Origin of the sequence: Lentzea albida (assembly GCF_900111005.1) — a bacterium.
GTDB lineage: Bacteria > Actinomycetota > Actinomycetes > Mycobacteriales > Pseudonocardiaceae > Lentzea > Lentzea albida.
Window position 1 is genome coordinate 1 of the sequence record NZ_FOFV01000005.1, and the last position, 54,520, is coordinate 54,520.

Here is a 54,520-nt window from a genome sequence, read left to right on the forward strand (position 1 = left end):
GGCGGTGGCGGCGGTGGCGGCGGCGGCGGCGGTGGCGGTGGCGGCGGCGGTGGCGGCGGTGGCGGTGGCGGGCGAGCTGTGCCAGCGGACACGGCCGACCGTCACCCAACACACGCGGCCGCCCCACCTCAGCACACGCGACCGACCTGCCCCAACACACGTGGCCGACTCGCCCCAGCAGAGCAGCAGGAGTGCCGGACGGGCAAAACGGGTAATTCGACGACCATGGAATGGATCACGCAGCTCATGGAGGCGCTGGGCTCCCCCGGCGCGGGCCTGGCGGTCGCCCTGGAGAACGTGTTCCCGCCGGTGCCGAGCGAGGTGATCCTCCCCCTGGCCGGGTTCACGGCGGGCCAGGGCAAGATCTCGCTGATCGCCGCGATCATCTGGACCACGGCCGGGTCCGTCGTCGGCGCCCTGGTGCTGTACGGGCTGGGCGCGTGGCTCGGGCTGGAGCGGTTGCGCAAGGTCGCCGACAGGATCCCGTTCGTCACGGTGTCCGATGTGGACAAGTCCGACGCGTGGTTCGACGAGCACGGCAACAAGGCCGTGTTCATCGGGCGGATGGTGCCGGTCGTGCGGAGCCTGATCTCCATCCCGGCCGGGGTGTCCGGGATGCCGGTCGTGAAGTTCACGCTCTACACGGCGGCGGGCAGCCTGGTGTGGAACACCGCGCTGATCCTCGCCGGGTACGCGCTCGGGGAGAACTACGAGCTCGTCGACCGCTACCTGGGCTGGGTCTCCATGGTGGTGCTGGCCGCGCTGGCCATCGCCATCGTCTGGTTCGTGGTCTCGCGCGTCAAAGCGCGCCGTTCGTAGAACACCGACGCCACCGCGATGGCGAGGCCGGCCAGCGACAACGCCACGCCGACCCACGCCGTCGAGGTGTAGCCCCAGCCCGCGGCGATCGCGAGACCGCCGAGCCACGCGCCCGCGCCGTTCGCGACGTTGAGCGACGAGTGGTTCGACGACGCCGCGAGCGACGGGGCGTCCGGGGAGGCGTCCATCAGCCTGATCTGCAGGGCCGCCGCGAGGATCTGGATGGTGAAGCCCAGCAGGAACAGGAACGCGAACAGGAACACCGGGATGGTCGCGGTGAGGCCGAAGAGCACCAGGATCACGCAGACGGCGATCAGCCCGCCGAACACCGAGCCGGTCACCGAGCGGTCGACGAACCGGCCGCCGAACGTCGCGCCGAGCGTCATGCCGAGGCCGAACACCGCCAGCACCCACGGGACGACGCTCGCCGGCAGGCCGCCGACCTCGGTCGTGAGCGGGGCGACGTAGGAGTAGACGGCGAACATGCCGCCGAAGCCGATCATGCCGGTGAAGATCGCGAACCAGACCGTCGGGCGGCCGAACGCGCGGACCTCGCCCTTCATCGACGCGCCCTCGGCTTTCGGGACCCTCGGCACCCACGCCGCGATGGCCAGCGCGGTGATCACGGCGATCACCGCGACCGCCAGGTACGCCGTGCGCCAGCCGATCTGCTGGCCCGCGGCCGTGGCGAGCGGCACGCCGACGAGGTTCGCCACGGTCAGACCGACCATCACGCGCGCAACGGCCGTGCCTCGCCGTTCGGGAGCGACGAGCGCGGCGGCGACGACGGCCGCGATGCCGAAGAACGCGCCGTGCGGCAGTCCGGCGACGAACCGCGCGATGAGCAGCAACGTCTTGTCCTGGGCCGCGGCCGACAGGCCGTTGCCGAGGGCGACCGCGAGCATCAGGCCGATCAGCATGCCCTTGCGCGGAAGCTTGGCGCCGAGCACGGCGATCAGCGGCGCGCCGACGACGACACCGGCGGCGTAGAGGCTGATCGCGTGGCCGGCCTCGTAGTCGGGGATGCCGAAGGTCTCCGCGATCTGGGGCAGCAGCCCCATCGTCGCGAACTCGGTCGTACCGATGCCGAACCCGCCGAGCGCGAGAGCGGTCATGGCGCGGGTGGTGTTCAAGGCTTCCCCATGGCTGGTAGTAGCAGGACTAGTTAGCTACTGGAACCACTTTACGGTCCTTCTGACGCGCTTCAGAAGACTCCGGACCGGTGCCGATGCTCACACGCCGGTCGAGGAATACCGACACGGCCGCGACCACCAGGCCACCGACCGCGAGCAGCGCCCCGATCCAGTTCGGCGAGGTGTAGCCGAGGCCCCGCTCGATCGCGAGACCGCCGAGCCACGCACCACCCGCGTTGCCGAGGTTGAACGCCGCGATGTTGGCCGCGCTCGCCAGCGCGGGCGCGCCCTCCGCGGTCTGCATGACCCGCATCTGCAACGGCGGCACGGTGGCGAACCCGGCCGCGCCGAACAGCACGATCGTGACGGCGGCGAGCACGGGCGAGTGCGCGGTGAACACGAACGCCGTCAGCACGGCGGCCAGCGAGATCAGGATGACCACGATGCTCTTCATCACCGACCGGTCCGCCGCCCTGCCGCCGAGCAGGTTGCCCGCGAACAGACCCACGCCGAACAGCACCAGCAGCCACGTCACGGCACCGGACGAGAAGCCCGCGACCTCGGTCATCATCGGCGCGATGTAGGTGAACGACGCGAAGACGCCCGCGAAGCCGAACGCGGTCATCAGCAGCGCGAGCCACACCTGCGGGTTGCGGAACACGGCGAGTTCGCCGCGCAGGTTGCCGGGCTGCGCCTCCTGCTTCGGCACCAGGAACACGATGCCGAGCAGGCCGATCACGCCCAGAGCGGTCACCGCCCAGAACGTCGAACGCCACCCGAGGGCCTGCCCCAGTGCCGTGCCCATCGGCACGCCCAGCACGTTCGCCACGGTCAGACCGGTGAACATCAACGCGATGGCGCTCGCCCTGCGTTGCGGCGCAACGAGGTCAGCGGCGACGACCGAGCCGACGCCGAAGAACGCGCCGTGCGCGAGCGCCGCGATGACGCGTCCGCTCATCAGCACGCCGTAGGTGTCCGCGAGCGCGGAGACGAGGTTGCCCGCGATGAACAGCACCATCAGCCCGAGCAGCATCTTCTTGCGGGGCAGGCGTCCGCCGAGCACGGTCAGCAGCGGCGCGCCGATCACGACGCCGAGCGCGTACCCGGAGATCAGCAGTCCCGCGCCCGGGATCGAGACGCCCAGGTCAGCCGCCACCTCGGGCAGCAGACCCATGATCACGAACTCGGTCGTGCCGATGGCGAAGGCGCTGATCGCGAGGGCGAGCAGAGCGACAGGCATGTCACACAGTCCTTGAAGTCGTAGGTTGTCCGCGTGGGCAATAGTTGCACACGCGGGCAATTGCATGCGACTTGTGAATCGGTGAAGCCCGTCACGCCGCCGGGAGACGCGAAGAAGGCCGGCCCCAGCGCCGGGACCGGCCTTCGCCTCGGGACGACCTCAGATGCGCGGGACCTCCACGAACGTGCGCCCGTTGAGCGGCTGCGTCGCACGGGCGTTGCCCGTGGTGAACAGACCCTTGAAGCGCGCGATGGTCGCGGCCGTCACGTGCTGCTCACCGGTGAGGTACCACTCGACGCCCTCGGTGAACGGCGCGGTCGTCAGCGAGCCGATGTAGTGCAGCGTGTGGTGGCCCGACGGCAGCAGGCGGTTGAGGTCGATCGGCGCGATGTCGACCGGCGCACCGCACTCCGGCGAGAGCCTGGCCAGCACGTCGTCCACGACCGAGTGCGAACCGACGACCAGCGGGACGCCGACCACCAGTAACTTGCCGGCGGCGCTGCGGTGCACGAGGTGCATCTCGAGCGGCGTGTTGCGGCCGCCGAACTGGTGCTCGGAGGGCGTGTGGAAGTGGAACTGCACCAGGTCGTATCTCGTGCCGGCCACCGTGACGTGACCCGCACCCGGTTCGACCTCCGCCTCCTCCGTCTCCTCGTGGTTGCGGATCGAGCAGCCGTTGTCGTCGGCCGTGTCCTTGCGGATGTACTTCAACTCCAGGGCGGAGTGCCCGTAGGACACGTCGAGCTTCGGCGCGTGGGGGTCGAGCCGGATCGCGCCCGGCGTGACGTTGACGGGACTTTGCTTCGGCGTCGCCGACTCGGCAGGGCCACCCGCGAAGAACGCGGCGGTGAGCACGAGCGGAAGAACAGCCGGAAGTGACCGCTTGATGTTCATGAGGTCACTTTTCACCCGATCGGGTGAAATGGGGAAGTGGAGTGTGGTCGCGCTCTCATAGGTCGGAAATATTCCCGCGACACCGAACTGGACCAGACGGAACTGATTCAGCACCTGGAAGTGCGTCGATGCAGGTCAAGCTCTTGCAACTCACTTGCGAAAAGCGGATTTCGACAGCGTTCGTTGAGCATGCAAATTCGAATTGAGACGACCTCGCCATTGAAGAACGAAAGCGTTCTCGATCACCAATGTCCGATTCACGACGATTTGCCGAATTTGCCTGAAACGACTCCGCCTTCGAAGTGCGTGCGGCAGGATTGTCCGATGGTCACCGTCGCCGACATCCGCGCCGTCGCACTGACGCTGCCGCGCACCACCGAACACCTCATCCGCGACCGCGTGAAGTTCCGCGTGGGCCAGATCGTCTACGCCGCCCTCTCCCGTGACGAGACCGTGCTGGGCTTCGGCTACCCGCGCGAGGAACGGGAGGCACTCGTGGCGAGCGATCCCGTCAAGTTCGCGCTCCCCGGCCAGTCCGACATGCGCTTCCAGTGGGTGCACGCCTCGATGGCCGAGCTGGACGTGGAGGAGATGACCGAGCTCGTCTGCGGCGCTTGGGCTCTGTGCGTGCCGAAGAAGCTCATCCGCGAGCGGCTCGGCGACGGCTACCTTTAGTCAACACTGAAGCTATCGAGGACACCATCGAATGGAGGCTGCTCAGCGCACAGACACCCGACCCCGGGCTCGATCCACTCCCGCCCCGTCCACTCCGGATGCCGCTCCACCAGCACCGCCCGCACCTCGGCCACGATCTCCTCCAGCCCCGCAGCGGAGTCGCGCCGGCGCCAAGTCTCGTCCCGCAGCTCCCCCAGGTAGTCCCGAACGCCGCGCACCACCTCCACCCCACCCACCGATCCGTGGCCCGGCACGACAACACGGGGTTCGCGGGCGATCAACCCGTCCAGCACGGCGATCCACGCGAGGCCGGAGACGTCGGTGTCGTGCGGCGGGAACCACGGGAAGATCGCGAACTGCCCGGTCTCGGCCAGGTCGCCGGTGAACAGCACGCCGGCGTCCGGCACCTCGACCACCTGGTCGCCCAGCGTGTGCCCGCGCCCGGTCGGCCGCAGCACCACCGTGCGGCCGCCGAGGTCGAGCGCGTGGACGCCGTCGGCCACCTCGTCGGGCACCGGCACCTCGACGTCCGCCAGCCGTTGCGCCACCGCCCCGCCGAAGCCGCGGAACATCTCCAGGTAGCCGGATCCCTTGCGGCGCAGGTCCTCCGCCTGCGCGCGGTTCACCACGTAGTGCTCGAACACGGACGCGCCGAACGCGTGCTCGGGGTGGAAGTGCGTCGTCGTCAGGTGGACCCGGCGTCCGCGGGCCACCTCCTCGGCGAACGCGCGCACGGCGGAGGCGTTGGTGTGGCCGAGGCCGGTGTCCACGACGAGGACGGCCTCGGTGCCGCCGATGATCCCGATGTTGGGCACCAGGCCGACGTGCTCGTTGGGGATCACCAGGACGTCCGGCGCGACTTCGACGGCACCGGACGTGTGGACCACGGGGTCGGGGAGGTTCATGCCCCCACTCCACCGGCGGGACGGGTGGCGCGTCCAAGACCGTCTGCGCACGCCCGATACCGCGCGAGTATCGTGCCTGGTCATGGAGCTGCGGACCCTGCGCTACTTCGTCGCTGTCGCCGAGGAGCTGCACTTCGGCCGCGCGGCACAGCGCCTGCACCTGAGCCAGCCGCCGCTGAGCCGGGCGATCAAGCACCTCGAGAACGACCTGGGTGCCACGCTGCTGCACCGCTCCCCCGCCGGCGTCACGCTCACCGAAGCGGGCCGCGTCCTGCTGGCCGAGGCGAAGGCGTTGCTGGAGCACGCCGACCGCATCCGCGCCAAGCTCGCGCGCACCACCATCACCGTCGGCATGCTCGGCGACCACGCCGCCGGGCTGGCCGAGGCGTTCCGGCGCCGGCACCCGGACGTCGAGATCCGCGTCCGCGAGACCGACCTGACCGATCCCACCTGCGGGCTGCGCACCGGCCAGGTCGACGTCGCCCTGACGCGCGGACCGTTCGACGAGACCGGCCTGAGGACCCTGGTGGTGCGCCGGGACCCGGTCGGCGCGGTGCTGCGGCGTGACGACCCGCTCGCCGCCAGGGACCGGATCACCACCGGTGACCTGGAGGACCGCGACTGGTTCCAGTTCCCGGACGGCACCGACGAGGTCTGGCGGAACTACTGGAACGGCGGGCGACCGCGCACCGGCCCGACCGTCCGCGCGGTCCAGGAGTGCGTGCAGTCCGTGCTGTGGAACGGTTCCGTCGGCCTGGCCCCGCTCGGCCACGACTTGGGTGAGCTCGTGGTCGTGCCGTTGAGCGACATGGCGCCGAGCCCCGTCGTGATCGCGTGGACCGGGGACGACCCGCTCACCCGCGACTTCGTCGAGGCGGCGGCTCAGGCGTACCGGCTCACGGTGACCGCGTAGTCGCCGCCCTCGAACGGCTTGCGGTCCCACGTCGCGAAGCGTTCGACCAGCGTGAGCCCGGCGTCCGCGCAGTGCGCGTCGTACTGCTCGACGGTGTAGCCCCGGTTCAGGCTGAACCCGGCGACCAGAACGTTCCCGACGTGCCTCGCGACGCCCGCGACGAGCGCGCCCTGTGTACCCGGCGGCGTGAACAGCGGCACGTTGCCCGCCATCACCACGACGTCGAACGTCCGCCCCAGGTCCAGCTCCGCCAGGTCCGAGCGCACCCACGTGATGTCCGGCGCCTGCTCGCACGCGTACGCCAGCATCGACTCGTCGAGATCGGCCCCGACCACCTCGATGCCGTGCCGGGCGAGCTCGATGCCGACCCGTCCGGTGCCGCACCCGGCGTCCAGCACGGACGCCGGCTCGAAGGCGCGCACGAACGTCGCCTCCCCGTGCACGTCCATCCCGGACTCGGCGAGCGAATCGAACCTGCGCTGGTACTCGGCCCCGTTCCACACGCCCGCCAGCATAGAACCGAAGATCGGGGGATACCGGACGTGTGAGAGCGCTGCCAGGGTCGAAGTCATGACGCGCTTTCTGCTGGCAGTGGCGTTGCTCGTGGCCGTGGCCCCTCCCGCGCAGGCCGCACCGCCCAGATGGGTCGGCACGTGGGCGGCCGCACCCTCCTCGGCCGTACCCGGCACGGACAACGGCTACGTGAACTACACGATCCGCAACATCGTGCACGTCAGCGCGGGCGGCAAGGAGGTCCGCGTCCGCCTGTCCAACGCCTTCGGCCGCACACCGGTGCTGTTCGGCCAGGTCACGGTCGCCCGCGCGGCCGGTCCGGACACGCCTCTCGCGCTGCCCGGCACCGTGCGCACGCTGACGTTCGGCGGCTCGCAGGCCATCACCGCCCCGGCCGGCGCCGACGTGATCAGCGACGGCGTGGCGCTGACCGTGCCCGCCGACTCCGACCTGCTCGTGAGCGTCTACACGCCCGAACCCGGCGGCCCGGTCACCCACCACGACCTGACCATGCAGAACTCGTACTTCACCCGCGAGGGAAACCACACGACCGACGAGTCCGCCCTGGCGTTCCGCGAACGCACCACGAACTGGCACTACGTCTCGGGCGTCGACGTGCGCAGCTCGACCCTGCAGGGCAGCGTGGTCGCGCTCGGCGACTCGATCACCGACGGCGCGAACTCGACCTTCGGGGCGAACCTGCGCTGGCCCGACCAGCTCGCCGACCGCGTGAACACGCGCCTGGGAGTGCTGAACGCGGGCATCAGCGGCAACCGCCTCCTGCTCGACGGCGGCGGGGCCGGCGTCAACGCCCAGGCCAGGCTGAACCGCGACGTGCTCACCCAGTCCGGCGTCCGGACGGTGATCGTGTTCGAGGGCATCAACGACATCCAGCAGACTCCGCACCAGACCGACCCGGCCAAGATCATCGCGGCGCTGCAGCAGATCGCCGCCCGGTCGCACGACCGCGGCCTGCGGGTGGTCGGCGCGACGATCACGCCGTTCAAGGGCTGGAACAGCTACACCGAGGAGCTGGAGCAGGTCCGCCAGAGCGTGAACGCGTTCATCCGCACGAGCCGCGACTTCGACGCCGTGGTCGACTTCGACCAGGTCATCCGCGACCCGGCGGACCCGCAGCGGATCAGGCCGGACTACGACGAGGGCGACCACCTGCACCCCGGTGACAAGGGCTTCGAGGCGATGGCGAAGGCGGTGAAGCTCGCCACGCTCTGACACCCGATCGGGCGGAACCGGTTTGCGGGGCCCCTGACCCCGGTTATTCGATGGAGATCAACACGAACCACCGGTAAGGGGTCCACGCATGCGTCTCACGATCCTCGCCGCCGTCCTCGCGGTCGGCGCCACGGCCTGCGGAACGTCGAACTCCGCGCCCCAGGGTCAGGCTGCGTCCACAACCGGCTCGGCCACGTCCACCCCGGCGTCCTCCACCGCCGCCTCGGCCTCCGACAAGCAGCAGGCGGCGGTGAAGGCCGAACTGACCATGCAGGGCAAGCCCGGTCTGGGCCTGCTCGCCACGACGAACCAGAGCGGCGCGCCCATCACCTTCCAGGGCTGGCCGAAGCTCACCTTCACCAACCCCGCGAACGAGCCCGCGAACATCCCGGTCGAGCAGAAGCTGGTGCCGGGCGAGGGGCCGTCGATCACGCTGCAGCCCGGCCAGACCGCGTTCGCCGGGGTGCAGCTCGACGTGGACGACGACACGAACTCGTTCGCCATCAACGAGATGACCGTCGAACTGCCCGGTCTGACGCCGGCGAAGGTGACGTTCATCGGCACGGACGGCCAGCCGATCGCCGACCTGACCAAGCTCAAGGTGAGCGAGGCCAAGGTCGGGACGATGCAGCCGGCCGCCCAGGGCGTGACGGTGTTCGACTAGCGCATCCAGCGGTACTGGAGCTCCACCTCTCGCGGATGGGCAGCCCGGTCCAGGAACATCAGGCCGTCCATCCGGCAGTTGCAGGCGTTGCCCTCGCGGGTGTTCTGCGGGTAGCTGCCGCCGATCTTGTAGCCGCGCGGGTCGGTCGCCGTCGCCAGGTCGGGCTCCGGCTCGCCTTCGAGCTGCCACGGGTCGCCCGCCGTGACAGACCGGCCCGCGAGCGGCTTTCCGTTGCGGTACAACGCCATCGTGCCGGTGTCGAAGTCGAACGTGGCCGCGAGGTGCACCCACTCGTTCTGCGGCAACAGCTTCTGCCAGTCCTCCGCGGCCGCGAAGGTCTGCGAGGCGCCGCCGTCGAGTCTGCGCGCCAGGGCCACTAGCTTCAGTTCACCGTCGACCTGGATCAGCTCCAGCAGTGCGCGCACCGCGTGGCCGTTGGAGTCGCCGGTGAGGACGCCCGCCAGGCCGATGGCGTTGTAGAGGTCGGACGGGTCGGCGGTGGCCGAGTTCGGGGCGGGGTTCTGGCCCGTCATCTTCACCCAGCCCAGGATCGACGCCTCGCGTGCGCCGTTGAACGCCCTGAGCGTCGGCACGCCGGTCTCGCTGTAGAGGCCTGCCTTCCAGTCGTCGTTGCCGGCTGTCTCGGGGTTGATCTGCTTGAGCTGCAACGAGGTTCGGCTCGACACGCCGTCGCGCACGCGCATGTCCGCGCCACCGTTGATCAGGTGCAGCGGCGTTCCCGAGCGGCCCCTGTCCTGTTCCAGGACCCTGTTGCCGCGCACCGGGTGTTCGAAGTCGTAGTAGGACACCAGGTTGCGCGACAACGACGGCAGCACCGGGCCGAACGCCGCCTGAGCCGGTGCGGCGAGACCGAGGACGAACGCCGCGGTCACTCCGAGAACCGCCGCCCTCATCGGATCGCCCCGCCCTGCACGCGCAGGTCTCGTAGCCTGCCGATGTTGTCGAACGAACCGAAGCCGACGCGTCCCGACGCGAACGTCCTGTCCACAGCCGTCATCAGCGGATGCTGCGACCCGTCGACATACACGGCGATCTCCCCGCTGTCGGTGCAATGCCTGACCCGCACGCGATGCCACGCCGTGTCGGTGACGGCCGGAGGTGCGCCGACGGAACGCACGGCGTCCCACTGGTGGTCGAGGCGCAGCCGGTCGGCGTTGTTCACGACGAAGATCCCGTTGTGCGGGTAGATCTTGTTGTCCGACGAGAGGTGCGCGTAGTAGAACTCGGTGTCGGAGCGGTACCCGAACACGATGATCACGTCCCGGTTGGACTCCGCGACGGGCGTGTCGAGCCGCACCGAGGCGTCCACCTGCACCGAGCCGAACGCCGGTCCCTTCCTCAGCACGGCGTACTCGAACGGGCGGCGCGGGCCGGGGCGGGCGACGCCGGGTTCGGCGAGCACGACCTCGCGACCGGGGAACTGCCACAGTTCCGGGGTCACCGGCTGCCACGCACTCGCGTTGCCCGTTCCCGTGACGAGGTCGTGGCCGGTGCGGCAGGAGGCGAACGCGCGGGCGCCCGTCACCTTCCAGACCTTCCCGTTCGCCTTGGCCAGCACGTACAGCTCACCCTCGGCGTCCTGGCCGAAGCGCAGGTCGACGCGGTTCGGATCGCCGACCAACGCCTTCATCGTCGTGAGCTCGCCACCGGCGTACACCATCAGCTCGCGGGAGACGGCCATCGGCTGCCCGGCGCGCATCTCGCGTTCGTCAGCCAAGTAGAGCAGCCCCTTGACGCCCTCGCCGTAGATGTACTTGCCCCGCAACGAAGGGATCTTCGAGCCGCGGTAGACGAAGCCGCCCATCAACGCGTTGCCGCTGTCCGCACAGGGCTGCTGGGTGGACAGCCGGTTGTGGTCGAACGCCGTCACCGGGTAGGTGAAGCCGTACTTCGCGTCGTCGGCGGGCAGCGGGAACACCCCGCACGACGGGTCGCCGCGCCGGTACTCCCAGATCCCCTCGCGCTCGCTCCAACCGAGGTTGGCGCCCTTGCGGACCTCGTACACCGAGTCCACGGCCTTCTCGCCGATGTGCCCCAGGAACATCCGGCGCGTCACCGGGTCCCAGCTGAAGCGGTACGGGTCGCGCATGCCGTACGCGTAGATCTCCCCCAGCGCCCCCGGGTTCCGCACGAACGGGTTCTTCGCCGGAACGCCGTACCGGCCGTTCACCCCGTTGGTGCCGGCGGGGTCGATGCGCAGGATCTTGCCCTGCGGGAGCCCGAGGTTCTGCGGCTCGGTGGTCGAGAACCCGGTGCCGCCATCGCCGGACGCGACGTAGAGCAGGTGGTGGTCCTCGTCCCACGGACGTGCCGTCGGGTTGAAGCCGATCTCCTGGAACCCGTGGATGAACGACCCGAAGCCCACCCTGAGCAACTCGCGCCGCGTGCCCGCGAAGACGTCCGCACGCGGGTCGTCAGCGGTCCACTCGGTGATCACCCCGTGCACCTGTGTGTTGCTCGGTGACGGCAAATCCGGCTTCTTCGTCGTGAGCGCGGCGCCGGTCTCGGTGTGCACGGTGTAGAACTTGCCGTTGCGCCGGAAGTCGGGGTGGAACGCGGCGAACCCGAATCCGCTGCCGAGACCGCGGTGCGTGTGGAAGTCGGGCCCGACCGCCGCGCCCAGGTCGAGGAACGCGTGCTGGACCCCGTTCTCCAGCAGGTAGAGCTTGCCGTTCATGTCGGGCACGAACAGGCGGCCGGAACCGTCCGGCAGCTCGCCGAGGTAGTTGATCCTGTTGTACCGCACCAGTCTGGTGTCGGTCGGCGGCGGGACCGGCTGGGACTTAGGCAGCTGCGCCACCTCGGTCAGCTCCAGGCCGAGGCCGGACGGGCCGGGGGTCGGCAGCGGGTCGGCGATCGGCACGTCCGCTTGCGCCGACGCGATGGGTGCGAACAGCGAGGAGAGCACGAGGGTTGTGACGGCTAGACGGGAAAGGCGTCGGTACATCCCCACCACCCTGTGGGCCAGGCCGTGTACGCGGGCACGGCGACGGAAAGCGCTTTCCAACACGGCGGAGTTCGGACGCTACCCAGCTAATAGTGGTGTTACAACCCCCGGAACGGGCTGGAGGGAGGTGCGGCGTGCGACCTTGCGGCGGCACGGGCAGGAGGTCTGCCGCGAACGCGTTGCGCCGCTTAGTGATGCTGGCGGCGGGTCACGGCAGCCACGCGCCGCGTGGTGGCGCGTCACGGCGGGACGCATGCTCTCCAGCCATGCCTGGCAGCGGCGGCGCCGCACCTCGCCACCGCCCGCCTGCGGCGGCCGCACCCCTCACCCGCCCCCTCTCACTCCTGCCCCGTAGCCGCCCCCAACAGGTCCCGGATCCGCGCCGTGGCCGAAGCGAACTCCGGCCGGGCCATCGTCGCGGTGTAGTCCCGCACCCCAGGCAGGTCCACCTCGATCACCTCGTGCACCACCGCGGGCCGTTGTGTCAGCACGATGACCCGGTTGGCGAGGTACACCGACTCCGCGATCGAGTGCGTCACCAGCAGCACCGTCGTGCCGGTCTCCCGCCACACCCGGTGCAGCTCGACGTTCATCTGCTCGCGCGTCAACGCGTCCAGCGCGCCGAAGGGCTCGTCCATCAGCAGCACGCGCGGTTGGTGCAGCAGGGCACGGCACAGCGCCACGCGTTGCTGCATGCCGCCGGACAGCTCGTGCGGCAGGGCGTTCTCGAAGCCGGACAGGCCCGTCATCTCGATGAGCTCGTCGGCCCGGCGCGCCGCCTCGGCGCTGTTCATGCCGCGCATCTCCGCCTGCAGCAGGATGTTCCGGCGGGCGGACCGCCACTCCAGCAGCGCGGCTCGCTGGAACACGAAACCGATGTCGTGGCGTGGGCCGCGGACCTCGGAGCCCAGCAGCGTCACCGTGCCCGACGACGGTTTCAGGAGGCCGGAGACGAGTTTCAGCAACGTCGACTTGCCGCAGCCGGAGGGGCCGACGATGGACACGAACTCACCCGGCGCGACGTCCAGCGAGACCTGCTGGATCGCGGTCACCTCCGCGCGCTTCGAGCGGAAGCGCACGGAGACGTCGTCGATCGCCACGGAGGCGGCCATTTCCAAGGTTGCGCTCATCCCTGTGGTGCCACGCTTTCTTCCCAGTACGCGGAAGGCTCGGACGCCTCTTTGATGATGCCGGTCTGCTGGAAGGTCTCGATCGTCTTCTTCCAGTCCTCCACGGAGTTGACGCCCGGCGCCTTGCCCTTGGTGGCTTCGGTGTGCAGCAGCGTCAGCGTCGTCTTGAACTGCTCCAGCACGACGGTCGGTGACGGCAGCTGCTCGGCGGCGCCCTTCATCGACTCGGCCGCCGCCTCCGGTGCCTTCTCGGCCTCCGCCCAGGCCTCCTGGGTGGCCGCGACCATCTTCTTCACGAGCTCGGGGTTCTTCTGCAGCATGGACTTCGAGGTGAGCAAGCCGTTGCTGAAGTAGTTCAAGCCGAACTCGGAGAACCGGAGGTAGCCGACGTCCTTGCCCGCCTTCTCCTTGATGGTCGGGCCCTGGTCGGACGCGAAGCCGAGCAGCACGTCGGTGCGGTTCGAGATGACCGCGGCCATCTTGCCCGCCGGGTCGATGTTCTGGATCGAGACGTCGGACTCCTGCAGGCCGTTCTGCTTCAGGAAGGCCGGGAACGTCTTCGTCAGCGCGTCGCCCGCGGTCGTGGCGACGGACTTGCCCTTGAGGTCGGACGGCCTGGTGATGTTCTTGTCGGTGAAGAACTGCACGGACGCCGGGGTGGTCTGCAGGTACACCCCGATGCTCTTGGCCGGGACGCCCTGCTCGACGGCCGTGGCGAGGGCCGACGTGTCCGCCCAGCCGAAGTCGGTCTGGCCGGCGCCGGTCGCCGTGACGGTCTTGCCGGAGCCCTGACCCGCCTGGATCTTGAGGTTGATGCCGTGGCGGGAGTAGATGCCCTGCTTGACCCCGTAGTAGAACGGCGCGTGCTCGCCGTACGGGTACCAGTTGAGGGTCAGCGTGACCTCTTGGGCCTCACCGCCGGACCCCGACGTCGTGCCGCCGCCCCCGCCGCAGGCGGCGAGCACCAGCAACGCGGGGACGAGACCAGCGAGCAGCTTCTTCATCGTCAGCCTTTCGCGAGAAGGGTGGTGACGGCGGCGCCGCGCCTGCTGGCGTGCCACGGCAGCAGCAGCTTTTCGGCGAGGTCGAGCAGGAGGAAGAGCAGGACGCCCACGACGGAGATGACGATCAGGCCCGCGAACAGCATCGGGGTGTCCATGTTGCCGTTGGCCTGCAGGATCACGTACCCGAGGCCCTCGTTGGAGCCGACGAACTCACCGACCACGGCACCGGTGACGGCGAGCGTGACCGCGACCTTCAGGCCCGCGAACAGGTGCGGCAGCGCGGCCGGGAAGCGGATCTTCACGAACGTCTTGACCGGGCCGCCGCCCATCGTCGCCGCGAGTTCGAGCATCTCGGTGTCGACGGACTTCAGGCCCGTGACCGTGGAGATCACGACCGGGAAGAACGCCATCAGCACGGCCACGACCACCTTCGGCTCGAAGCCGAAACCGAGCCACACCACGAACAGCGGCGCGATGGCGATCTTCGGGATGACCTGCGCGAACAGCAGGATCGGGTAGGCCGTGCTCTCGACCGTCCGCGAGTAGACCATCGCGACGGCCACGAGCACGCCGAGAACGCCCGCGATCACGAAGCCGAGGACCGTCTCGTAGGTGGTCACCCACGTGTGACCCCACAGGTAGGACCACTTGTCGGCGAGCAGGCCGAAGGTCTTGGCCGGCGACGGCACGAGGTAGGCCTCGACCAGGCCGGTCGCGGTGATGAGGTGCCAGACCGCGAGGCACGCGGCGAGCAGTGCGGCAGGGCGCCACGACCGCTCGACCAGGCCGCGCCACGGGTCCGTCCGAACCTTGTCCATCGGGCTCCCTGAGGTCGGAAAGCGCTTTCCAGTACGCTATGTCCGGTCCTCACAGCGGTCAAGGTGAAGGATCACAAGAGACGACTGAATCGATTTTTCATTAGCAGCCATTAGTTCCGGAACGTCACGTGCCGACGGGGCTGTAGGTGTTGCCCGCGCGGTCGCGGCCGCGGGCGAGGTAGATCCGGTGGCCGCCGGACTTCAGGAACCGGACGGTCGTCGGCATGTACCGCATGGTGTAACCGCAGCGGCGCAGCGTGCTGCGGTTCGGCGGTGACCCGTGCACGAGCATCGCCGAGTGCACGCTGCACGCCCCGCGTTCCAGTTCCACGTCGACGGCACGGGACTCGTCGACCGCCGTCTCCTGGTTGAAGAACGAGTCCGCGGTGCCGGTGTGCTCGACGGCCGCGTGGTGGCTGCCCGGGATCACGCGCAGGCAGCCGTTCTCGGCGGTCGACGGGTCGATCGCGAGCCACACCGTGATCGCCTCCGAGGCGGGCGAGATGGTGTCGCGCCAGAAGTGCGCGTCCTGGTGCCAGGGCACGGGTTTGCCGTCGCCGGCGGGCTTGCAGATGAAGTGCGACGAGAACAACGCGATGTCCGGCCCGATCAGCGACTCGACCAGGTCCAGCACGCCGGGGTCCAGCAGCCACTCGAACAGCGCCGGGTCGGTCAGGTGCGGCACGTCCATGTGCTCGGGCCGCTGCCCCGCCGGCAGGGCCGCCAGCTTCGCCTCGAAGTGCGCTGCCAGCGCCTCGAACTTCGCCGGGGCCAGCACGCCGGGGTGCGTCTCGTAGCCGTCGGTCTGGAACATCGTCACCTCACGAGTAGGCCGGTCTCCTTGTCGTACCGCAGAACGCGTGCGGGCGGGGCGTCCACCGTCACGGTGGCGCCGATGGCGGGTTCGTCGTCCTCGGGCACGACGTAGCCGATCTGGTCGTCACCGCAGTCGAGCGTCACCAGTGACGTCACGCCGAGGTTCTCCACAATGGACACCGAACCGGTGAACAACCCCTCGGCGGCGGGCGTCAGGTACTCCGGCCGCACGCCGATGATCTCCGCGCCGCGCGGGACCAGGTTCATGGGCGTGGAGCCGATGAAGTTCGCGACGAACGTGTCCGCGGGCCGCTGGAACACCTCGCGCGGGGTGCCGAGCTGCCGGATCCGTCCCGCGTCCATCACCGCGATCCGGTCGGCCAGCGCCAGCGCCTCGGCCTGGTCGTGCGTGACGAACACGGTCGTCAGCGCCAGCTCCCGTTGCAGCTTCTTCAGGAAGGTCCTGGCCTCCAGCCGGAGTCGTGCGTCCAGGTTGGACAGCGGTTCGTCCAGCAGCAGCACCTCGGCCGACGCCGCGACCGCACGGGCGAGCGCCGCCCGTTGCTGCTGACCACCCGAGAGCTGACCGGGCCGCCGGTCGAGCAACTCCCCCAGGCTCAGCCCGGCGGCGGTCCGTGCGGCCGTCTCCTGCTGCACGGACTTCGCGGCGCCCCGCACCCGCAGCGGGTAGGCGATGTTCTCCGACACCGTCATGTGCGGGAACAACGCGTAGTCCTGGAACACCATCGCCACCCGCCGGTCGCCGGGCTGAAACCGCGTCACGTCACGAGAACCGATGTGCACCGCGCCGCCGGTGGCCGCCTCGAGGCCCGCGATCGTGCGCAGCAACGTGGTCTTGCCGCAGCCGGACGGGCCGAGCAGGGCGAACAGCTCGCCGTCGGCGATCTCGAGGTCCAGCTCGTCCACGGCCCGCACGCCGTTCGGGTACACGGTGGACAGACCCTCGACAGTGATGCCCGCCATCAGCTCTTGATGCCTCCGTGGAATCGGAACCCGTACCGCTTGTTCACGAACAGGTACAGCACGACCACCGGGATCGAGTACAGCAGCGAGAACACCGGGATCACCGTCAGGTTGGCGCTGCCGCCCTCGTCGTACAGGGTGCGCAGCAGCACGGCCGCGGGCTGCTGGCCGACATCGCGCAGCAGCAGGAACGGCAGCAGGAAGTTGCCCCACGCGTTGACGAACGCCCACACGAAGATCGTCGCGACACCGGGCCGCGCGACCGGCAGCACGACGTGGCTCAGCACCTGGCGGGGTGAGGCCCCGAACACCCGCGCCGACTCCTCGTACGACCGGGGCACGGCGTCCATGAAGTCCTTCAGGATGAAGATGGCCGCGGGCAACATGCCGCCCGCGATCACCAGCGCCGTCCCGAACTGCGAGTTGATCAGCCCGAGCTGGAGCATCATCACGAAGATCGGCACCATCGCGGCCGTGCCCGTGACGACCGACGAGAGGAGCAACAGCAGGTACAGGAGCAGGTCCCGACCGGGAATCCGCACTCGGGACAACGCGTACGCCGCCAACGCGGCCAGCACTGTCGTCACGACCGTCGCAAGGACGCACAGCAACAACGAGTTCACCAACGACGTCAGCGCGTACGGGTGCTCGAACGTCGCCACGACGTTGCGGAAGGTCCAGTCCGGCCACCGCAGTCCCAGCCCGGGTTTCGAGTCGAACGGCGCGGAGGCGAGCCACAGCATCGGCACCGCGAAGAACGCCAGCACGAGCGTGACCAGCACGTAGAAGCCGATTCGCCGCACGATCCACAGTGGACTCACGCTCGCCTCCGCAGAAGGCGCAGGTACACCAGGGCGATGGCGAGGTTGCCCACCAGCAACAGCATCGACATCGCGGACGCGTAGCCGAGCTGCCCGCCTTCCAGGGCCTGCCGGTAGATCAGCACGGGCAGCACCTCGGACCGGTGGTTGGGCCCGCCGGCGGTCAGCAGGAACGGCGTGAAGTCGTTGGCCGTCCACAGGCTGATCAGCAGCGTGTTCGTCAGGACGTGCCCGCGGATGTGCGGGAACACCACGTCCCGCACGGTCTGCCACCCCGAGGCGCCCATCAGCCGCGCGGTCTCGAGCTGCGACGGCGGCACGGCGGCCAGCGCCGAGGTGTAGAGCAGCATCGAGAACGCCGTGCCGCGCCAGACGTTGAAGATGATCAGGCTCGTCATCGGGTACTGCACCAGCCACGCGGTCTGCGGCGAGCCGAGCAGCATGCCCAGCGTGCCGGTGTCGCGGCTCAGCACCGCGAACCACAGGTAGGCCACGACCGTGCCCGGCAGGATCCACGAGAGCAGCACGAGCCCCTCGACGGTCCGCCGCAGGCCGGGCCGCACCGTGCGCAGCAGCCACGCCAGTCCGAACCCGAGCAGGTTCTGGCCGATCACCGCCGACCCGAGCACGAACAACGCGGTGAGCCACAACGAGTTCGTGAACAACGGGTCGCGCACGGCCTCCACGACGTTGTCGAGCCCGACGACCTGCGGGTCGGCCGCGGCGGGCCCGGTCAGCTGGTAGTTCGTGATGCCGATGTAGAGCGTCCACAGCGCCGGGAAGACCAGGAACACGCCGATGAGCAGGAGTGCGGGCGCGACGAAGCCGACCGCGCGCCGGACGCCCAGCCCGGAGCTATCCAACGTTGCCCTCGCCGACGGCCTTCACCAGCGCCGCGCGGTAGGCCGTGGCGACATCGTCCGGGCTCCTGCCCGCCACGACGTCCGCCGTCGCCTGCTGCAACGCCGCCGAGACCTTGGGGTAGTCGGCGAGCCCCGGCCGGTACCGGGTGATCGGGAGGACCTTCTCCGCGATGAACGTCAGCATCGGATCGCCTTTGAGGACCTCGTCGTTGACGTCCTGCCGTTGCGTGAGCTGCGCCGTGCCCGCCAGCGACTCCTTGACGGCCTCGGCTGAGTTCAGGAACTGCAGGAACTCCCAGGCCTGCTTCGGGTACTGCGTGTTCGGGTTGATCACCCGCACGCCCCCGCCCGACATGCTGACGAAGTCCTGCCCGCCCACCCCGGCCCCGGACTGCTTCGCCGGGATCAGCGCCCACCCGACGGCGGCGTCGCGGTCGGCCATCTTCGCCACGCCGTTCTTCGGCTCCACCACGGAACGCCAGAAGTAGTCGCTCTCCAGCAGGATGCCGATCCTGTTCTCGCTGAACAGCTGGAACGACCGGTCGCGGCCCTTGGCCTCCTGCTGCAGCACGGGATCGCCGAGCCCGCCGCCGTAGACCTTCTGGTACAACCCCAGAACGTCCTTCAGCTGCGCGGAATCCCCTTGCCACTTCCCGTTGTCGTAGATCGGCCTGCCGGTGCCGACGAGCGCGGGCAGCACGCCCTGCATGGTGGTGGCCTCGCCCATCGCGCTGCCCGCGTTGAGCTGGACCGGCGTGACGCCGGGCAGCGCCTTGAGCTTCACGCCCGCGTCGAGGACGTCCTGCCAGCTGCGAGGTTGCCAGTCCGCGGGCAGCCCGGCCTGCGCGAACAGCTTCTTGTTGAAGAACAGCACGCGCCCGTCGGTGCCCATCGGGACGCCGTAGCGCTTGCCGTCGAACTCGCCGAGTCCCTGCACGGCCTTCGGGATCTGGTCCCAGCCGTCCCAGTCGGTGTTCCCGACGACGTCGGCGAGCGGCTTGACCTGCCCGGCCTGCGCGAACTCGCCGAGCCAGATGCCGTCGACCTCGATGACGTCGCCGCCACCACCGGTCTTGAGGTCGAGCGCGACCTTGGTCTTGAAGTCCTCGTCGCCGGCGCCGTTCTGCTCGAACCTGATGGTCGCGGTGACGCCTTTGGCCTTCTGCAGCTCGGTGAACTTCGGGATCACCCAGTTCTGGATCCAGTTCGCGCCCCGCGCGTTCTTCCCGCCGACCGCCGAGTTGGCGACGATCGTCAGCGTGATCTCCTTGGCGTCGGCGTTGCGCGCCTGATCACCGCCCTGCGTCCGCCCCAGACATCCCGCCAGCAGCCCGCACACCGCCAGCAGCCCGAACACCGTTGTCCGCCGCATCCGTGATCTCCCCACCGAGAGCACCAGCTGGTACGTCACCCTCCAACCTGGCACCCGATCACGGCGGCCACAAGGTCTGGCCGGGTCACGCGGCCAGACCTGACGGCATCGTCAGCGCACCTGCTCGGCCTTGAACTGCATCCGCGGCGAGGCGTAGAACTCCTGGGCCTGCACGAGCCGCAGCTCGCGCTCACCGGAGCGGTAGGTGAGGTCGATCAGGTCGAAGACGCTCGACGCCGTGCGCTCCAGCGCCACCGCCGCGTCCTTCGTCTGCACGTAGTGGGCGGTGAACAGCGCCGCCGTGACGTCGCCGGACCCGTTCGCCTTGAACGGCAGGTGCGGGGTGCTCACGACCCACGCGCCGGCGTCGGCCACGACGAGCATCTCGATCGTGCCCTCCTCGCGGTCCGGCCGCTCGACGCTCGTGACGAGCACGGTCGACGGGCCCATGTCCCGCGCGAGGTCGGCCGACACGAGGGTGGACTCGATGCTCGCCGGCTCGGTGCCGGTGAGGAACCCGAGCTCGAACTGGTTCGGCGTGATGATGTCGGCGACCGGCACGACCTTGTCGCGCAGCAGCACGGGGATCTCGGGGGCGACGAAGCAGCCGGACTTGGCGTTGCCCATCACCGGGTCGCACGCGTAGACCGCCGCCGGGTTCGCGGCCTTCACCCTGCGCACCGCGTCGATGATCACGTCGGCGATGCCCGCCCCGCCCTGGTAGCCGGACAGCACGGCGTCGACCTGGGGGAACACCCCGCGCTCCTCGACCCCGAGCAGGATCTCGGCGACGTCGGACGGCGGGAGGAGCGGCCCGCGCCAGGCGCCGTACCCGGTGTGGTTGGAGAACGCCACCGTGGGGATCGGGACGACCTCGACCCCGATGCGCTGCAGCGGGAAGACGGCCGCGGAGTTCCCGACGTGGCCGTGGGCGACGACGGACTGGATGGACAGAACCTTCATCCGGCCAGCCTAATAGGCTGAACGGGTGGCCGATCGACGCGCAGTCCTGAAGACCCTGGCCCTGCTCCCCCTCGCCGGCTGCGCCGCACCGCAGGTGACCGAGCCCGTGCGACCGGTCAGCCCGACGACCACCAGCGCCGCGCCCGTGCGGCACGACGCGTTGGTCGACCTCGAGAAGAAGTTCGACGCACGGCTGGGCGTCTTCGCGACGGGCGGCAGGGGGACGGTCGAGCACCGGGCCGACGAGCGGTTCGCGTTCTGCTCGACGTTCAAGGGCCTGGCCGCGGCCGCGGTGCTGCACCGCAACCCGATGGCGCACCTGGACACCGTCGTCACCTACACCGAGGCCGAGCTGATGAAGAGCTCGGCGATCACCAGGCAGCACGTCCGGACGGGCATGAAGCTGCGCGACCTGTGCGACGCCGCCGTCCGGTACAGCGACGGCACGGCGGGCAACCTGCTGCTGCGCGAGGCCGGCGGCCCCGCGGCGCTCACCGGTTACCTGCGCGAACTCGGCGACACCGAGACCAGGGTCGACCGGATCGAGCCGGACCTCACCTCGGCCGTTCCCGGCGACCCGCGCGACACCGCCACCCCGCGCTCGCTCGGCACGGACTACCGGCGGCTCGTGCTGGGCGACGCCCTGGAGCCGCCGAAGCGGGACTTCCTCGTGGACCTGCTGGAACGCTCGGTCACCGGCGCCAAGCGCGTCCGGGCGGGGGTGCCGGAGGGCAGCAGGGTCGCGAGCAAGACGGGTACCGGCTCGTACGGCACCGTCAACGACATCGCGATCGTGTGGCCGCCTTCAGGCGAGCCGCTGCTGATCGCGATCATGTCGAGCAAGGCGTCCGCGGACGCCGAGTACGACGAGGCGCTCGTCGCCGAAGCCACCGCCTACGTCGTCCAGACCCTCACCTGACGGACGAGACGTCCGCCCACACGGTCTTCGAGTCGGGGAACCGGTTGTGCCCCCACACCTGCGCCAGGCCGTTGACCAGCAGCAGTCCGCGCTGGCGGCGGCCGAGGAACCCGATCCGCCCCAACTGCGGGAACCTGCCGGGCGTCCCGTCGTCGACCTCGACCCGCACCACCTCGCGTTCGGGCAGGCGGAGGATGCGCGCACTGCGCCGCGGGGCGGCGTGGTGGTAGGCGTTGCTCACGAGCTCCGTCGCCACGACCATCACGTCGACCACGACGTTCTCGTGCAGTCCTCTCAACAGGCGGCGCACCTCCGCCCGCACGTCCGCGAGCGGCAGGACACCTTCCGGTAGGACGAGGTCCACTCGTTCGCTGGACCGTCCTGCAATACCCATCAGCATCTCCCCGCGCCCCGTTCGTACGGGGCAGGAGGTTCCATACCCCGGAGCGCGCACGTTGAAACCTCGCGAACTTCGCTCACGTCGTCCTCGGCAGGTCAGCCCACACCACGGTGCCGCCGTGGGCCCTGTCCACGCCCCACCGGTCCGACAACCGGGCCACCAGGACCAGGCCGTACCCGCGCTGGGGGCGGGACACCTTGCGCAACGGCGGGTGGGCACGGGCGTCGTGTGCGATCTCGACGCGGATCTTCTTGATTTCCACGACCACGCGCAGGAACGACGGTTCCGACGTGTACCGGTACGCGTTGCTGACCAGTTCGTTGACCACCAGCAGCACGTCAGCGACCGCGTCGGCGTCCTCGCCCATCAGCTCCAGCCGCACCCAACGACGGACGGCTGCGAGTGACGGCCTTTGCCTGCCCAGTGGCAGATCCGCCGCCTCGCCCGTCCTGGCTGCCTGGTCGCGAGCCAAACCGCTCCTCGGTCAGTTGATCAGTTCGGGCGCGGGTTACCCCGTTGCATCGAACGCCAAACCAACCCTTTCGTTCATCGAGATCCTCTACCCTCACGGCTCCGCCGCAACTCCAGGGGGAACGCGTGCCCAGATCCTTGCCGCCGGTGCTGGCCGCCGTGCTGGTCGCCTACTCGGTGCACCAGGTGCTGAGCGCCCTGAGCGCTCCCGTGGTCAGCGTGCTCTCCCTGACCACGTCCCAGCTGGGACTGGTGTTGTCGATCGCCTCCGTGACGATCGCGGTGGCGAGCCCGGTCTGGGGAGTGCTGGTCGACGCCGTCGGCGTGCGTCCGGTGCTGCTCGTCGGCCTGGGCCTGTGCGTGGTGGGGTCGGCCGGTTTCGCCGTCGCGGTGACGTCCGGCGCCGACGAGACGCTGACCGGTGACGTGGCGTTCGCGTTCGTGCTGGTGTTCCGCAGCGTGCTGTTCTCCGCGGGCCTCGCCTCGGTGCTCGTCGGGGCGCTCGCCGTCGCGGGCCTCTCGACCAGCGGGGAGACCGAGCGCACCAGGGCCGTCGGCTTCGTCGGAGCGGCCCAGGGAGTCGCGGTGCTGCTCGGGCCGGTCCTCGGTGGGGCGCTCACGGTCGCGTCGCTCGCGTTGCCGCTGTACGTGGCGCCCGTGCTCGCGCTGCTGGCCGCGTTCGTCGTCTTCAGCGCGCTGAAGCCTCCCACCGTGACGCAGGAGCAGGTGCGGTTCCGCCCGGCGGAGGTGGTGCCCGCGTTCGGTGCCGGCTTCTTCCTCTACCTGTCGCTCGCGGTGGTGCAGGCCGTCGTCGTGTACCTGGCCGCCGACCGGCTCGACACCCGTGTCGGGCCCGGCTCCATCGAGAGCCTGCTGTTCGCGTCCGGCATCGGGTTCCTCGTGGCGCAGGGCCTGCTGGTGCCGTTGCTGAAGTGGTCCCCCGCCCGACTGCTGCTGGTCGGCGGGCCGCTCGCGCTGGCCGGGTACGCCCTCATGGCGTTCGCACCGTCGACCGCCCTCATGGCGTTGGCGTTCCTGGTGGTGTCGCTGGGCGTCGGCCTCGCGGTCACCGGGTTCGGCGCGGCGGCCTCGCTGGGGGTGGGATCGCGGCGCCAGGGTCTGGTGGCCGGACTGGTCACGGCGGTGAGCGGGCTGGCGTTCCTCGGCGGACCGGTGCTGAGCGCGGTGCTCCACGAGGTGGAGCCGCTCGCGCCGGTGCTCCTCGCCGGCGCGGCCGCGCTGGTCGCGACGGGTCTGGCGGTCGTCCCCGCGCTGGTCCGGTCCGAAACGAGTCTGCCGAACTGATCGACACAGCCACTACGCTGCGCAAGTGACGCGTTACTTCAGCGCGCTCGTGCTGGCCCTGCTGACCGCGACGGCCTTCGTCGTCCCCGCACAGGCCCACGCCGAGCTCAAGAGCAGCAACCCGGCCTCCGGCGCGACCCTGGACGCCCCGCCCAAGACCGTCGAGCTGGTGTTCAGCGAGTCGATCAGCCTGCCGGACGGTGACGCGATCACCATCACGGGAGCGGACGGCACCAAGGTGCCGGTCACCCAGGCGAACGCCGTCGACTCCACGATCACGGCGACGATCGACGCGTCCGCGGCGAAGTCGGGCGTGCACACCGTCGACTGGGCGGCCAAGTCCGCCGACGGCGACACCGTCACGGGCAAGTTCACGTTCACGATGACCGTCGCGGCGCAGACCTCCTCCTCGGCCGCCGCCCCGACGACGACCACGACGAGCGCGGCGACGTCGACCGCTCCCCCGGCGGCCGCGGCCGAGGAGTCAGGTGGCGTGCCGATCTGGGTGTGGCTGCTGGTCGCGCTCGTGGTGGTCGTCGGCGTGATCCTGCTGGTCCGCCGCCGCAAGCCCGCCGAGACGCCCTAGTCGTTCCCGCAGGAGGTCGCGCTCCGCCGGGTGTTCGGCCCGGTCGAGCGCGGCCTCCAGCGCTGCCGCCGGGTCCTCGCCGAGCCGGTGCAGCAGGTCCGCCCGGACGGCGTGGAACAGGTGGTAGCGGTCGAGGTCGAGCGCGTCGACCTCCCGCAGCGCCGCTCGCGGCCCTTCGGTCTCGGCCAGCGCGACGGCGCGGTGCAGCGCCACGACCGGGCTCGGCGTCATGGCCACCAGCTGGTCGTAGAGCGCGACGACCTGGTGCCAGTCCGTGGGCGGATCGCTGTGCACGGCGTTGATCGCGGCCTGGAGCTGGTAGGGACCGGGCCGGTTCCAGCGCAGGCAGCGGCGCACCAGCTCCTGCCCCTCCGCCACGAACTCCGCGTTCCACAACGACCTGTCCTGGTCCTGCAACAGGACGATCCCGCCGTCGCGCAGGCGTGCGTCCCGGCGTGACGCGACGAGCAGCATCAACGCGAGCAGGCCCCACACCTCGGGCTCGTCCGGCATGAGCTCCGCGAGCACCCGGCCGAGCCGGATCGCCTCGTCCGCGAGGTCGGCCCTGTCGAGCCAGCCCTCGTTGAAGATCAGGTAGACGACGGCGAGCACGGCCTTCAGCCGGTCGGGGAGATCGGCGTCGCGCGGCACCCGGTACGGGATGCGGGCCGCGCGGATCTTGCCCTTCGCGCGCACGATCCGTTGCGCCATCGTGGGTTCCGGCACCAGGAACGCCCTGGCGATCTCCGCCGTGGTCAGGCCGCCGAGCAGTTTCAGCGTCAGCGCGACCTGCGCCTGCGTCCCGAGCGACGGGTGGCAGCAGGTGAAGATCAGCCGCAGCCGGTCGTCGGCCACGTCCCCCACCTCCCGCGCTTCCGGTTCGTGGCGCAGCAGTTCGGCCTGCGCGTGCTTCTCGTGGCCCTTGGCCTCGCGGCGCAGCCTGTCGACCGCGCGGTTGCGGGCGGTCGTGATGATCCAGCCCGCGGGCGACGGCGGGACGCCCTCGGCGGGCCAGCGCCGCACGGCCGTGGCGAAGGCGTCCTGCACCGCCTCCTCGGCGAGGTCGATGTCGCCGAGGAGGCGGGTCAGGACGGACACCGCACGGCCGTACTCGGCCCGGAAGACCTCCTCGACCATCAGCCCGCGATCGGCCTGACCTCGATCGACAACGGACTGAGCACGCCCGCGAGCCGGCGGCCCCACTCGAGCGCCTCGTCGAGGTCCTCCGCCTGGATGACCGTGAAGCCGCCGATGTGCTCCTTGCCCTCGGTGAACGGCCCGTCGGTCATCAGCACGTCGTCGCCCTTGGCCTTGAGGACGGTCGCGGTCGACGGCGGGTGCAGACCGACGGCGAACACCCACGCGCCTTTCGCCCGCATCTCCTCGTTCAGCGCTTCCAGGTTCGCCATGATCGGCCCGAGGACCTCGGGCGGCGGCGCGTCGCCGTCGGGCTGGTAGATGCTGAGCAGGTACTTCTGCGTCATCGTGATCTCCTTTCACCCCTTGTACGAACGCGGGCCGCCCGTTTCGACAACCGTGGCGAATCGAGTTCCTAGCGCCGCCAGACCGTGCCGCGGCGTTCGTACTCCAGCACCGTCTCCGCCCGCTGCGCCACCTGAGCGCCGGCGAACCGCTCCACCAGCCACAGCGCCACGTCCAGTCCCGAGGTGACACCGCCGCCGGTGACCAGGTCCCCGTCGTCGACCACGCGGGCCTTGACCACGGTCGTGCCCTGGGCGGCGAGGTCGGCCTGGGCGGCGTGGTGCGTGGTCGCGTTGCGGCCGCGGGTGACGCCGGCGGCGGACAGGATCATCGTGCCCGTGCAGATGCCGGCCTTGAGCACCTCCGCCCCGGCCAGCCGGCGCAGGAACGCCTGGTCGCGGATCACCGGGTGCACGCCGGGGCCGTTCGTGTCGGCGTACCCGCCGCCGGGCACCACGAGCACGTCCGCGTCCCGGGGCGACCACCCCGTCGGCACGTCGACCTTGGTGCCGTAGGTGCAGGTGACGGTACGAGGGCGGTCCATCGACACCATGGTGGTGCGGATGGCGCCGTTGCTGAGCTTGCCCGCGAGGCCGAACACCTCGACGGGGGCGACGAAGTCCTGCTCCTCGACGCCGTCGAACATCAGGACCTGGACCCGCAGCGGGGACGAGGCCGAGGCGAGGGCGGAACCGGTCGCGGTGATTCCCAGGGACAACGCGGAGGCGCGCATGAAGGTTCGACGTTCCATGCTTCAGAGGTCGGACCGGAAACCCGTTCGGTTCCTTGTGGTCCTGTTCGGCGGGTTCGGGGCGCGGCGAACCCACCCCTCGTCCGCCGGCGAGAGGCGGGGCCGGTTCTCCGAGGTCAGTTGTGCACCAGCACGTCCCGCATCGAGACGAGCTGCCGCCGCATGCGTTCCCGCACCAGGTCGATCACCTCGGTGACGGTGTGACCCTCCGCGTACGCCTGCACCTCGACCCACTTGAGGTCGAGCCGGGCGTGTGCGTGGATCACGGTCTTGTCCGCGGTCAGGTTGACCCACGCGAAGTCGACCCGGTCCGGCGCGTACCGGTCGAGCGACCCGATCCGCGCGGACGCGTAGTCCCTGGCCTGCTCGGGGATGGCCTCCGCGAGCGAGACCTGGATGTAGTCCATCGGGGTTGCCTCCTCAAGGCCACGCGGCAGCGCCACGCGGCCTCCTCGAAGGTACGGTCGCGACCGCGTCGCCGAACCAGGCCTTGGTCCCTACCTCGCAGGACTTTTCGCCGAGCTCACGCCTTCGGCACCAACGAGGACACTCGCTCGTCGAGCTGTTCCGCGGTGGGCGCGCCGGTGAGCAGCTCCACCGAGCCGTCCGCGCGCACGAACGCGAACGTCGGCTGCGCGGTGACGCCGAACCGCTTCCACACCGCCCCGTCGAGGTCCGCCAGGTGCGGGAACCCGGTCATCTGGTGGTCGCTCACGAACTTCTTCATCGCGTCGAGCTGGTCCTCCGCCGCTACGCCGACGAACTGCACCTCCGAGTGCTTCTTCGCGATCGCCGCGACCGTCTTGGCCTCGGCGTTGCACGACGGGCACCACGGCGTCCAGAACCAGAGCACGGCGGGATGCCCGACGAGCTTGTCCCCGCGGAACTCGGCGCCGTCGAGCGTCGTCGCGGTGAACTGGAACCTCTCCGGCGCCGGCGCCTTCTCCGCGCAACCGGCGAGCAGCAGGATCCCCAGCAGCAGTCCGAGGACGCGCATCGGCCCTCACCTCCTGCCAGGGCGTACGGCCTTGCGCCTCCTCCGGTTCAGCCACCACAGCCCTGCCACGCCGAGCGCCCCGACGAACGGCCACGGCCCCAGCGCCCCGACGACCTGCACCAGCGCGTTCTGGAACCGCCCGATCCCCTGCACGACCGGGTCGACAGGACTGCCGCCGGCGAGGAACAACCGCAGCTCGTAGACGCCGTAGTACGTCACGTACGCACCTACGACCACGAGCACGACGCCACCGATGCGACCGACGTGCGGGAGCACCTTCCTGATGCGCGGCGCGACCGCCGAACCCGCGACCGCCAACACGGTGACGACCAGCCCCATCCCGAGCGCATAAGCCAGAAACGCCACCACGCCCGTCTGCAGCGACGCACCCACGACGGCAAGAAACGGCCCGATCGCGCACGAGAGAGAGGCGACGGCGAACGCAACGCCGTACCCGTACATGGACCACAAGCTCTTCGGCGCCGCCTGCAACTTCGGCAACCGGACGTAGAGGTCCTTCCCCAGCAGCAGGAGCACACCGACGACGACCATCACGAGCCCGATCACGACCGTCACGAACGGCAGGTAGCGCTTGAGCGTGGCCGCCACGGGCGACACCAGAAGGCCGAACGCGCCAAAGAAGGTGACGAATCCGGCCGTCATTACCAAACCGGACATAAAGGCTCTCATTGGGCTGTCCCGCGCCACCAACGCCAAATAGGCGGGCAGCATCGCGAATCCGCACGGGTTGACCGTGGCCACCATTCCCGCGACGACCGCGAGCGCGAGCTCGTTCACGGCCTTGAGGCTAGAGTTGCGACGTGCCGATCGAACAGTGGCTCGAAGCCATTCCACCCCTGCTCGTCTACGCGATCGTGGGCCTGGTGATCGGCTTCGAGTCGCTCGGCATCCCACTACCGGGCGAGATCGTGCTGGTCACGGCATCACTGCTGGCATCGCAGCACGACGACCTGAGCCCGCTGTGGATCGGCGTCTGGGCGACCGGGGGCGCCATCATCGGCGACAACTTCGGCTACCTCATCGGCCGCCGGGGCGGCCCGAGGCTGTTCGCGTGGATGGGCCGCAAATTCCCCAAGCACTTCGGCGAAACACAGCTCGACCACGCCCGCCGCGTGTTCCAGAAACGCGGCGCGTGGGCCGTCTTCTTCGGCCGGTTCGTGGCACTGCTGCGCATTCTCGCCGGCCCGCTCGCGGGCTCGTTGCACATGAACTACGGCAAGTTCCTCGTGGCGAACGCATTGGGCGGCGTCGTGTGGGCGGGCGGCACCACCGCGGCCGTGTACTACCTCGGTGTGGTGGCGGAGAAGTGGTTGAAGGGCTTCTCGTACGCGGGGCTGGCGATCGCCGTGGTGTTCGGGATCGCCGGGGTGTTCGTGGTGAAGCGGCGGCTCGCGAAGGCGGCCGAGAAGGTGGAGAAAGCCGAGAAGGGCGAGAAGTCGGGGGCGTCGGGGACGTCGGTGGAGGACGAGGCCGCGGCCGTTTAGGGGCGCCGGTCCTGGGGGCGCTGATCCTGGGGGCGCTGATCCTGGGGGCGCTGGTTCGGAGGCGCTGGCCTCGAACCGCAGGACGCGGGCGCGAGCCGCAGGGCACGGCGCGAGCCGCAGGGCACGGCGCGCGAGGCGCCGGCGTGCGGGGCGCGTGGCGTAAGGCGCGAGGCGCGCGTGACGTGAGGCGCGCGTGACGTGAGGCGCGTGGCGTGGAGCGCAGGCCGCCAGCCGCAAGGGCGCTCGCCTCAACCGCAGCCCCCACAACCGATCGCGCCCAAAACCCACACAACCCAACGACTTCGCGCACAACCGCCGAAGCTTCGGGGCTGTACGAAGCTGCCCGCAGACCGCTTACCTGTCCGATCTATCCGACACGTCTTGTGGCGCCACGATTACGCGCGGTATGGTCTAGACCTTCAATCGCCGCCGCGATGTAACGGGAGTACGCACACATCAAGGCAAAGGAACTCACATGAAGATTGGACGCAGGATCGCGGCCGCCATGGCCGGCGTTCTCGCTGCACCGGTGATCGTCGTGGCTCTCCCGACCGGAACGGCGTTCGCACACGGGTACATCTCCTCGCCGCCCAGCCGGCAGGCGCAGTGCGCCAACGGCACCGTGAAGGACTGCGGCGCGATCCAGTGGGAGCCGCAGTCGGTCGAGGGCCCGAAGGGCCTGCAGAGCTGCCACGCCAACCTGTCGCACTTCTCCGTGCTGAGCAACGACAGCAAGGGCTGGCGGGTCACCAACACCGGCCGCACGGTGACGTTCAACTGGGTGTTCACCGCACGGCACCGCACCGCGGACTACGTCTACTACGTCGACGGCCGCAAGGTCGCCACGTTCAGCGGCAACAACCAGCAGCCGCCGGCCACCGTGCAGCACAGCGTGAACGTGGGCTCGGCCGGCAAGCACAAGGTCCTGGCCGTGTGGAACATCGGCGACACCGCCAACGCGTTCTACTCCTGCATCGACATCAACGCGAGCTGATCACCGGCCGCGTGAGGTCCCCTTCCTCTCACGCAGCAGCTCTTCGACGTCGAACGGCATGAGGTTCAACGGCGGGCCGGACAACGGTTTCCGCAGCGCGTCGAGGATCTTCGCGTTGATCTCGACGATGATCGCGCGCGCTTCCTCGTCGGTCGTGGCCGCCAGGGCGCTTTCCCTGGCGGTCTCGGCCTGCTTGCGCAGCACCAGGGAAGGGGGCAACCCTGTCGTGCCCTCTTCCTCCCTGACCTTCTTCTTGATCCACCAGTCCTCGTCGAGGGGCTCGCCCGCGCCGGGCAGCGGTTTGCCGGCGCTCGGCAGGTCGTCGAACTCGCCTCGTTCCTGGGCCTCGCGGATCTGCCTGTCGATCCACGACTCGAACCCCGTTCCCGCCGGTTTCCGTTGTGTCACGGGGAGAACCTCCTGACCGCGGTCGCGATCGCCTCCGTGAAGGCGGGGCTGCCCTTGTGGCCACTGTCGTCCACGAGGGTCAGCTCGGCGTCCGGCCACGCCTGCGCCAGCGCGTACGCCGTGTCCGCCGGGCAGCTCAGGTCGCGGCGGCCGTGGATCAGGGCGGCCGGGATGCCGGCGAGTTTCGCCGCGCCGCCCAGCAGGTCGTCCACGAAGCCGTGGTTCGCGTAGTAGTGCGCGATGATCCGCACCAACGCGATCAAGTCGGCGGAGGCGCGGTCCGCGAACACGGCGGGTTTGCCGTGGATCTCCAGCGACAGCACCGTGTCCTCCCAGCGGCACCACTCGAGCGCCGCCTGCTCCCGCACGGCCGGGTCCGGGTGCTCCATCAGGTTCGCGTAGGCGCGCACGACGTCCGGCGCGTCGCCCGCGTGCGCGCTGAACCGGGCCCAGGCCTCCGGGAAGAACCGGGACACGCCCCGGTAGAGCCAGTCCACCTCGCGCGGTGACGACAGCGTCACCGCGATGAGGATCATCTCCGAGACGCGCTCGGGATGCCGCTGTGCGTAGGCGACGGCGAGCGTGGTGCCCCAGGAACCGCCGTACAGCAACCACTTCTCGATGCCGAGGTGCTCGCGGAGCTGCTCCATGTCGGCGATCAGGTGGTCGGTGGTGTTGACGGACATGTCCGCGGCCGGGTCGCTCGCGTGCGGGGTGCTCAGGCCGCAGCCGCGCTGGTGGAAGATCACGATGCGGAACTTCTCCGCGTCGAGCGACTTCCGCGCGCCCTTCGCCGGGCTGCCCGGACCGCCGTGCAGGAACACGGCCGGCTTGCCGGCGGGGTTGCCGACGACCTCCCAGTAGACGCGGTTGCCGTCACCGACGTCGAGCAGGCCGTGCTCGTAGGGCTCCATGGAAACGAGCGTACCGAGCCGCACCGACAAGATCGTCCAGGTCGGCGCGGCGCCCTACCTCGAGGGGGCTGTCCCCCACTCGACACCTCGCGCGCGGGACGCGGCGGCCGCCCACAACGCCACCAGGACCCCGGCCGCGCCCGCGGCCACCAGGATCGTCCGCGGCCCCAGCACGTCGATCAGCAGACCGCCGGCGACGTACGACACCGCCGCCGCCACACCGATCCCGCCGTAGAAGTTGCCGAACACCCGGCCCGTCCGGTCCGCGGGCACGAGCCGCTGGACGAGCGTGCTGTGCGCGACGTCCATGGCCGCGATGCCCAGTCCCCGCACGGCCTGCAGCGCGAACGCCGACGCCACGCCCCACGCCAGGCCGGTGAACAGGTTGCCCGCGCTGCTGATGACGAACCCCGTGACGAGCAACGCGACCATGCTCCACCGCGCGGAACCCCTGGCCAGCAAGGCGTAGCCCGCCAGCAGGCCGATGCCGACCGCGCCGAGGACGAACCCGGCCACGCTCTCCGACCCGCCGAACACCCCCATCGTCAACTGCAGCACGGCGACGTCGTCGATGGCGGTGCACGCGACGACACCGCAGAAGCCGGCGAACACGATCCGCAACGGCCTGTTGCGCCAGATCTCGCTCACACCGGCCTTCACGTCGGTGAGCACCGCCTCCCGCGTCTCCCCCGGCACGACGAGCTTCGGCAGGCGCAGCAACAACAACGCCGACAGGCCGAACGACAGCGCGTCCACGAGCAGCACGCCCCGAGTGCCGAGGAACGGCAACAGCAGGGCGGCGAGGAACGGGCCGATGACGTCGGCGCTGTTGGACCCCAGGCCCAGCGCGGTGTTCGCCTGCGCCAGGTCCTTCTCCGCGACGAGGCTCGGCACCGCGGCCCGCGACGCCGGGATGAAGACCTGCCCGAGCACCGCGCGCACGCCCACCAGCGCGAGCAGGAGCGGCAACGGCGGCAACGCCAACGCGATGACCGCCAGCAGGAGACACTGCGCGACCTCGCACACGATCATCACGGTCCGCCGGTCGAACCTGTCGCTGATCACACCGGTGAGCGGGCTGAGCAACGACGGCGCGAAGTCGCCCACGAGCAACAGCGCCGCCACCGCGATCGCCTTCCCCAGCACGGACTGCACGTGCACCATCAACGTGACGAGGCTGAGCGCGTCCCCCACAACAGAAACGACCCGTGCGGTGCTGAGCACGCGCAACGGGCCGTTTTCCTTCAGAAGCGTCAGCACACGGCTACTTTGCCAACACCTGCTCCAACTGGTCAGCCAGTTTTTCCATGATCTTGGAGTAGGAGGCGTAGCTCAGCGGGGCCACCGCGTTCCACTCGACGAACCGGCCTGCCTGCACGGAGGGCAGCCCCGCGAAGACCGGGTGCCCCTCCTTCATCTTCTCCGGGTCGAGCACGTGCGCGCGGGTGTCCCACATCAGCACGTGCTCCTTGTACGTGCCGGAGTTCTCCCACGACAGCGACTGGAAGTAGCCACCGCCCTCGGCGTCGGGCTTGTCCGGCGTGAGCAGCGGCAGGCCGAGCTCCTCGGCGTACCAGTCGAGGTCCGGGTTGCGGGCCGGGACGGCCACGTAGAAGAGTTTCGGGTCGCCGGCCACGACCTGGATCTTCTGGCCCGCGTCCGTCATCTTCTTGCCGACGGCCCTGAGCCGGTCCGCGGCCTTCGTGAACGCCGCTTCATCGGCCTTGACCTGCGCCGACTCGACGTCCGCGCCGAGGGACTTCGCGAGCTCCTTGAAGCGCTTGACGCCGTCCGGGAGCTGGATCTTGGACTGGCCGATGCCGACGGTCGGGGCGACCTTGAGGACCTTCTCCTCGAACTCGGCCGTGAGGTGCCAGAGCCCGGTGACCTCCGGGTAGTAGCCCGCGACGACCAGGTCGGCGTTCAGCGCGGCGAACTTCTCGAAGTCGATCTCGCCGTAGCCGGGGCCGGTGATGTCCGTGACCTTGCTCGGGTCGATGCTGCCGGCCTCCGGGTCGGTCGAGCCGTCGGCGCGCTTGAGCGGGCCGAACGTGCCGACGACGTTGACGCCGTAGTCCTTCAGGGCGCCCGCGGCGGACACCTGTGCGACGACGCGCTCCGGTCGCTTCTCCGCGGTGACCTCCTTGCCCCGATCGTCCTTGAAGGACCACTGGCCACTTCCCTGGCCCTGCTCCGCGGGAGCGTTCCCACCGCACCCGGCCACAAGGCCGAGCAGCAGAACCGCGGCGACTGTCCTGCGCACCTGTCCACCTCCTGATTTAGGCTTGCCTAACCTATCAAGCCCCTTTCGGAACCGGAAAAGTGCGGTACGGTGATCACCGTGCGGAACCGAGTGACGACAGGGCGTCGCCATGCTGTCGTTCTCGCGCTCCTGTTGCTCGCGGTGTTCGTCCTGCACCCCGCCTGCCCGCCGGAACCCGCTCACCACGGCGCGTTCACGCCCGGCATCTCCGGCGAGATCTGCCACCACGGCGACACGCACCACGCCACGGCCGCCGCACCCGCGCAGGCCGCGGTGCAGGCCGGCGCGTTCGCCTTCACCGCACCGGACGCGGACGGCGAGCCCGTCGCACGTCCCGCCGCGAGAGCGCGCTCGTGTCCGTGGCGCTCAGAGCACGTCAGCTCGGGGCGCACACTCCTGCTCGACCTCGGAATCTCCCGGACGTAGGCCGGCCCCCGCCCCCTTCACCGGCCTGTCACCACACTTTTCCGAGGAATCCCCATGTCTGTTCCCGTGCTGCACGCGAGCACGCCCGTGCTCTGGATCGACGAGCTGTCGCGCACGTCCCCCGCCGGCTTCTGGGCGAAGCTGGAGAGCGCCAACCCCGGTGGCGGGATGAAGGACCGCGCCGCCCTGCACATGATCGGACGAGCGCTCGACCGCGGTGACCTCCTGCCGGGTGGTCACGTCGTCGAGTCGACCAGCGGCACCCTGGGTCTCGGGCTCGCGCTCGCCGGGATCGTGCACGGCGTCCCGGTCACCCTGGTCACCGATCCCGGCCTGGAGCCGATCATCCAGCGGATGCTCCGCGCGTACGGCGCGACCGTGGACGTCGTCGACCGCCCACATCCGGCCGGAGGCTGGCAGGAGGCCCGGCGCGAACGCGTGTCGGCGCTGCTGGAGTCGTTGCCCGGCGCGTACTGCCCCGACCAGTACAACAACCCGGACAACGTGGCCGGGTACGCCCCGCTCGCCCACGAGCTCGCGGACCAGCTGGGACACGTGGACGTGCTCGTGTGCGCCGTGGGCACGGGCGGGCACAGCGCGGGCGTGTCCTCCGTGCTGCGCACGCACTTCCCGTCGTTGCGCCTGGTCGGCGTCGACACGATCGGGTCGACGATCTTCGGCCAGCCCGCCCGGCCGAGGCTCATGCGCGGGCTCGGCTCCAGCATCTACCCGCGCAACGTCGACTACCCGGCGTTCGACCAGGTGCACTGGGTGAACCCGGCGGAGGCAGTGTGGGCGTGCCGGACGCTCGCCGCCCGGCACTACGCGAGCGGCGGCTGGAGCGTCGGCGCGGTGGCGCTGGTGGCCTCCTGGGTGGCGCGGACGTCCTCGCCCGGCACGCGGATCGCCGCGGTGTTCCCGGACGGGCCGCAGCGGTACTTCGACACGGTGTTCAACGACGAGTACTGCGCCGCCAACGGGTTGCTGGGCGTGGTGCCGGCGGCGGACCCGCTGGAGGTGGCGTCGCCGGACGAGCGGGAGGTCCTGTCGTGGACGAGGTGCGAGTCCGTTGTGGACCCGCTGGCGGTGACGGCGTGATCACCCGGTTCCGCTCGTTCGACCGCAGCGTGCAGTTGTTGCTGCTCAACCAGTTCAGCATCAACGTCGGCTTCTACATGCTGATGCCGTACCTCGCCTCGCACCTGTCGGTGACGCTGGCGCTCGCCGGGTGGGCCGTCGGGCTCGTCCTGGGCGTGCGGAACTTCGCGCAGCAGGGCATGTTCCTGATCGGCGGCACGCTCGCGGACCGGTTGGGGTACAAGCCGTTGATCGTGGCGGGCTGCGCGTTGCGGACCGGCGGGTTCGCGCTGCTCGGTCTCGTCGACGGCGTGCCGGCGCTCGTGATCGCCTCGGCCGCCACGGGGTTCGCCGGGGCGTTGTTCAACCCCGCCGTGCGCGCCTACGTGGCCGCTGACGCCGGGCCACGGCGCGTGGAGGCGTTCGCGCTGTTCAACGTCTTCTACCAGACCGGGATCCTGGTCGGACCGCTCGTCGGGCTGGCGCTGACGGCCGTGGACTTCCGGTTGACGTGCCTGGTGGCGGCCTTCGTGTTCCTGGTGCTCACGGTCCTGCAGTGGCGGTCGCTGCCCGCGCGGGCCGGGTCGCCGTCCGGGGACTCGGTCCTGGCGGACTGGCGGCTGGTCCTCTCGAACCGGCGGTTCGTGCTGTTCGCGCTCGCGATGACGGGGTCGTACGTGCTGTCGTTCCAGGTCTACCTGGCGCTGCCGCTCGCGTCCGGGTCGGCGGTGCTGACGGCCGTGCTGTTCGCCGTGTCGGGCGTGCTGGCGGTCGCGGGCCAGCTGCGGGTGACGGCGTGGGCGCGCGCCCGGCTCGGGCCGGACCGGTCGCTGGCGGCGGGGATGGCGGTGCTGGGCCTCGCCTTCCTGCCCGCGGTCCTCGGCGGGTGGGCCGGTCTGGTGCTGTGCGCCGCGTTGCTCGCACTGGGGACGATGGTGGTGTTCCCGTTCGAGATGGACAAGATCGTCTCGTTGTCGGGCGACCGGCTCGTGGCGACGCACTACGGCTTCTACAACACGGTCGTGGGCGTCGGGATCCTGCTCGGCAACCTGCTCACCGGCGTCGGCTTCGACGCCGCCGCACGGGCCGGCGTGCCGTGGGTGCCGTGGCTCGTGCTGACGGCCTTGGGGCTCGGCTGCGCGTGGGCGCTGAAGAACCTGGCGGCGCGTGTCGATCCGGTGGCCGCCGGTTCGACGAACTAGCAGAGGCAGGTTTCCGGATCGGAGGGTCGCCATGATCGCCACGCTCATCGCCACACTGGTCGAGGAGGACCACGCGGAGGACGACGGCGTCCTGGCGCCCGACGACCGGCTGACCTGCCACGTGCACGGGCGGTGGATCCACCAGTGCGTCTCGTCGCCCGTGCACGTCAACCCGGTCACGCGCCACCGCTGGTGCCGCGGCTGCGACTCGCCACTGGGCGTCGTGGTCGATGAGCTCGGTGGTGACGTGGCCATGCGCTGCCCCCGCTGTGGGCGCGGGGGCAGCGCCGCCACCGCCCGCCTGATCGCCGCGTGCCGTGCCTCGATCGAGGCACACCGGGCCGCGTGACCGGGCGAATTCACCAGGTCACGGGTTCTCGCTGGTCAGCGGCCCCGTGCGGGTCGGACTCGACGGGCCCGTCGCCGAGTTCGGCGAACTCCGGCTGAACCCCTGCGCCCGTTCGGCCGTACGCCTCCTCAGAAGCCGATCCGACTCCTGAGGAGGCCGCGTGCCCGGCCGACGTGCTGCCAGAACCACCGCCTTCGCCGCTGTGCTCGCCGCGACGGTGGTGTCGATGCCCTCGGCGCATGCACAGCCCGCCGACGACGCGCTGAAGGTCTACACCGACCTGACGCGGGAGGCCGAGAAGCTCAGCCAGGACCACCTCAAGGCGCAGGACGACCTGGCGAAGGCGAACCAGACCGTCGTCACCGCCACCGAGGCGGAGAAGAAGGCGCTGGCCGAGTCGGAGCAGTTCCGCGGCCAGGTGGACGTGCTGACCGAGGCGACCTTCGAGGGCGCGCGGTTCAACAACATCTCGGCGCTGCTGACCTCGACGTCGCAGCAGGACTTCCTGGAGCGGATGCAGGCGATGAACATCATCGCCTCCGACCAGAACGAGGCGGTGGCCCGCCTGGACGCCACTCTGAGCGCCGCGACGAAGGCGCGCTCGGACGCGGCCACCGCCGCCTCGGAGGCGGAGAAGATCGCCGCGGACGTCTCCACCCGCAAGGTCGCCATGGACCAGCAGGTCTCGACCGCGCGAGCCAAGTACCAGTCGCTGTCCGCCCCGCAGAAGCAGACGCTGGCCGCCCCGACGCCCAAGATCACCGTGAACGCGCCGGCGGGCGCGGCCGGGACGGCGCTGAACTTCGCGCTGAGCCAGCAGGGCAAGCCGTACGTCTTCGGTTCGAACGGACCGAACTCGTGGGACTGCTCGTCGCTGATGCAGGCGTCCTACCGCGCCGCCGGGGTGAGCATCCCGCGCGTCACCTACGACCAGGCGAAGGTCGGCCGCGGGGTGAGTCGCGGCGAGATCGCGCCGGGTGACCTCATCATCTACTACGCAGGTCAGTCGCACGTGGCGATGGCCGTGGACGGCACCCGCGCGGTGCACGCGTCCACCGAGGGCGTGCCGGTGAAGATCGCGAACATCGACTCCATCGGACCCATTTCGGTGATTCGCCGGGTTGTCGGGTGACGCGTCTCTCCACCCCGCGATAAAGCGACGTAGACGACTGTGAGAGCGTGCTGACCGGTGAACCGCTGGCATTCGGTGCTGGACGAGGACAAGGTCATTCCGTAACCTGTCCGAGACCTTCGGCCCAGCAGTTAACCCACTCGGGGCACACGCCAAGGTTGCCGTCTTACGCGCAGTAGTTGTCGCGGGGCGGCTGCCAGGAAAAAGGAGGACCCGCGACGTGGTGTCGCAACCCTCACGCCGCATCGTGCGTGGAGCACTCGTGGCGACGGCGGCTGTCGTCGCAGCAGCACTCCCCACGGCTCCGGCCACCGCACAGCCCAACGCCGCGGACGCGCTCAAGAAGTACAACGAGCTGCAGGAGCAGGCGTCCAAGCTCAACCAGGACCACCTCAAGGCCCAGGACGACCTGAAGGCCAAGCAGGGTGAACTGGACAAGGCCAAGGGCGACCTGGCCACCGCGCAGAAGGCCGAGGAAGAGCTCCGGGGCCAGGTGGACCTCCTCACCGAGGCCACCAACTCCGGCGCGAACTTCAGCCAGATCTCCGCGCTGCTCGTGAGCGACTCGCAGCAGGACTTCCTCAACCGCATGTCGGCCATCAACATCCTCGCGGCCGACAACGCCGAGGCGCTGCAGAAGCTCACCGACGCCGTCAACGCCGCCGACAACGCCACGAAGACGGCGAACGAGGCGACCGAGACGTCGAAGAAGCTGCTGGCCGAGATGGACCAGAAGAAGGCCGAGCTCGACAAGCAGCTGGCGGACGCGAAGAAGGTCTACGACGGCCTGAGCAACACCGTCAAGAACCAGATGCTGCAGAACGGCGACATGTCGAACATCTCGGTGCCTGCCGGCGCCGCGGGTCAGGCACTGTCGTTCGCGCTCGCGCAGCGCGGCAAGCCGTACGTCTACGGCTCGAACGGCCCGAACTCCTGGGACTGCTCCTCGCTGATCCAGGCCGCCTACCGCTCGGCGGGCGTCTCCATCGGCCGCACCAGCTACGCGCAGGCCGCGGCGGGTCGCTCGGTCTCCCGCAGCCAGGTCCAGGCGGGCGACATCATCGTCTACTACTCGAGCCAGTCCCACGTGGCGATGGCGGTGGACGGCATCCGTGCCGTGCACGCCTCGACCGAGGGTGTGCCGGTGAAGATCGCCGACATCGACTCGATCGGCCCGATCTCCGTGATCCGCCGCATCGAGGGCTGACAGGTTCGTCTCGAGGAGCGCCTCCTGCCTGCGGGCAGGGGGCGCTTTTCACTCCCTCGGGTGCTCGTTGCGCGGTGGTCCGGCGAACCGGGCCCGGCGTGACTAGGTTCCGCTTCGGGCGCCGCTGCTCCGGCGCGTCCTCGTCCGAAGTGGAGTGTTGAGTGGACACCTTGCAAGCCGGCCAGGAACTCACCCGCGGCCAGCAGTTGACCAGCGCCAACGGCTACATGTTGACGCTGCAGTCCGACGGGAACCTGGTGCTCTCGGAGAACGCCGGCACCGTGTGGGCCAGCGGTACCGACGGCAAGGGCGCGGTGCGCGCCGCGTTGCAGCCCGACGGCAACTTCGTGCTCTACACGAGCGACGAGAACGCCGTGTGGTCCACCGGCACCCAGGGCAACGAGGGCTCGCGCCTCGTCCTGCAGGACGACAGGAACCTGGTCGTGTTCGCCGCGGACGGCAGCGCCAAGTGGGCCTCCGGCACCAACACCGACTCCCCGCAGCCCGCCCCCGCGGCCGCCGCCCCGGAACCGGCTCCCGCCGAGGAGGCCCCGGCCCCGGCCGCGCCCCAGGTGCGCACCCACGAGGTCGCCAGCGGCGACACGCTGTGGGCGATCGCCGAGAGCTACTACGGCGACGGCAACCGGTACGGCGAGATCGCGTCCGCCAACGGGATCGCGAACCCCGACCTCATCCACCCCGGTCAGGTGCTGACCATTCCCTGATCACGGGGATCGCACGGAACGGGCCGGACCCCCTCGTCGGGGATCCGGCCCGTTTCGCGTGTCAGGTGTCGTCCTGACCAGGTCAGCTCTGCTGGCCCTCGCCGGGCGGGTCCTGGCGCGCGATGGCGAAAGCGGGGTTGCCCTCGTCGTCCTGGCGGACGTCGAGGACCTTGTCGTCCAGGTACTGGGCGGCCGCCGGCTCCATGATGACCTTGGCGCCCGCGGGGGCCGCCACCACCTCGTCGCCGTCGACGACCTCGCTGAGCGACAGTTCGAGCGCGGCCTGGCTGTCCTGCTCGGTCGCCAGGGCGAAACGCAGACCGATGTCGTCGCTGGTGCCCTCTGACTGCGAGGTCAGCTCGTTGATGACCTCGGCAGCCATCGGAGTCACTTCGAGCATGTCGGCCCCTTACATCGGAAACAAGAAACTCGTTCGGTGTTCCCGACCCGGGCCGCTTTCAACCACCGTTCACCGAAGTCGCAGGTGGAAGGGGGCCTACCAGCAGCTTCACGAACCCGTCGAGGTCGTCGTCCATCATCAGGTGGCCGGCTCCGGGCACCACTCGCACGTCGCAACCGGTCGCGCGCACCGCGTCGAGGTCCTCGCCGCTGCGCCCACCCGCCACGAACCGCTTGGGCATCGTCAGCGCGGTCAGTTGAGCGCGGAAGGTGGCCGGGCGCTCGGCCAGCAGCGACACCGCGGTGCGGTGCAGTCCCCTCGGCGACCAGCGGCTCAACGTCCGCGCGCCCATCGTCTGGCCCTCGGCGTCGAGGAGGTGCCGCATCCCGGTCTTGACGAAGGTGTCCTCGTCGAGGCTCGCGATCTGGGCGGACGTCGTGCCGACGCCGGGGTCGAGGTTGGGTTCGGCCACGACCAGCTCGCCCACCAGGTCGGGGCGCCGGGTCGCCAGGCTGATGGCGATCGAGCCGCCCAGGGAGTGCCCGACGAGCCTGACCGCGCGGAGGTCCAGGGCGTCTGCGACCTTCGCGACGGTCGCCGCGTGGTCTTCGATCGTGTGGGAGAAGGCGTCGTCGTGGTCGCTCCAGCCGCTGCCGACCAGGTCGACCAGGACGTGCCGGCCGGCGTTCGCCAGTGCCGGGTGGCCGATGACCGGGGCGAAGGTGACGGTGCTCGCCAGGCCGAGGCCGCCCAGGTAGACGGTGGTGGGGCTGTTCCTGGGGCCTACGTCTAGGTAGGCGGCGTGGGCGCCGGACGGGGTGACGGGCAGGAGTTTCACGCCCGCGATTATCGGGTTCGGTGGGTGGTGACCGGTGGGTGGTGGCGCCGGTCAGTGTGGTGTGGCCGAGGCCGGTGATGAAGAGGCCCGCTCGGCGGCGAACGGCTCGGCGGCGAGCGGCTTCACCGCGGTCCACACGCCTGAAAGCCGCAGGGCGAGAAACGCCCTGGCCGACCCGCCACGCCGGCGCCCCACGACCAGCGCCGCACACTGCGGCCCGCGACGCTCCTGCCGCCTCACCGCGGCACGCCGCACGAGGCACGAGGCACGAGGCACGAGGCACGTCAGCCTCTCCCGTGCGCCTCGCGCGCCTCGCGCGCCTACGCCACGCGGTGCGCCGGCCGCGCCACCTCGTTGCGCACGTGCCCGCAGGCCGAGCACACCCGCGGCACCGGCACCAGCTCGGCCACCAGCTTCCACGAGTCGGCGAACGACGGGACCTCCTGCCCCGGCACGAGCAGGCCGTCGAGCACCTCCTGGCGGCGGCGGCCCTTCTCGCGGCTGCGCGCCACCGGGTCGCGGCGGTGGGCCAGGGCCCTGGTCTCCGCCCTGGCCTGCCTGCCCTCGGCGGACAGGCCGCCGCCTCGGCGGGGGGCGTGCAGGGCCGCGTTGCGGCGGTTCACGCGGTACCACTCGCCCAGGGGGGTGCCCTTGAGCGGTGGGGTGGCCAGGCCCGCGCCGTCCGCCGTCCAGGTGCGGAGGCGGGCCCGCAGGAACTCGTGGGCCACCTGCGCCCGTGAGCGGGGGCGGCCCTGGCGGGTGCCGTCGGGCTTCGTGTCGATCGCGACGAGCAGGGCGTCGACGCTCCAGCCCGCCGTGAACCACGGTTCGAGCAGCCGCCGGACCCAGCGGCGGTCGGCGTCGGGCCAGGAGGCGCGCACGCACAGGGACTCGACGGCGACGGCGACGTCGGCATCGGTGGACGGCACCACGCGGCCTGGCCAGCGACTGGGTTCGATCTGCATCGGGAACTGACCTCCTCTAGCTCGCACACGAACACCTGTTCGACATGCTGCCACGGGGGTCTGACAAAAAATGAACCTCCGGGGCCTGACCTGGGAAAACTCACCCGTTCAGCAGAGTCCCGGCCCGTCACCCGGACGTCACGCGCACCGCACGGACCTCACCGCTAACCTGCGGAAATGACGCACCACGAGCCTCACGACGAGGTCACCGGCGATCGGATGAACTGGCTTCGCGCGGGGGTCCTCGGAGCCAACGACGGCATCGTGTCGACGGCCAGCCTGGTCGTGGGCGTCGCCGGTGCCACGACGGACCGGGCGCAGATCCTCGTCGCGGGGCTCGCCGGGCTGTTCGCGGGCGCGATGTCGATGGCGAGCGGCGAGTACGTGTCGGTCAGCAGCCAGCGCGACGCCGAACGCGCCCTCCTCGCGCAGGAGCGCCGTGAGCTGCGGGACATGCCCGAGGAGGAGCTCAACGAGCTGAAGGAGATCTACGAGGGCAAGGGCCTCGACGAGGACACCGCCGAAGAGGTCGCCAAGCAGCTCACGAAGCACGACGCGCTCGCCGCCCACGCCGAGGCCGAGCTGCACATCGACCCGGACGAGCTGACGAACCCGTGGGGTGCCGCGATCGCGAGCTTCATCTCGTTCACCATCGGCGCGCTTCTCCCCCTCGCCGCGATCGCCCTCACGCCCGTCGGCCTGCGCGTGCCGGTCACGGTGGCCGCCGCCGTCCTCACGCTCGCCCTCACCGGCTTCGTCAGCGCGCGGCTCAGCGGCGCCGGCAAGCGCCGGGCGGTCGTGCGCAACGTCGCGGGCGGCCTGATCGCCATGGGCGTCACCTACGCGATCGGCTCGCTCGTGGGTCAAAGCATCGGATAGGGCGTAAGTGGGTATTGCCGTGGACATGAGTGAAGAACGCGGCGCCTACGTCCCCGAAGACCTCGACTACGAGGGCCTGGACGAGGACAACCTCCAGAAGGACCCGCTCGAGGAGGGCATGGACCCGCCGGAGGGCTGGTCCGAGGTCACCAAGTACGGCATGACCGAGTACGAGCAGGCACACCCCCGCCCGCTCGACGAACGTCTCGCGGAAGAACGAAGCGACAACAACGAGACGGGTGCATGATCGACGTATGAGCCTCGGCATCCCGGAGAAGATCACGGCGTTGCTGTTCGACCTCGACGGTGTGCTCACGAGCACGGCCGTGCTGCACCGGCAGGCGTGGCGGCAGACGTTCGAAGCCCTCGGCCAGTCGTTCAGCGAACAGGACTACCTCGCGTACGTGGACGGAAAGCCGCGCTACGACGGTGTCCGCAGCTTCCTCACGTCGCGCGGCCTCACGCCGTCGGAGGACGAGGTCCGCCGCATCGGCGATCAGAAGAACGACCTGGTCAACACGATCATCGACGAGCAGGGCATCTCGCCGTACGCCGGTTCGGTGCGCTACCTGCAGGCCGCGCGCGAGGCGGGGCTGCCGATAGGCGTCGTCACGTCGTCGGCCAACGCCATGCGCGTGCTGCGCGCGGGCGACCTGCTGGACTACGTCGACGCGTTGGTGGACGGCAACGTCATCGTCGCGTCGAACCTGCGGGGCAAACCGGCCCCCGACTCGTTCCTCGAGGGCGCGAGAAGACTCAAGACGGCACCGGAGAACGCCGCTGTGTACGAGGACGCGCTCGCGGGCGTGAAGGCGGGCCACGACGGCGGGTTCGGGTTCGTCGTCGGTGTCGACCGCGGCCAGCAGAGGGACGCGTTGAAGGCCAACGGCGCCGATGTGGTCGTCGACGAGCTCGACGAGCTCCTGTCATGAGCTACGCCGTCGAACCCTGGCAGCTGCGCTGGCAGGGCCTCTCCGTGGGCAACCTGCACCAGACCGAGTCGACGTTCGCGCTGTCCAACGGCCACATCGGCATGCGCGGCACGCTGGACGAGGGCGAGCCGCGCGGCCTGCCGGGCACGTACCTCAACGGCTTCTACGAGGAGCACCAGCTGCCGTACGGCGAGGGCGGCTACGGCTACCCCGAGGCCGGGCAGACGGTCGTCAACGTCACCGACGGCAAGATCATCCGGTTGCTGGTCGAGGACGAGCCGCTGGACATGCGCTACGGCGACGCGATCGAGCACGAGCGCACGCTCGACTTCCGCACGGGCACGTTACGCCGCCGCACGGTCTGGGAGTCGCCGACGGGTCGCCGTGTGACCGTGCGCAGCGAACGGCTCGTGTCGTTCTCCCAGCGCGCGGTCGCGGCGATCCGGTACGAGGTGCAGCCGGAGGACGACCTGCAGCTCGTGGTGCAGTCGGACCTGCTGGCGAACGAGCCGATCAAGAGCCGCAGCGACGACCCGCGCGTGGCCGCGGCCCTGGACGCGCCGCTGGTCAGCGACTTCACCATGGCGGAGAAGTCGCGGGCCGTGCTGTGCCACCACACCAAGGTGTCCGGGCTGCGGATGGCCGCCGCGATGGACCACGAGGTCGCCGTCACACCGTCGTCGAACGAACTGCACGACGAGCCGCGCACGGAGATCCGCGCGGAGGACGACCTGGCCCGGTTCACCGCGGCCGTGGACGTGCCCGCGGGCGGCAGCCTGGTGCTCACCAAGTACATCGCCTACGGCTGGTCCGGCCAGCGGTCGACGCCGGCGCTGCGCGCCCAGGTGGAGGCGGCGCTCGCGGGCGCCTGCCAGACCGGCTGGGACGGGCTGCTGAAGGAGCAGAAGGCGTTCCTGGACGACTTCTGGGAGGTCGCCGACATCGAGGTCGAGGGCGACGACCAGCTGCAACAGGCGATCAGGTTCGCGCTCTTCCACATCCTGCAGGCCGGTGCCCGCGGGGAGACGCGGGCGATCCCGGGCAAGGGGCTCACCGGGCCGGGTTACGACGGGCACGCGTTCTGGGACACCGAGATGTTCGTGCTCCCGGTGCTCACCTACACGGTGCCCGACGCCGCCCGCGACGCGCTGCGGTGGCGTCACTCCACTTTGGACAAGGCGCGGGAACGCGCCGAGGTGCTGGGGCTCAAGGGAGCCGCTTTCCCGTGGCGTTCGATCAACGGCGCCGAGTGCAGCGCGTACTGGCCGGCGGGCACGGCCGCGTTCCACGTCTCCGGTGACGTCGCGTACGCCGTGCAGCAGTACCTCAACGCCACGAACGACGAGGACTTCGACCGCGACGAGGCCACCGAGATCCTCGTGGAGACCGCACGGCTGTGGGCCTCGCTCGGCCACCACGACCCGCACGACGGCTTCCGCATCGACGGCGTGACGGGCCCGGACGAGTACTCGGCGATCGTCGACAACAACGTCTACACCAACCTGATCGCCCAGCAGAACCTGTGGGCCGCCGCGGACGCCGCGGAGCGGAACCCCGGTGACGTCACGGAGGAGGAGATCGCGACCTGGCGCAGGGCGGCGGACGCGATGTCGATCCCCTACGACGAGATGCTGCAGGTGCACCCGCAGGCGGACAACTTCACCAAGCACGCGGAGTGGGACTTCGAGAACACGCCGCCGGAGAAGTACCCGCTGCTGCTGAACTACCCGTACTTCGACCTCTACCGCAAGCAGGTCATCAAGCAGGCCGACCTGGTGCTCGCGATGCACGTGCGCGGTGACGCGTTCACCGACGAGGAGAAGGCACGCAACTTCGCCTACTACGAGGCCCGCACCGTGCGCGACTCCTCGTTGTCGGCGGGCACGCAGGCGGTGCTGGCGGCCGAGGTCGGGCACCTCGGGCTGGCGTTCGACTACCTCGTCGAGGCGGCCTTCACCGATCTGCACGACCTGCACGAGAACGTCACCAACGGCCTGCACATGGCGTCGCTCGCGGGGGCGTGGACGGCGCTGGTGGCCGGGTTCGGCGGCATGCGCGACCACGGCGGCGAGCTGACGTTCGCACCGCGGCTGCCGGACCAGCTGACCCGGTTCTCGTTCCGGATGTCGTTCCAGGGCACGAGGATCGCCGTGGAGGTGCGGGCGGACGAGGCCACCTACCGGATCGTGGACGGGACCGAGCTCACCACCCGCCACCACGGCGAGCCGATCACGATCACCTCGGAGAACCCGGTCACCGTGCCGATCCCGAAGGCTCCCGACCTCGAGCGACCGAAGTCGCCGTTCGGCCGGGAGCCCCGCAGGCACTAGCCGAGTGCGGAGACCTGGTAGTGCGCGATCAGGTCTCCCCTCAGCACCACACTCAGATAGACGTTGCGCGTCGGCCGGTCGGTGAACGAGAAATCGACGTTCAGATAACCGAGGACCAGGTCATCGGCCAGCCGTCGCGTTTCCAGCACCTCGTACTCGGCTTTCAGACCGACGGGCTGGGAATCGTAATAAGCGGCCACGGCGGCCTTTCCGACCCCGTACTGCTTCAGCCCCTGGAAAATGGCGTCGTCGGTGAAGTTCGCGGCCACACCCTCGGGGTCGTGCGCGTCCACGGCGGCCTTCCACCGGTCCATGACGTCCTCGAGCACCATGTCAGTGCCCCGCGCTCTGGCCGCCGTCGACGTGCAGGACCTCGCCCGTCACGAAGCCGGCCTGCTCGAGGAACGTGATCGCGTCGACCACCTCGGAGATCTCGCCGATGCGGCCGGCGGGGTGCAGCCCGGCGAGCGCCTCGTGGGTCTCCGGGGCGTGCATGGGCGTCTTGATGATGCCGAGCGCGACGGTGTTGAAGCGGATGTTCCTGGCCGCGTACTCGACCGCGAGCGACCTGGTGACGGCGTTCAGGCCGCCCTTGGTCAGCGACGCGAGGGCCGACGGCACCGCCGACAGCGCGTGGTCGACCAGGCTTGTGGACACGTTGACGACGTGACCGGCCTCGCCCATGGCGGCGACGGCGCTGCGGGTGATGTCGAAGAACCCGGCGAGGTTGGTGCCGACGACGTTCGCGAAGTCCTCGTCGGTGTACTCGGTGAACGGCTTGGCGACGAAGACGCCGGCGTTGTTCACGAGCGAGTCGACCCGGCCGAACCGCGCGAGCGCCTCCCGCACGACCCGCGCGCCCTCCCCCGGCCTGCTGAGGTCGGCGCGGATCGCGAGGACCTCCGGGTCGCCGGAGGGCTCGACGGAACGCGAGACCGCGACAACCGAATAGCCGAGCTTGCGATAGGCGGGAACGAGTTCCGCACCGATTCCCTGCGACGCTCCCGTGACGATTGCCACCTTGCTGGTCATTGTCCTGCTCGCTTTCGAAGTGGGGAAGTGGAACTGACCCTCACAACGGCGAGCGCCCGCGAGTTCATTTCGCGGAATTGCGACCCGTTTCCTCCCTGGTGGGAGGCTCAGCCTCGCAGGCGGCGGTGGGGGTCGTCGGCCGGGAGCCAACCAGGGGCGAGTCCGCCGACGTCGCGCACGATGGCCTCGGCGGCGGCGAGGACGTCCGCGCGTTCCTCGTCCTCGCGGCGCACCAGCGACCAGGTCCACAGCACCTCGGGGTCGACCACCGGCCGCGCCACCAGGTCCGGCGGCAACGGCGTGGTCTGCCCCTTGGGCGAGTTGAGGACCGGCGTCGTGCACACCCGCACGTGGTCGAAGAACGCCGGACCGGTGATGGCCCCGTTGTGGATGCGCCGGACCGTCGCGCCGGTGTCCCGCGCGAACTCCTCGGCGTAGTCGTTCCAGGACTGCCACGACGTGACGTCGTCGTCGACCAGCACGGCGATGTCCTTCGCCCGGACGGGGCTCGTGTCGGTGCCGACGGCCACCGCGTAGAGCCGGTCGGCGCCGAGGAGGTCCGCCTTGAGCCCGAGTTGTGCCGCGTCGGTCCTGCGGATCCAGCACACCGCGAGGTCGAGGCTGCCGTCCGCCACCCGCGCCGCCTGCTGGTGCGACGGCACGACCCACGCGTCCACGTACAGCTGCGCGACCCCGGCCGTGCGCTGGGTGAGGTCCGGCGGCAGCCAGTTCACGTACCCGATCCGCACCGGCCGCGACCCGGACAGCTGCCGCGCGTGCCGTTGCAGCTCATCGGCGCGTTCGAGCAACGCCCGCACTTCGGGGACGAGCGCGGCGCCGGCGGAGGTGAGCGCGACCGTGCGGCGGTCGCGGGCGAACAGCGGCACGCCGAGATCGCGTTCGAGCGCCTTGATCTGCTGCGACAACGACGGCCCCGCGATGAGCAGGCGTGCCGCCGCCCGCCCGAAGTGCAGCTCCTCGGCGACGGCGAGGAAGTACCGGAGTTGACGCAGTTCCACGCCTCGCATCCTAGGAGGCCGAGGCTCCCACGCAGGAGAAAGCCGGTCGTGGCCATCGCCGGAACGTGGTCGGACGATGACGTCATGGACGAGTTCACCAACCACGCCAAGCAGTCCGAAGTGGACGCGACACGACCGTCGAGCACATCATGAGCGTCCGGGCGGCGGCGGCACTCGCGGCGGCCATGGGCATCGGCCGGTTCGTGTACACGCCGATCCTGCCGCTGATGACCGCCCAGGCGGGTCTCTCGCCCACGTCCGCCGCGTCGCTGGCCACTGCCAACTACCTCGGCTACTTCGTCGGCGCGCTGGTCACGGTCGTGCGTGCGCCGTCGCGGGTGGTGAACCGTGTGGCGCTCGTGCTGCTCGTGGCGACGCTTGCCGGGATGCCGCTGGTGCACGGGATGGGTGCGTGGTTCGCGCTGCGGCTGGTGGCCGGCGTGGCGAGCGCGGTGGTGTTCGTGGCCGCGGTGAACGCGCGGCCGGGGTGGGGCATGAGCGGGGTCGGGGTGGGGATTGCGCTGTCCGGGCTGGTGGTGCTCGGGTTCGGGCGGTGGCAGGCGGCTTGGTGGGCGTCGGCGGCTCTGGCGGCGGTGCTGGCGATCGCGGCCTGGAACCTCCGGCCGGAAGAGCCGCAGCGGCGGCCCGGCACCACGAGACGACGCGGGTTCGCCGCCCTCTTCACCTCCTACACCCTCGAAGGCGTCGGCTACGTCATCGCCGCCACCTTCCTCGTCGCCGCCATCAGCGGCCCGCTCGGCAGCGCCGCCTGGGTCCTCGTCGGCCTCTCCGCCGCCCTCTCCCCCGCGCTGGTCAGGCCGCGCCGCCACGCCCTCCGCGTCGCGCTGGCCGTCCAGGCGATCGGGATAGCACTGCCCGCGCTGGTCGACGGCTCGGCGCTGGTCGCCACGGTCCTGTTCGGCGGCACGTTCATCGGCATCGCGGCGACCGCGCTCAGGCAGGGCGCCGACCTCGGCGTCCCCACCGCGGCCGCCACCCTCACCGCCGGCTACTCGGCGGGCCAGGTCCTCGGCCCGCTCGTCGCCACCCCGTTGCTGCACAACGGGTACGACCACGCCCTGCTGCTCGCCGCGGGGATCGTCGCACTGGCCGCCATCACAGCTCCAGCACCACCTTCACGTCGTCCGGCCGGTGCTCGAACGCCTCCGCGTACGACTCCAGCGGCACCCGCCGGGTGATCAGGGCGGACAGCCACACGTCGTCGGCGCGGTCGAGCACCGCCGAGGCCTCCCGGTAGTGCCGCACGTTCGAGTTGACCGTGCCGAACACGATGCCGTTGCGCAGCACCAGGTCCCGGTTGATCTGGCCGACGTTGGCGGGGACCACCTCGGTGGACGGCACGCCCGTCAGGCACACCAGGTCCCGCCCGAGCAGCCGCGCGACCAGCGACGGCGCGCCGGTCGCCTCGATCACGACCGGGCAGTCCGGGAGCGTGCGGTGGTAGGTGGCGCCCAGGGACTCGACCAGGCCGGGCTTCGGGCCGGAGGAGGCCAGGTCGAACACGTGCACGTCCAGGCCGCGCTGCACCCCGACCAGCGCCGCCAGCAGGCCGATCGGGCCCGCGCCCGTCACCAGCACGCTGTCTAACGGGTACAGCGCCAGCGCGTCGAGCCGCTCCCACGCCTTCACGACCACCGACGCGGGCTCCACCAGGACGCCCGTCGCCGTGCTGACACCGACGGCGTAGGCGGAAGGCACCGTCCACAGCGTCGAGCCGTAGCCGTCGAGGCCGGTGATCCCCCGCTCGGTGTACCGGCCGTTGCGGCACATGTCGAACTCACCGCGCGCGCACGCCACGCACGGCACCGGGTCCGGCCTGCGGACGACCCCCGCCACCAGCGAGCCGGGTGCGAAGCCAGGTCCACTGATCACCCGTCCGAGCGACTCGTGACCGATCACGAGCGTGCCGCCGACGCCGAACTCCCCGCGCACGATCTCGCGGTCCGTCCCGCAGATGCCGATCGCCACTCCCTCGACCAGCAGCTCGTCCGGTCCCGGCACCGGGTCGGGCAGATCGGCCAGCGACAGGGACCCGGCTCGGGCGAGATCAACGGTCAGTGCGCGCATGAAGACCATTCTTGACACATCAACACGTTCGCGCTGACTATGAGAGCGCTCTCACGACCCTGTCTCAGTGAGGAGATAAGTCGATGCGCAAGCTCCTGCTGCTCGCGACATCGGCCCTGCTAGGGCTGACAACGATGTCCGCACCGGTGCACGCGGCTCCCCCGAGCCAGCTCCCGCTCACCGTCACGAACAACTCGGGGCGCGGCGACGCGGTCCACCTCTACATCACCGGGATCTACAACGGCCGGCTCGGCTACGTCAACGGCAACGGCCAGTTCACGGCGTGGTCCGGCGGGGCGATCCCGCCCGTCCCCGCGCCGGACTTCTCGATCCCCGGCCCGGCCAACGGCGCCAGCAAGACCGTGCAGATCCCGCTCAACCTGGCCGGCGGCCGGATCTACATGTCGTTCCGGGACAAGCTGAAGTTCAGCCTCGTGCCCGGCGGCCTCGTGCAGCCCGCGCCGTGGGCGGGCGGCGATCCGAACCGCGACATCCTGTTCGACTGGAGCGAGTTCAGCTACGACGGCGGCGGTCTGTGGCTCAACAGCTCCCAGGTCGACATGTTCGCGGTCCCGCACGCGGTCGAGGCGACGTCGCAGGGCGGTACCACGAAGAAGGCGGGCCAGCTCGTCGCGAACGGGCGCAACCGGATCTTCGACCAGCACCAGCAGCAAGGCGGTGACTGGGCGAAGCTCGCCCACAGCCGTTCCGACGGCACCCGGCTGCGCGTGCTGAACCCGAGCAAGGGCCTCGACGCGGGCCTGTTCTCCAGCTCGTACTTCCAGAGCTACGTCAACAGCGTCTGGTCGACCTACCAGAACACGCCGCTGACCGTCGTGCCGTACCAGGCGGAGCCGAACCGCAGGTTCACCGGCCGCGTCAGCGGCGGGGTCATGCGGTTCACGAACACCTCCGGCCAGCAGGTGGCGGAGTTCCAGCAGCCGTCCACCCGCGACGTGCTGAACTGCGACGGGCGGCTCGCGGCGCCGAACAACGAGCTCGGCGCGATCTCGCGGTCGCTGTGCGCGGCGCTCAACCGGTCGACGCTCGGCTACCTCCACACCCAGCCGACGTACGACGCGAGCCAGTTCTACACCCGCGCGACCACGAACCACTTCTCCAGGATCGTGCACGCCAACATGACCGACGGCCGTGCCTACGGGTTCGCCTTCGACGACGTCGGCGGCTTCGAGTCACTTGTCCACGAACCGAACCCGCGTTCGGCAAAGATCACGCTGACCGCTTTTTAAACCGAAGCAATCTTGCTTTTGATCGACTTTCACTCCACTGTGTGAGAGCCGTCGCCGCGGCTCTCACACAGTGGAGTCTTTGTGTGCGTACGGGTCCTGCTGGTCGAGGACGACGAGCGAATCCGGCAGGCGTTGTGCCTCGCCTTGTCCGACGAGGGATTCAACGTGGGCGAGGCGGGTTCGGGAGAAGAGGCGTTGCCGCGCCTGGAGGCGGAACCGTTCGACGTGGTGCTGGTCGACCTGACGCTGCCCGGAATGGACGGCCTGGAGGTCGTGCGGACGCTGCGGGAACGCGGTGACCTGCCGATCATCGTGGTGACGGCGCGCACCGACGCCCGCGACGTGATCGCCGGACTGGAGGCGGGAGCGGACGACTACGTCACGAAACCCTTTCTGGCGGGCGTTCTCGCGGCACGCGTCCGCGCGTTGGTGCGCAGGCGCGGACCGGGCAGGGAAGCCGTTCGCGTGGGAGCGCTGGAAATCCGTCCGCAGGAAGGTGTCGTGCACCGTGCGGGCGAACGGGTTCATCTCACCAGAACGGAATTCCGGCTGTTGCTGGAACTCGCTGGTGCGGCCGGGCGAATCGTCACCAGGGAGCAGTTGCTGCACAAGGTTTGGGGATATGACTACTTCGGTGACACGCGCCTGCTGGACGTGCACATAAGAAGGCTCCGCCGCAAGATAGAGGTGAACCCGGACGACCCGGAGCTCCTGCTCACCGTGCGCGGCAGCGGTTATCGGATCCGCTCGTGAGACTCACGCTGCGCCGCCGGGTCACCCTGTCCTTCGGCTTCGGCCTGCTGGTCGTGACGAGCGTGCTCGCGTTCGCGACCTGGAACCTCGCCACCGGCTCGATGCTGCGGCAACGGGAGGCGAGCGCCACGCGGCAGGCCGAGGTCAACGCGCGGCTGGTCGAGAGGTCACCGGACCTCGGCACCCTCCTCACCGGACCGGACTCGGCGATCCTCGTGCTGGGACCGGCGGGCACGCGGACGGCGGGCAGGCCGGTCGACCCGGCGCGGTTGCCCGCCGGGGTGGTCGAGCACCCGCCCGCGACCGCGCGGACCACCGTGGACGGGCTGCCGGCGCTCGTCGTCACCCGGCCGCTCGCGGACGGGGCCGTCTACGTCGAGCTGTTCGGCCTGCAGCAGCTCGACCGGACGTCCACGTCGCTGAGCGCGGTGCTGATCGCCGGCACGGCCGGCTCGGCGCTGCTCGGCGCGGCGCTGGGGTCGTGGGTCTCGAACCGGGCGTTGAGACCGCTGGCGGAGCTGAGCTCCGCGGCGGGCCGGATCGCCGGTGGTGACCTCCACGCCCGGCTGCCCGACCAGGACGACCCGGAGCTCGCGGCCCTGGCGGCGGAGTTCAACTCCACGGCCCAGGCGCTGGAGCGCAGAGCGCTGCGGGACGCCCGGTTCGCGTCGGACGTGTCGCACGAGTTGAGGTCCCCGCTGACGACGATGGTGAACGCGGGCGAGGTGCTGCGCCGGCGGGGTGACCACCTGCCCGGCACCGCGGGAACGGCGCTGGAGCTGCTCACCTCGGAGGTCGACCGGTTCGCGCGGCTCGTCGCCGACCTGCTGGAGATCTCCCGGGCCGACCAGACCGACGACCCGGCGCCGGAGGAGATCGCGCTGGACGTGCTGGTGCGCACCGTGGTCGCGACCCGTGCCCCGGTGCCGCTCGACCTGGAGCACGCCGTCGTGCCGGGCGACCGGAGACGGCTGGAACGCGTGGTGACGAATCTGCTCGACAACGCCGAGCGGCACGCGGGCGGTGCGGTCCTGGTGTCCGTGCGGGTCCTCGGCTCCCGCGTGCGGCTCGAGGTGGAGGACGCCGGACCGGGAGTGCCGGAACCGTTGCGGGAGGAGGTCTTCGAACGGTTCGCGCGCGGTGCCGCGGCGGGACCGGGCAGCGGACTGGGGCTGGCGCTGGTCCGCGAGCACGTGCACCGGCTGGGCGGCCGGGTGTGGGTCGAGGACCGGTCGCCCCGTGGTGCCCGGTTCGTGGTGGAGCTGGTCTTACGGAGTTCTGACGGCTAGTGGTCCGGCGGAGCCCACCACCGCGTGCGGCCCTACGGTCGGGTCCATGCGAGTACTGATCACTGGCGGAGCCGGGTTCATCGGGTCGCACGTCGCGGACGAGCTGACCTCTCAGGGCCACGAATGCGTGGTGCTCGACGCACTGCTGCCGGAGGTGCACGGTGCCGTTCCCCAGCTGGACCACGAGCTCGTGGTCGGTGACGTGACGGACCCCGGGGTGCTGCGACCACTGCTGTCCACTGTGGACGCGGTGTGCCACCAGGCCGCGATGGTCGGGCACGGCGTGGACCCGTTCGACGCGCCCTCCTACGCGCGGCACAACGACCTCGGCACGGCGGTGCTGCTGGCCGAGATGCACCGGGCCGGGGTGTCGCGGCTGGTGCTGGCGTCGTCCATGGTCGTCTACGGCGAAGGCCGGTACCGCTGCCTCTCGCACGGGATCGTGCGGGCCGAGCGGGCCTCCGTCGACGTCGAGTGCGGCCTGTACGAACCGCGCTGCTCCTGCGGTGACTTCGTGGTGTCCGAACTGGTGCCCGAGGACGCACCGCTGGAGCCGCGCAGCACCTATGCGGCGACGAAGCTGGCGCAGGAACACCTCGCGTCGGCCTGGGCGCGGCAGACCGGTGGAAGCGTGTGGGCGTTGCGCTACCACAACGTCTACGGCCCGCGGATGCCCCGCGACACGCCGTACGCCGGTGTGGCGTCGATCTTCCGGTCGGCGCTGCAGAACGGCGTCGCGCCACGGGTGATGGAGGACGGCCGGCAGCGGCGCGACTTCGTGCACGTCACGGACGTGGCGCGGGCGAACGTGCTGGCGCTCGCCTCCCCGCGCCCCGGGTTCGAAGCGGTGAACGTCTGTTCCGGCACCCCGCACACCATCGGCGACCTGGCGTTCGCGCTCGCC

General features: G+C 70.3%; 61 protein-coding genes (1 of these 61 cut by a window edge). 26 read left to right on the forward strand and 35 right to left on the reverse strand.

Annotated elements, in window-relative coordinates:
* Nucleotides 1–225: 225 nt before the first annotated feature.
* Nucleotides 226–819 (forward strand): DedA family protein, encoded by a 594-nt coding sequence (locus tag BMY74_RS14500; protein WP_089915812.1) that lies wholly within the window; start codon nt 226–228, stop codon nt 817–819.
* Here the strand turns inward: BMY74_RS14500 and BMY74_RS14505 are convergent.
* The 3 genes from BMY74_RS14505 to BMY74_RS14515 form a co-directional block, all read right to left on the reverse strand.
* A complete protein-coding gene (locus BMY74_RS14505) occupies nt 726–1,934 on the reverse strand; it encodes an MFS transporter (RefSeq protein ID WP_089915815.1) in 1,209 nt (402 codons plus the stop codon). The genes BMY74_RS14500 and BMY74_RS14505 overlap by 94 nt on opposite strands.
* Nucleotides 1,935–1,980: 46 nt before the next feature.
* Nucleotides 1,981–3,192 carry an MFS transporter gene (locus BMY74_RS14510; protein WP_089915818.1) on the reverse strand — a complete coding sequence of 404 codons (1,212 nt, stop codon included), beginning with the start codon at nt 3,190–3,192 and terminating at the stop codon, nt 1,981–1,983.
* Nucleotides 3,193–3,351: 159 nt separating this feature from the next.
* On the reverse strand, nt 3,352–4,086 hold the full coding sequence (locus BMY74_RS14515) for a carbonic anhydrase family protein (protein ID WP_089915821.1): 735 nt from the start codon (nt 4,084–4,086) through the stop codon (nt 3,352–3,354).
* 324 nt (nt 4,087–4,410) lie between these two features.
* On the opposite strand from BMY74_RS14515, the gene BMY74_RS14520 reads away from it, so the two are divergent.
* Nucleotides 4,411–4,761: an MmcQ/YjbR family DNA-binding protein gene (locus BMY74_RS14520; protein WP_089915824.1), complete on the forward strand. Its 351-nt coding sequence runs from the start codon at nt 4,411–4,413 to the stop codon at nt 4,759–4,761.
* Here BMY74_RS14520 and BMY74_RS14525 read toward each other — a convergent pair.
* Nucleotides 4,758–5,666 carry an MBL fold metallo-hydrolase gene (locus tag BMY74_RS14525; protein ID WP_089915826.1) on the reverse strand — a complete coding sequence of 303 codons (909 nt, stop codon included), beginning with the start codon at nt 5,664–5,666 and terminating at the stop codon, nt 4,758–4,760. The genes BMY74_RS14520 and BMY74_RS14525 overlap by 4 nt on opposite strands.
* A gap of 82 nt (nt 5,667–5,748) precedes the next feature.
* On the opposite strand from BMY74_RS14525, the gene BMY74_RS14530 reads away from it, so the two are divergent.
* The gene (locus BMY74_RS14530) at nt 5,749–6,579 is read left to right on the forward strand and encodes a LysR family transcriptional regulator (RefSeq protein ID WP_089915829.1); all 831 of its coding nucleotides are present in this window, start codon (nt 5,749–5,751) and stop codon (nt 6,577–6,579) included.
* On the opposite strand, the gene BMY74_RS14535 is transcribed toward BMY74_RS14530, so the two are convergent.
* Nucleotides 6,549–7,151, reverse strand: a complete 603-nt coding sequence (locus tag BMY74_RS14535; RefSeq protein ID WP_245786120.1) for a class I SAM-dependent DNA methyltransferase — start codon at nt 7,149–7,151, stop codon at nt 6,549–6,551. The two genes, BMY74_RS14530 and BMY74_RS14535, sit on opposite strands and share 31 nt — an antisense overlap.
* On the opposite strand from BMY74_RS14535, the gene BMY74_RS14540 reads away from it, so the two are divergent.
* Nucleotides 7,150–8,325, forward strand: coding sequence for an SGNH/GDSL hydrolase family protein (locus tag BMY74_RS14540; RefSeq protein ID WP_089915833.1), 1,176 nt, complete (start codon nt 7,150–7,152; stop codon nt 8,323–8,325). The two genes, BMY74_RS14535 and BMY74_RS14540, sit on opposite strands and share 2 nt — an antisense overlap.
* 88 nt (nt 8,326–8,413) lie before the next feature.
* Entirely contained in the window at nt 8,414–8,989 is a 576-nt protein-coding gene (locus BMY74_RS14545; RefSeq protein WP_089915835.1) for a DUF4232 domain-containing protein, read from the forward strand.
* Here BMY74_RS14545 and BMY74_RS14550 read toward each other — a convergent pair.
* The 11 genes from BMY74_RS14550 to pdxY all read right to left on the reverse strand — a co-directional run bounded on the left by BMY74_RS14550 (nt 8,986) and on the right by pdxY (nt 20,728).
* Nucleotides 8,986–9,903: a LamG-like jellyroll fold domain-containing protein gene (locus tag BMY74_RS14550; RefSeq protein WP_089915838.1), complete on the reverse strand. Its 918-nt coding sequence runs from the start codon at nt 9,901–9,903 to the stop codon at nt 8,986–8,988. The genes BMY74_RS14545 and BMY74_RS14550 overlap by 4 nt on opposite strands.
* Entirely contained in the window at nt 9,900–11,957 is a 2,058-nt protein-coding gene (locus BMY74_RS14555) for a PQQ-dependent sugar dehydrogenase (protein WP_089915841.1), read from the reverse strand. Before BMY74_RS14555 ends, BMY74_RS14550 begins: the two co-directional genes overlap by 4 nt.
* Before the next feature lie 338 nt (nt 11,958–12,295).
* Entirely contained in the window at nt 12,296–13,087 is a 792-nt protein-coding gene (locus tag BMY74_RS14560) for an ABC transporter ATP-binding protein (RefSeq protein WP_089915844.1), read from the reverse strand.
* A complete protein-coding gene (locus BMY74_RS14565; RefSeq protein WP_218159623.1) occupies nt 13,084–14,091 on the reverse strand; it encodes an ABC transporter substrate-binding protein in 1,008 nt (335 codons plus the stop codon). Before BMY74_RS14565 ends, BMY74_RS14560 begins: the two co-directional genes overlap by 4 nt.
* A gap of 2 nt (nt 14,092–14,093) precedes the next feature.
* A complete protein-coding gene (locus BMY74_RS14570) occupies nt 14,094–14,909 on the reverse strand; it encodes an ABC transporter permease (protein WP_089915847.1) in 816 nt (271 codons plus the stop codon).
* A gap of 124 nt (nt 14,910–15,033) precedes the next feature.
* Entirely contained in the window at nt 15,034–15,723 is a 690-nt protein-coding gene (locus BMY74_RS14575) for a phytanoyl-CoA dioxygenase family protein (protein ID WP_143091569.1), read from the reverse strand.
* A 2-nt stretch (nt 15,724–15,725) separates the two neighbouring features.
* A complete protein-coding gene (locus BMY74_RS14580) occupies nt 15,726–16,709 on the reverse strand; it encodes an ABC transporter ATP-binding protein (RefSeq protein ID WP_089915853.1) in 984 nt (327 codons plus the stop codon).
* A complete protein-coding gene (locus BMY74_RS14585; RefSeq protein ID WP_089915856.1) occupies nt 16,709–17,530 on the reverse strand; it encodes a carbohydrate ABC transporter permease in 822 nt (273 codons plus the stop codon). Before BMY74_RS14585 ends, BMY74_RS14580 begins: the two co-directional genes overlap by 1 nt.
* A complete protein-coding gene (locus BMY74_RS14590; protein WP_089915859.1) occupies nt 17,527–18,393 on the reverse strand; it encodes a carbohydrate ABC transporter permease in 867 nt (288 codons plus the stop codon). The genes BMY74_RS14585 and BMY74_RS14590 overlap by 4 nt, the downstream gene beginning before the upstream one ends.
* A complete protein-coding gene (locus BMY74_RS14595) occupies nt 18,386–19,765 on the reverse strand; it encodes an extracellular solute-binding protein (protein WP_089916829.1) in 1,380 nt (459 codons plus the stop codon). The genes BMY74_RS14590 and BMY74_RS14595 overlap by 8 nt, the downstream gene beginning before the upstream one ends.
* Nucleotides 19,766–19,876: 111 nt before the next feature.
* Nucleotides 19,877–20,728, reverse strand: coding sequence for a pyridoxal kinase PdxY (gene pdxY, locus BMY74_RS14600; RefSeq protein WP_089915862.1), 852 nt, complete (start codon nt 20,726–20,728; stop codon nt 19,877–19,879).
* A 25-nt stretch (nt 20,729–20,753) separates the two neighbouring features.
* Between pdxY and bla the strand changes: the two genes are divergently transcribed.
* Nucleotides 20,754–21,647, forward strand: coding sequence for a class A beta-lactamase (gene bla / locus BMY74_RS14605; RefSeq protein WP_089915865.1), 894 nt, complete (start codon nt 20,754–20,756; stop codon nt 21,645–21,647).
* On the opposite strand, the gene BMY74_RS14610 is transcribed toward bla, so the two are convergent.
* Entirely contained in the window at nt 21,640–22,041 is a 402-nt protein-coding gene (locus tag BMY74_RS14610; protein WP_143091570.1) for an ATP-binding protein, read from the reverse strand. The two genes, bla and BMY74_RS14610, sit on opposite strands and share 8 nt — an antisense overlap.
* Nucleotides 22,042–22,123: 82 nt before the next feature.
* The gene (locus tag BMY74_RS14615; protein WP_281244979.1) at nt 22,124–22,519 is read right to left on the reverse strand and encodes an ATP-binding protein; all 396 of its coding nucleotides are present in this window, start codon (nt 22,517–22,519) and stop codon (nt 22,124–22,126) included.
* 125 nt (nt 22,520–22,644) lie between these two features.
* On the opposite strand from BMY74_RS14615, the gene BMY74_RS14620 reads away from it, so the two are divergent.
* Together BMY74_RS14620 and BMY74_RS14625 are read left to right on the forward strand one after the other, a co-directional pair.
* Nucleotides 22,645–23,823, forward strand: coding sequence for an MFS transporter (locus BMY74_RS14620; protein ID WP_177229742.1), 1,179 nt, complete (start codon nt 22,645–22,647; stop codon nt 23,821–23,823).
* A gap of 25 nt (nt 23,824–23,848) precedes the next feature.
* Nucleotides 23,849–24,409 (forward strand): copper resistance CopC family protein, encoded by a 561-nt coding sequence (locus BMY74_RS14625; RefSeq protein ID WP_089915877.1) that lies wholly within the window; start codon nt 23,849–23,851, stop codon nt 24,407–24,409.
* Here BMY74_RS14625 and BMY74_RS14630 read toward each other — a convergent pair.
* The 6 genes from BMY74_RS14630 to BMY74_RS14655 all read right to left on the reverse strand — a co-directional run bounded on the left by BMY74_RS14630 (nt 24,308) and on the right by BMY74_RS14655 (nt 28,437).
* Nucleotides 24,308–25,546, reverse strand: coding sequence for an RNA polymerase sigma factor (locus BMY74_RS14630; protein ID WP_089915880.1), 1,239 nt, complete (start codon nt 25,544–25,546; stop codon nt 24,308–24,310). The two genes, BMY74_RS14625 and BMY74_RS14630, sit on opposite strands and share 102 nt — an antisense overlap.
* Nucleotides 25,546–25,893, reverse strand: coding sequence for a YciI family protein (locus tag BMY74_RS14635; RefSeq protein WP_089915883.1), 348 nt, complete (start codon nt 25,891–25,893; stop codon nt 25,546–25,548). The genes BMY74_RS14630 and BMY74_RS14635 overlap by 1 nt, the downstream gene beginning before the upstream one ends.
* A 68-nt stretch (nt 25,894–25,961) precedes the next feature.
* Entirely contained in the window at nt 25,962–26,642 is a 681-nt protein-coding gene (locus BMY74_RS14640; protein WP_089915886.1) for a DJ-1/PfpI family protein, read from the reverse strand.
* A 116-nt stretch (nt 26,643–26,758) separates the two neighbouring features.
* Nucleotides 26,759–27,049 (reverse strand): HPF/RaiA family ribosome-associated protein, encoded by a 291-nt coding sequence (locus BMY74_RS14645; protein WP_089915889.1) that lies wholly within the window; start codon nt 27,047–27,049, stop codon nt 26,759–26,761.
* 116 nt (nt 27,050–27,165) lie between these two features.
* A complete protein-coding gene (locus tag BMY74_RS14650) occupies nt 27,166–27,639 on the reverse strand; it encodes a redoxin domain-containing protein (protein WP_177229743.1) in 474 nt (157 codons plus the stop codon).
* A 6-nt stretch (nt 27,640–27,645) separates the two neighbouring features.
* Entirely contained in the window at nt 27,646–28,437 is a 792-nt protein-coding gene (locus BMY74_RS14655; protein WP_245786121.1) for a cytochrome c biogenesis CcdA family protein, read from the reverse strand.
* Between the two features lie 23 nt (nt 28,438–28,460).
* Between BMY74_RS14655 and BMY74_RS14660 the strand changes: the two genes are divergently transcribed.
* Entirely contained in the window at nt 28,461–29,144 is a 684-nt protein-coding gene (locus BMY74_RS14660; RefSeq protein WP_089915892.1) for a DedA family protein, read from the forward strand.
* A gap of 475 nt (nt 29,145–29,619) precedes the next feature.
* A complete protein-coding gene (locus BMY74_RS14665; RefSeq protein WP_089915894.1) occupies nt 29,620–30,138 on the forward strand; it encodes a lytic polysaccharide monooxygenase auxiliary activity family 9 protein in 519 nt (172 codons plus the stop codon).
* Here BMY74_RS14665 and BMY74_RS14670 read toward each other — a convergent pair whose 3' ends face one another.
* The 4 genes from BMY74_RS14670 to BMY74_RS14685 are packed head-to-tail and all read right to left on the reverse strand — an operon-like array spanning nt 30,139 to nt 33,723.
* Nucleotides 30,139–30,546 carry a DnaJ family domain-containing protein gene (locus tag BMY74_RS14670; RefSeq protein WP_089915897.1) on the reverse strand — a complete coding sequence of 136 codons (408 nt, stop codon included), beginning with the start codon at nt 30,544–30,546 and terminating at the stop codon, nt 30,139–30,141. It lies immediately after the preceding gene.
* On the reverse strand, nt 30,543–31,460 hold the full coding sequence (gene pip / locus BMY74_RS14675) for a prolyl aminopeptidase (RefSeq protein ID WP_089915900.1): 918 nt from the start codon (nt 31,458–31,460) through the stop codon (nt 30,543–30,545). The genes BMY74_RS14670 and pip overlap by 4 nt, the downstream gene beginning before the upstream one ends.
* A gap of 54 nt (nt 31,461–31,514) precedes the next feature.
* The gene (locus BMY74_RS14680) at nt 31,515–32,720 is read right to left on the reverse strand and encodes an MFS transporter (protein WP_218159624.1); all 1,206 of its coding nucleotides are present in this window, start codon (nt 32,718–32,720) and stop codon (nt 31,515–31,517) included.
* A gap of 4 nt (nt 32,721–32,724) precedes the next feature.
* Entirely contained in the window at nt 32,725–33,723 is a 999-nt protein-coding gene (locus BMY74_RS14685; protein WP_177229744.1) for an ABC transporter substrate-binding protein, read from the reverse strand.
* 78 nt (nt 33,724–33,801) lie between these two features.
* Between BMY74_RS14685 and BMY74_RS14690 the strand changes: the two genes are divergently transcribed.
* The 7 genes from BMY74_RS14690 (at nt 33,802) to BMY74_RS14720 (ending at nt 39,841) form a co-directional block, all read left to right on the forward strand.
* Entirely contained in the window at nt 33,802–34,149 is a 348-nt protein-coding gene (locus tag BMY74_RS14690) for a hypothetical protein (RefSeq protein ID WP_177229745.1), read from the forward strand.
* A gap of 54 nt (nt 34,150–34,203) precedes the next feature.
* Nucleotides 34,204–35,247, forward strand: coding sequence for a PLP-dependent cysteine synthase family protein (locus tag BMY74_RS14695; protein ID WP_089915908.1), 1,044 nt, complete (start codon nt 34,204–34,206; stop codon nt 35,245–35,247).
* The gene (locus BMY74_RS14700) at nt 35,244–36,428 is read left to right on the forward strand and encodes an MFS transporter (protein WP_245786122.1); all 1,185 of its coding nucleotides are present in this window, start codon (nt 35,244–35,246) and stop codon (nt 36,426–36,428) included. Before BMY74_RS14695 ends, BMY74_RS14700 begins: the two co-directional genes overlap by 4 nt.
* A gap of 31 nt (nt 36,429–36,459) precedes the next feature.
* Nucleotides 36,460–36,777 carry a hypothetical protein gene (locus BMY74_RS14705; protein WP_089915911.1) on the forward strand — a complete coding sequence of 106 codons (318 nt, stop codon included), beginning with the start codon at nt 36,460–36,462 and terminating at the stop codon, nt 36,775–36,777.
* Between the two features lie 160 nt (nt 36,778–36,937).
* A complete protein-coding gene (locus BMY74_RS14710; RefSeq protein ID WP_245786123.1) occupies nt 36,938–37,909 on the forward strand; it encodes a C40 family peptidase in 972 nt (323 codons plus the stop codon).
* A 262-nt stretch (nt 37,910–38,171) separates the two neighbouring features.
* A complete protein-coding gene (locus BMY74_RS14715; protein ID WP_245786124.1) occupies nt 38,172–39,116 on the forward strand; it encodes a C40 family peptidase in 945 nt (314 codons plus the stop codon).
* A gap of 161 nt (nt 39,117–39,277) precedes the next feature.
* Complete coding sequence (locus BMY74_RS14720; protein ID WP_245786125.1) at nt 39,278–39,841, forward strand: LysM peptidoglycan-binding domain-containing protein; 564 nt, start codon at nt 39,278–39,280, stop codon at nt 39,839–39,841.
* A gap of 82 nt (nt 39,842–39,923) precedes the next feature.
* On the opposite strand, the gene BMY74_RS14725 is transcribed toward BMY74_RS14720, so the two are convergent.
* The 3 genes from BMY74_RS14725 to BMY74_RS14735 form a co-directional block, all read right to left on the reverse strand.
* Complete coding sequence (locus BMY74_RS14725) at nt 39,924–40,241, reverse strand: hypothetical protein (protein ID WP_089915916.1); 318 nt, start codon at nt 40,239–40,241, stop codon at nt 39,924–39,926.
* Between the two features lie 58 nt (nt 40,242–40,299).
* Nucleotides 40,300–41,079, reverse strand: coding sequence for an alpha/beta fold hydrolase (locus BMY74_RS14730; protein ID WP_177229746.1), 780 nt, complete (start codon nt 41,077–41,079; stop codon nt 40,300–40,302).
* Between the two features lie 320 nt (nt 41,080–41,399).
* Entirely contained in the window at nt 41,400–42,044 is a 645-nt protein-coding gene (locus BMY74_RS14735) for a hypothetical protein (RefSeq protein WP_177229747.1), read from the reverse strand.
* Nucleotides 42,045–42,221: 177 nt separating this feature from the next.
* On the opposite strand from BMY74_RS14735, the gene BMY74_RS14740 reads away from it, so the two are divergent.
* Genes BMY74_RS14740 through BMY74_RS14755 form a run of 4 tightly spaced genes read left to right on the forward strand, consistent with a single transcriptional unit; the run spans nt 42,222 to nt 46,185 of the window.
* Nucleotides 42,222–42,923, forward strand: a complete 702-nt coding sequence (locus tag BMY74_RS14740; RefSeq protein WP_089915924.1) for a VIT1/CCC1 transporter family protein — start codon at nt 42,222–42,224, stop codon at nt 42,921–42,923.
* A 25-nt stretch (nt 42,924–42,948) separates the two neighbouring features.
* Entirely contained in the window at nt 42,949–43,170 is a 222-nt protein-coding gene (locus BMY74_RS14745) for a hypothetical protein (RefSeq protein WP_143091572.1), read from the forward strand.
* A gap of 7 nt (nt 43,171–43,177) precedes the next feature.
* A complete protein-coding gene (locus BMY74_RS14750) occupies nt 43,178–43,855 on the forward strand; it encodes an HAD family hydrolase (protein ID WP_089915930.1) in 678 nt (225 codons plus the stop codon).
* Complete coding sequence (locus tag BMY74_RS14755) at nt 43,852–46,185, forward strand: glycoside hydrolase family 65 protein (protein ID WP_089915934.1); 2,334 nt, start codon at nt 43,852–43,854, stop codon at nt 46,183–46,185. Before BMY74_RS14750 ends, BMY74_RS14755 begins: the two co-directional genes overlap by 4 nt.
* Here the strand turns inward: BMY74_RS14755 and BMY74_RS14760 are convergent.
* The 3 genes from BMY74_RS14760 to BMY74_RS14770 all read right to left on the reverse strand — a co-directional run bounded on the left by BMY74_RS14760 (nt 46,182) and on the right by BMY74_RS14770 (nt 48,245).
* A complete protein-coding gene (locus tag BMY74_RS14760) occupies nt 46,182–46,517 on the reverse strand; it encodes an SgcJ/EcaC family oxidoreductase (protein WP_089915937.1) in 336 nt (111 codons plus the stop codon). The two genes, BMY74_RS14755 and BMY74_RS14760, sit on opposite strands and share 4 nt — an antisense overlap.
* 1 nt (nt 46,518) lies before the next feature.
* On the reverse strand, nt 46,519–47,217 hold the full coding sequence (locus BMY74_RS14765) for an SDR family NAD(P)-dependent oxidoreductase (RefSeq protein ID WP_089915941.1): 699 nt from the start codon (nt 47,215–47,217) through the stop codon (nt 46,519–46,521).
* Nucleotides 47,218–47,324: 107 nt separating this feature from the next.
* Nucleotides 47,325–48,245, reverse strand: a complete 921-nt coding sequence (locus BMY74_RS14770) for a LysR family transcriptional regulator (RefSeq protein WP_089915944.1) — start codon at nt 48,243–48,245, stop codon at nt 47,325–47,327.
* Between the two features lie 140 nt (nt 48,246–48,385).
* Here BMY74_RS14770 and BMY74_RS14775 point away from each other — a divergent pair, with 140 nt between their 5' ends.
* Nucleotides 48,386–49,435 carry a YbfB/YjiJ family MFS transporter gene (locus tag BMY74_RS14775; RefSeq protein WP_218159625.1) on the forward strand — a complete coding sequence of 350 codons (1,050 nt, stop codon included), beginning with the start codon at nt 48,386–48,388 and terminating at the stop codon, nt 49,433–49,435.
* Here the strand turns inward: BMY74_RS14775 and BMY74_RS14780 are convergent.
* On the reverse strand, nt 49,353–50,324 hold the full coding sequence (locus tag BMY74_RS14780) for an alcohol dehydrogenase catalytic domain-containing protein (protein WP_089916848.1): 972 nt from the start codon (nt 50,322–50,324) through the stop codon (nt 49,353–49,355). The two genes, BMY74_RS14775 and BMY74_RS14780, sit on opposite strands and share 83 nt — an antisense overlap.
* A gap of 83 nt (nt 50,325–50,407) precedes the next feature.
* Between BMY74_RS14780 and BMY74_RS14785 the strand changes: the two genes are divergently transcribed.
* From BMY74_RS14785 to BMY74_RS14800, 4 genes are all read left to right on the forward strand, one after another.
* The gene (locus BMY74_RS14785) at nt 50,408–51,574 is read left to right on the forward strand and encodes a beta-1,3-glucanase family protein (protein WP_089915947.1); all 1,167 of its coding nucleotides are present in this window, start codon (nt 50,408–50,410) and stop codon (nt 51,572–51,574) included.
* 81 nt (nt 51,575–51,655) lie between these two features.
* Complete coding sequence (locus BMY74_RS14790; RefSeq protein ID WP_089915951.1) at nt 51,656–52,327, forward strand: response regulator transcription factor; 672 nt, start codon at nt 51,656–51,658, stop codon at nt 52,325–52,327.
* Complete coding sequence (locus tag BMY74_RS14795; protein ID WP_089915953.1) at nt 52,324–53,616, forward strand: sensor histidine kinase; 1,293 nt, start codon at nt 52,324–52,326, stop codon at nt 53,614–53,616. The genes BMY74_RS14790 and BMY74_RS14795 overlap by 4 nt, the downstream gene beginning before the upstream one ends.
* A gap of 46 nt (nt 53,617–53,662) precedes the next feature.
* Nucleotides 53,663–54,520, forward strand: the 5' portion of a protein-coding gene (locus BMY74_RS14800) for an NAD-dependent epimerase/dehydratase family protein (protein WP_089915956.1). Its footprint extends 183 nt past the window's final position; the window shows 858 of its 1,041 coding nt (coding positions 1–858); its start codon is at nt 53,663–53,665; the stop codon falls past the right edge of the window.

Coding starts and splice junctions, on each gene's coding strand:
- BMY74_RS14610 (WP_143091570.1), bottom strand. CDS start 22,041: ATGGGTATTGCAGGACGGTCCAGCGAACGAGTGGACCTCGTCCTACCG.
- BMY74_RS14705 (WP_089915911.1), top strand. CDS start 36,460: ATGATCGCCACGCTCATCGCCACACTGGTCGAGGAGGACCACGCGGAG.
- BMY74_RS14640 (WP_089915886.1), bottom strand. CDS start 26,642: ATGGAACGTCGAACCTTCATGCGCGCCTCCGCGTTGTCCCTGGGAATC.
- BMY74_RS14775 (WP_218159625.1), top strand. CDS start 48,386: ATGAGCGTCCGGGCGGCGGCGGCACTCGCGGCGGCCATGGGCATCGGC.
- BMY74_RS14785 (WP_089915947.1), top strand. CDS start 50,408: ATGCGCAAGCTCCTGCTGCTCGCGACATCGGCCCTGCTAGGGCTGACA.
- BMY74_RS14755 (WP_089915934.1), top strand. CDS start 43,852: ATGAGCTACGCCGTCGAACCCTGGCAGCTGCGCTGGCAGGGCCTCTCC.
- BMY74_RS14745 (WP_143091572.1), top strand. CDS start 42,949: ATGAGTGAAGAACGCGGCGCCTACGTCCCCGAAGACCTCGACTACGAG.
- BMY74_RS14555 (WP_089915841.1), bottom strand. CDS start 11,957: ATGTACCGACGCCTTTCCCGTCTAGCCGTCACAACCCTCGTGCTCTCC.
- BMY74_RS14645 (WP_089915889.1), bottom strand. CDS start 27,049: ATGGACTACATCCAGGTCTCGCTCGCGGAGGCCATCCCCGAGCAGGCC.
- BMY74_RS14535 (WP_245786120.1), bottom strand. CDS start 7,151: ATGACTTCGACCCTGGCAGCGCTCTCACACGTCCGGTATCCCCCGATC.
- pip (WP_089915900.1), bottom strand. CDS start 31,460: ATGGAGCCCTACGAGCACGGCCTGCTCGACGTCGGTGACGGCAACCGC.
- BMY74_RS14650 (WP_177229743.1), bottom strand. CDS start 27,639: ATGCGCGTCCTCGGACTGCTGCTGGGGATCCTGCTGCTCGCCGGTTGC.
- BMY74_RS14740 (WP_089915924.1), top strand. CDS start 42,222: ATGACGCACCACGAGCCTCACGACGAGGTCACCGGCGATCGGATGAAC.
- BMY74_RS14635 (WP_089915883.1), bottom strand. CDS start 25,893: ATGACGCAGAAGTACCTGCTCAGCATCTACCAGCCCGACGGCGACGCG.
- BMY74_RS14780 (WP_089916848.1), bottom strand. CDS start 50,324: ATGCGCGCACTGACCGTTGATCTCGCCCGAGCCGGGTCCCTGTCGCTG.
- BMY74_RS14500 (WP_089915812.1), top strand. CDS start 226: ATGGAATGGATCACGCAGCTCATGGAGGCGCTGGGCTCCCCCGGCGCG.
- BMY74_RS14550 (WP_089915838.1), bottom strand. CDS start 9,903: ATGAGGGCGGCGGTTCTCGGAGTGACCGCGGCGTTCGTCCTCGGTCTC.
- pdxY (WP_089915862.1), bottom strand. CDS start 20,728: ATGAAGGTTCTGTCCATCCAGTCCGTCGTCGCCCACGGCCACGTCGGG.
- BMY74_RS14520 (WP_089915824.1), top strand. CDS start 4,411: ATGGTCACCGTCGCCGACATCCGCGCCGTCGCACTGACGCTGCCGCGC.
- BMY74_RS14505 (WP_089915815.1), bottom strand. CDS start 1,934: ATGACCGCTCTCGCGCTCGGCGGGTTCGGCATCGGTACGACCGAGTTC.
- BMY74_RS14540 (WP_089915833.1), top strand. CDS start 7,150: ATGACGCGCTTTCTGCTGGCAGTGGCGTTGCTCGTGGCCGTGGCCCCT.
- BMY74_RS14560 (WP_089915844.1), bottom strand. CDS start 13,087: ATGAGCGCAACCTTGGAAATGGCCGCCTCCGTGGCGATCGACGACGTC.
- BMY74_RS14565 (WP_218159623.1), bottom strand. CDS start 14,091: ATGAAGAAGCTGCTCGCTGGTCTCGTCCCCGCGTTGCTGGTGCTCGCC.
- BMY74_RS14595 (WP_089916829.1), bottom strand. CDS start 19,765: ATGCGGCGGACAACGGTGTTCGGGCTGCTGGCGGTGTGCGGGCTGCTG.
- BMY74_RS14770 (WP_089915944.1), bottom strand. CDS start 48,245: ATGCGAGGCGTGGAACTGCGTCAACTCCGGTACTTCCTCGCCGTCGCC.
- BMY74_RS14510 (WP_089915818.1), bottom strand. CDS start 3,192: ATGCCTGTCGCTCTGCTCGCCCTCGCGATCAGCGCCTTCGCCATCGGC.
- BMY74_RS14695 (WP_089915908.1), top strand. CDS start 34,204: ATGTCTGTTCCCGTGCTGCACGCGAGCACGCCCGTGCTCTGGATCGAC.
- BMY74_RS14735 (WP_177229747.1), bottom strand. CDS start 42,044: ATGCAGATCGAACCCAGTCGCTGGCCAGGCCGCGTGGTGCCGTCCACC.
- BMY74_RS14530 (WP_089915829.1), top strand. CDS start 5,749: ATGGAGCTGCGGACCCTGCGCTACTTCGTCGCTGTCGCCGAGGAGCTG.
- BMY74_RS14765 (WP_089915941.1), bottom strand. CDS start 47,217: ATGACCAGCAAGGTGGCAATCGTCACGGGAGCGTCGCAGGGAATCGGT.
- BMY74_RS14630 (WP_089915880.1), bottom strand. CDS start 25,546: ATGGTCGAGGAGGTCTTCCGGGCCGAGTACGGCCGTGCGGTGTCCGTC.
- BMY74_RS14665 (WP_089915894.1), top strand. CDS start 29,620: ATGAAGATTGGACGCAGGATCGCGGCCGCCATGGCCGGCGTTCTCGCT.
- BMY74_RS14760 (WP_089915937.1), bottom strand. CDS start 46,517: ATGGTGCTCGAGGACGTCATGGACCGGTGGAAGGCCGCCGTGGACGCG.
- BMY74_RS14515 (WP_089915821.1), bottom strand. CDS start 4,086: ATGAACATCAAGCGGTCACTTCCGGCTGTTCTTCCGCTCGTGCTCACC.
- BMY74_RS14725 (WP_089915916.1), bottom strand. CDS start 40,241: ATGCTCGAAGTGACTCCGATGGCTGCCGAGGTCATCAACGAGCTGACC.
- BMY74_RS14525 (WP_089915826.1), bottom strand. CDS start 5,666: ATGAACCTCCCCGACCCCGTGGTCCACACGTCCGGTGCCGTCGAAGTC.
- BMY74_RS14750 (WP_089915930.1), top strand. CDS start 43,178: ATGAGCCTCGGCATCCCGGAGAAGATCACGGCGTTGCTGTTCGACCTC.
- BMY74_RS14570 (WP_089915847.1), bottom strand. CDS start 14,909: ATGGACAAGGTTCGGACGGACCCGTGGCGCGGCCTGGTCGAGCGGTCG.
- BMY74_RS14580 (WP_089915853.1), bottom strand. CDS start 16,709: ATGGCGGGCATCACTGTCGAGGGTCTGTCCACCGTGTACCCGAACGGC.
- BMY74_RS14575 (WP_143091569.1), bottom strand. CDS start 15,723: ATGTTCCAGACCGACGGCTACGAGACGCACCCCGGCGTGCTGGCCCCG.
- BMY74_RS14545 (WP_089915835.1), top strand. CDS start 8,414: ATGCGTCTCACGATCCTCGCCGCCGTCCTCGCGGTCGGCGCCACGGCC.